At 40.4% G+C, this 57,671-nt stretch carries 53 protein-coding genes, 2 tRNA genes and 1 other RNA gene (2 of these 56 only partly in view); 24 read left to right on the top strand and 32 right to left on the bottom strand.

Annotation, left to right across the window (positions count from 1 at the left end):
• The 4 genes in view from LV83_RS10880 to LV83_RS10865 are tightly spaced (at most 39 nt apart) and all read right to left on the bottom strand, a layout consistent with a single transcriptional unit that may run on beyond the window.
• Positions 1–349: the 5' portion of a DUF3341 domain-containing protein gene (locus LV83_RS10880; RefSeq protein ID WP_111611554.1), read on the bottom strand. It extends 182 nt beyond the left edge of the window; only the first 349 of its 531 coding nucleotides appear in the window; the start codon lies at positions 347–349; its stop codon lies beyond the left edge, outside the window.
• A 2-nt stretch (positions 350–351) separates the two neighbouring features.
• A complete protein-coding gene (gene nrfD, locus LV83_RS10875) occupies positions 352–1,716 on the bottom strand; it encodes an NrfD/PsrC family molybdoenzyme membrane anchor subunit (protein WP_111611553.1) in 1,365 nt (454 codons plus the stop codon).
• Positions 1,717–1,733: 17 nt separating this feature from the next.
• Positions 1,734–4,817, bottom strand: coding sequence for a TAT-variant-translocated molybdopterin oxidoreductase (locus LV83_RS10870; RefSeq protein WP_111611552.1), 3,084 nt, complete (start codon positions 4,815–4,817; stop codon positions 1,734–1,736).
• 39 nt (positions 4,818–4,856) lie between these two features.
• On the bottom strand, positions 4,857–6,119 hold the full coding sequence (locus LV83_RS10865; protein ID WP_111611551.1) for a c-type cytochrome: 1,263 nt from the start codon (positions 6,117–6,119) through the stop codon (positions 4,857–4,859).
• Between the two features lie 365 nt (positions 6,120–6,484).
• Between LV83_RS10865 and LV83_RS10860 the strand changes: the two genes are divergently transcribed.
• The 3 genes from LV83_RS10860 to LV83_RS10850 all read left to right on the top strand — a co-directional run bounded on the left by LV83_RS10860 (position 6,485) and on the right by LV83_RS10850 (position 9,416).
• Positions 6,485–6,555: transfer RNA gene (locus LV83_RS10860), tRNA-Cys, on the top strand.
• Positions 6,556–6,702: 147 nt separating this feature from the next.
• A complete protein-coding gene (locus tag LV83_RS10855; RefSeq protein WP_111611550.1) occupies positions 6,703–7,173 on the top strand; it encodes a (2Fe-2S)-binding protein in 471 nt (156 codons plus the stop codon).
• A gap of 2 nt (positions 7,174–7,175) precedes the next feature.
• Positions 7,176–9,416: a xanthine dehydrogenase family protein molybdopterin-binding subunit gene (locus tag LV83_RS10850; RefSeq protein WP_111611549.1), complete on the top strand. Its 2,241-nt coding sequence runs from the start codon at positions 7,176–7,178 to the stop codon at positions 9,414–9,416.
• Positions 9,417–9,608: 192 nt separating this feature from the next.
• Here the strand turns inward: LV83_RS10850 and LV83_RS10845 are convergent, their stop codons facing one another.
• From LV83_RS10845 to LV83_RS10820, 6 genes are all read right to left on the bottom strand, one after another.
• Positions 9,609–10,880 (bottom strand): PD40 domain-containing protein, encoded by a 1,272-nt coding sequence (locus tag LV83_RS10845; RefSeq protein ID WP_111611548.1) that lies wholly within the window; start codon positions 10,878–10,880, stop codon positions 9,609–9,611.
• Positions 10,881–10,937: 57 nt separating this feature from the next.
• Entirely contained in the window at positions 10,938–11,537 is a 600-nt protein-coding gene (locus LV83_RS10840; RefSeq protein ID WP_111611547.1) for an outer membrane beta-barrel protein, read from the bottom strand.
• Positions 11,538–11,937: 400 nt separating this feature from the next.
• On the bottom strand, positions 11,938–13,710 hold the full coding sequence (gene rpsA / locus LV83_RS10835; RefSeq protein WP_111611546.1) for a 30S ribosomal protein S1: 1,773 nt from the start codon (positions 13,708–13,710) through the stop codon (positions 11,938–11,940).
• Between the two features lie 310 nt (positions 13,711–14,020).
• Positions 14,021–14,572, bottom strand: coding sequence for a hypothetical protein (locus tag LV83_RS10830; protein WP_111611545.1), 552 nt, complete (start codon positions 14,570–14,572; stop codon positions 14,021–14,023).
• A 51-nt stretch (positions 14,573–14,623) separates the two neighbouring features.
• Positions 14,624–15,217, bottom strand: a complete 594-nt coding sequence (locus LV83_RS10825; protein WP_111611544.1) for a hypothetical protein — start codon at positions 15,215–15,217, stop codon at positions 14,624–14,626.
• Positions 15,218–15,219: 2 nt separating this feature from the next.
• Positions 15,220–16,164: a hypothetical protein gene (locus tag LV83_RS10820; protein ID WP_111611543.1), complete on the bottom strand. Its 945-nt coding sequence runs from the start codon at positions 16,162–16,164 to the stop codon at positions 15,220–15,222.
• Between the two features lie 394 nt (positions 16,165–16,558).
• On the opposite strand from LV83_RS10820, the gene LV83_RS10815 reads away from it, so the two are divergent.
• The 7 genes from LV83_RS10815 to LV83_RS10785 all read left to right on the top strand — a co-directional run bounded on the left by LV83_RS10815 (position 16,559) and on the right by LV83_RS10785 (position 23,989).
• On the top strand, positions 16,559–17,296 hold the full coding sequence (locus tag LV83_RS10815) for a LytR/AlgR family response regulator transcription factor (RefSeq protein WP_111611542.1): 738 nt from the start codon (positions 16,559–16,561) through the stop codon (positions 17,294–17,296).
• Positions 17,297–17,303: 7 nt separating this feature from the next.
• Complete coding sequence (locus LV83_RS10810; RefSeq protein WP_111611541.1) at positions 17,304–18,827, top strand: sensor histidine kinase; 1,524 nt, start codon at positions 17,304–17,306, stop codon at positions 18,825–18,827.
• Between the two features lie 758 nt (positions 18,828–19,585).
• Positions 19,586–20,902: a DUF418 domain-containing protein gene (locus LV83_RS10805; RefSeq protein WP_111611540.1), complete on the top strand. Its 1,317-nt coding sequence runs from the start codon at positions 19,586–19,588 to the stop codon at positions 20,900–20,902.
• Between the two features lie 40 nt (positions 20,903–20,942).
• Entirely contained in the window at positions 20,943–21,800 is an 858-nt protein-coding gene (locus LV83_RS10800; RefSeq protein ID WP_111611539.1) for an SDR family oxidoreductase, read from the top strand.
• Positions 21,801–22,072: 272 nt separating this feature from the next.
• Entirely contained in the window at positions 22,073–23,077 is a 1,005-nt protein-coding gene (gene ahr / locus LV83_RS10795) for an NADPH-dependent aldehyde reductase Ahr (protein ID WP_111611538.1), read from the top strand.
• Between the two features lie 82 nt (positions 23,078–23,159).
• Positions 23,160–23,552, top strand: a complete 393-nt coding sequence (locus tag LV83_RS10790; RefSeq protein ID WP_111611537.1) for a RidA family protein — start codon at positions 23,160–23,162, stop codon at positions 23,550–23,552.
• Positions 23,553–23,590: 38 nt separating this feature from the next.
• A complete protein-coding gene (locus tag LV83_RS10785; protein ID WP_111611536.1) occupies positions 23,591–23,989 on the top strand; it encodes a nuclear transport factor 2 family protein in 399 nt (132 codons plus the stop codon).
• 249 nt (positions 23,990–24,238) lie between these two features.
• On the opposite strand, the gene LV83_RS10780 is transcribed toward LV83_RS10785, so the two are convergent.
• Together LV83_RS10780 and LV83_RS10775 are read right to left on the bottom strand one after the other, a co-directional pair.
• Positions 24,239–24,970: a LytR/AlgR family response regulator transcription factor gene (locus LV83_RS10780; RefSeq protein WP_111611535.1), complete on the bottom strand. Its 732-nt coding sequence runs from the start codon at positions 24,968–24,970 to the stop codon at positions 24,239–24,241.
• A complete protein-coding gene (locus LV83_RS10775) occupies positions 24,967–26,913 on the bottom strand; it encodes a tetratricopeptide repeat protein (RefSeq protein ID WP_111611534.1) in 1,947 nt (648 codons plus the stop codon). Before LV83_RS10775 ends, LV83_RS10780 begins: the two co-directional genes overlap by 4 nt.
• 194 nt (positions 26,914–27,107) lie before the next feature.
• Here LV83_RS10775 and LV83_RS10770 point away from each other — a divergent pair, with 194 nt between their 5' ends.
• Positions 27,108–27,623, top strand: a complete 516-nt coding sequence (locus tag LV83_RS10770; protein ID WP_111611533.1) for a nuclear transport factor 2 family protein — start codon at positions 27,108–27,110, stop codon at positions 27,621–27,623.
• A 275-nt stretch (positions 27,624–27,898) separates the two neighbouring features.
• Here LV83_RS10770 and LV83_RS10765 read toward each other — a convergent pair whose 3' ends face one another.
• The 9 genes from LV83_RS10765 to LV83_RS10725 all read right to left on the bottom strand — a co-directional run bounded on the left by LV83_RS10765 (position 27,899) and on the right by LV83_RS10725 (position 36,321).
• On the bottom strand, positions 27,899–28,918 hold the full coding sequence (locus tag LV83_RS10765) for a bifunctional 3-deoxy-7-phosphoheptulonate synthase/chorismate mutase (protein ID WP_111611532.1): 1,020 nt from the start codon (positions 28,916–28,918) through the stop codon (positions 27,899–27,901).
• Between the two features lie 130 nt (positions 28,919–29,048).
• Positions 29,049–29,825: a tryptophan synthase subunit alpha gene (gene trpA, locus LV83_RS10760; protein ID WP_111611531.1), complete on the bottom strand. Its 777-nt coding sequence runs from the start codon at positions 29,823–29,825 to the stop codon at positions 29,049–29,051.
• 322 nt (positions 29,826–30,147) lie between these two features.
• Complete coding sequence (gene trpB / locus LV83_RS10755) at positions 30,148–31,326, bottom strand: tryptophan synthase subunit beta (protein WP_111611530.1); 1,179 nt, start codon at positions 31,324–31,326, stop codon at positions 30,148–30,150.
• Between the two features lie 46 nt (positions 31,327–31,372).
• On the bottom strand, positions 31,373–31,999 hold the full coding sequence (locus LV83_RS10750) for a phosphoribosylanthranilate isomerase (RefSeq protein ID WP_111611529.1): 627 nt from the start codon (positions 31,997–31,999) through the stop codon (positions 31,373–31,375).
• A complete protein-coding gene (gene trpC / locus LV83_RS10745) occupies positions 31,999–32,817 on the bottom strand; it encodes an indole-3-glycerol phosphate synthase TrpC (RefSeq protein WP_111611528.1) in 819 nt (272 codons plus the stop codon). Before trpC ends, LV83_RS10750 begins: the two co-directional genes overlap by 1 nt.
• A gap of 6 nt (positions 32,818–32,823) precedes the next feature.
• The gene (trpD, locus tag LV83_RS10740; RefSeq protein ID WP_111611527.1) at positions 32,824–33,834 is read right to left on the bottom strand and encodes an anthranilate phosphoribosyltransferase; all 1,011 of its coding nucleotides are present in this window, start codon (positions 33,832–33,834) and stop codon (positions 32,824–32,826) included.
• A 32-nt stretch (positions 33,835–33,866) separates the two neighbouring features.
• On the bottom strand, positions 33,867–34,433 hold the full coding sequence (locus LV83_RS10735) for an anthranilate synthase component II (protein ID WP_111611526.1): 567 nt from the start codon (positions 34,431–34,433) through the stop codon (positions 33,867–33,869).
• Positions 34,434–34,487: 54 nt separating this feature from the next.
• Positions 34,488–34,874, bottom strand: a complete 387-nt coding sequence (locus LV83_RS10730; RefSeq protein WP_111611525.1) for a four helix bundle protein — start codon at positions 34,872–34,874, stop codon at positions 34,488–34,490.
• Positions 34,875–34,908: 34 nt separating this feature from the next.
• Positions 34,909–36,321: an anthranilate synthase component I family protein gene (locus LV83_RS10725; RefSeq protein ID WP_111611524.1), complete on the bottom strand. Its 1,413-nt coding sequence runs from the start codon at positions 36,319–36,321 to the stop codon at positions 34,909–34,911.
• A gap of 249 nt (positions 36,322–36,570) precedes the next feature.
• Between LV83_RS10725 and LV83_RS10720 the strand changes: the two genes are divergently transcribed.
• From LV83_RS10720 to LV83_RS10690, 7 genes are all read left to right on the top strand, one after another.
• On the top strand, positions 36,571–36,801 hold the full coding sequence (locus LV83_RS10720) for a hypothetical protein (RefSeq protein WP_111611523.1): 231 nt from the start codon (positions 36,571–36,573) through the stop codon (positions 36,799–36,801).
• 119 nt (positions 36,802–36,920) lie between these two features.
• An RNA gene (gene ffs / locus LV83_RS10715) (signal recognition particle sRNA small type) lies at positions 36,921–37,006 on the top strand.
• A 188-nt stretch (positions 37,007–37,194) separates the two neighbouring features.
• The gene (fsa, locus tag LV83_RS10710) at positions 37,195–37,854 is read left to right on the top strand and encodes a fructose-6-phosphate aldolase (protein ID WP_111611522.1); all 660 of its coding nucleotides are present in this window, start codon (positions 37,195–37,197) and stop codon (positions 37,852–37,854) included.
• Positions 37,855–37,898: 44 nt separating this feature from the next.
• Positions 37,899–38,102 carry a fructose-6-phosphate aldolase gene (locus tag LV83_RS10705; protein ID WP_111611521.1) on the top strand — a complete coding sequence of 68 codons (204 nt, stop codon included), beginning with the start codon at positions 37,899–37,901 and terminating at the stop codon, positions 38,100–38,102.
• Positions 38,103–38,104: 2 nt separating this feature from the next.
• Positions 38,105–38,815 (top strand): cell division ATP-binding protein FtsE, encoded by a 711-nt coding sequence (locus LV83_RS10700; RefSeq protein ID WP_111611520.1) that lies wholly within the window; start codon positions 38,105–38,107, stop codon positions 38,813–38,815.
• 67 nt (positions 38,816–38,882) lie between these two features.
• On the top strand, positions 38,883–40,280 hold the full coding sequence (locus tag LV83_RS10695) for a S41 family peptidase (RefSeq protein ID WP_111611519.1): 1,398 nt from the start codon (positions 38,883–38,885) through the stop codon (positions 40,278–40,280).
• Positions 40,281–40,433: 153 nt separating this feature from the next.
• Positions 40,434–41,657, top strand: coding sequence for a S8 family serine peptidase (locus LV83_RS10690; RefSeq protein WP_111611518.1), 1,224 nt, complete (start codon positions 40,434–40,436; stop codon positions 41,655–41,657).
• A 540-nt stretch (positions 41,658–42,197) separates the two neighbouring features.
• Here the strand turns inward: LV83_RS10690 and LV83_RS10680 are convergent.
• The 4 genes from LV83_RS10680 to LV83_RS10665 all read right to left on the bottom strand — a co-directional run bounded on the left by LV83_RS10680 (position 42,198) and on the right by LV83_RS10665 (position 45,290).
• Positions 42,198–42,902 (bottom strand): tetratricopeptide repeat protein, encoded by a 705-nt coding sequence (locus LV83_RS10680; protein WP_111611516.1) that lies wholly within the window; start codon positions 42,900–42,902, stop codon positions 42,198–42,200.
• Positions 42,903–42,924: 22 nt separating this feature from the next.
• Positions 42,925–44,367, bottom strand: a complete 1,443-nt coding sequence (locus LV83_RS10675; protein WP_111611515.1) for a CCA tRNA nucleotidyltransferase — start codon at positions 44,365–44,367, stop codon at positions 42,925–42,927.
• Positions 44,364–44,834, bottom strand: a complete 471-nt coding sequence (locus tag LV83_RS10670) for a hypothetical protein (RefSeq protein WP_111611514.1) — start codon at positions 44,832–44,834, stop codon at positions 44,364–44,366. The genes LV83_RS10675 and LV83_RS10670 overlap by 4 nt, the downstream gene beginning before the upstream one ends.
• 114 nt (positions 44,835–44,948) lie before the next feature.
• A complete protein-coding gene (locus LV83_RS10665; RefSeq protein ID WP_146613706.1) occupies positions 44,949–45,290 on the bottom strand; it encodes a DUF6249 domain-containing protein in 342 nt (113 codons plus the stop codon).
• A gap of 104 nt (positions 45,291–45,394) precedes the next feature.
• Between LV83_RS10665 and LV83_RS10660 the strand changes: the two genes are divergently transcribed.
• Complete coding sequence (locus LV83_RS10660; protein WP_146613705.1) at positions 45,395–45,970, top strand: RNA polymerase sigma factor; 576 nt, start codon at positions 45,395–45,397, stop codon at positions 45,968–45,970.
• A 105-nt stretch (positions 45,971–46,075) separates the two neighbouring features.
• Positions 46,076–46,483: a hypothetical protein gene (locus LV83_RS10655; RefSeq protein ID WP_111611511.1), complete on the top strand. Its 408-nt coding sequence runs from the start codon at positions 46,076–46,078 to the stop codon at positions 46,481–46,483.
• Between the two features lie 61 nt (positions 46,484–46,544).
• Here LV83_RS10655 and LV83_RS10650 read toward each other — a convergent pair whose 3' ends face one another.
• Together LV83_RS10650 and LV83_RS10645 are read right to left on the bottom strand one after the other, a co-directional pair.
• Positions 46,545–46,949 (bottom strand): hypothetical protein, encoded by a 405-nt coding sequence (locus tag LV83_RS10650; protein WP_111611510.1) that lies wholly within the window; start codon positions 46,947–46,949, stop codon positions 46,545–46,547.
• Between the two features lie 128 nt (positions 46,950–47,077).
• Entirely contained in the window at positions 47,078–47,854 is a 777-nt protein-coding gene (locus LV83_RS10645; RefSeq protein ID WP_111611509.1) for a hypothetical protein, read from the bottom strand.
• Positions 47,855–48,115: 261 nt separating this feature from the next.
• Between LV83_RS10645 and LV83_RS10640 the strand changes: the two genes are divergently transcribed.
• Both LV83_RS10640 and yidC read left to right on the top strand, forming a co-directional pair.
• A complete protein-coding gene (locus tag LV83_RS10640) occupies positions 48,116–49,732 on the top strand; it encodes a CTP synthase (protein ID WP_111611508.1) in 1,617 nt (538 codons plus the stop codon).
• Positions 49,733–49,773: 41 nt separating this feature from the next.
• Positions 49,774–51,582, top strand: a complete 1,809-nt coding sequence (yidC, locus tag LV83_RS10635) for a membrane protein insertase YidC (protein WP_111611507.1) — start codon at positions 49,774–49,776, stop codon at positions 51,580–51,582.
• Between the two features lie 83 nt (positions 51,583–51,665).
• Here yidC and LV83_RS10630 read toward each other — a convergent pair whose 3' ends face one another.
• Positions 51,666–51,911 carry a hypothetical protein gene (locus LV83_RS10630; RefSeq protein ID WP_111611506.1) on the bottom strand — a complete coding sequence of 82 codons (246 nt, stop codon included), beginning with the start codon at positions 51,909–51,911 and terminating at the stop codon, positions 51,666–51,668.
• Positions 51,912–52,040: 129 nt separating this feature from the next.
• Positions 52,041–52,114, bottom strand: a tRNA-Arg gene (locus tag LV83_RS10625).
• Positions 52,115–52,294: 180 nt separating this feature from the next.
• Between LV83_RS10625 and LV83_RS10620 the strand changes: the two genes are divergently transcribed.
• On the top strand, positions 52,295–53,050 hold the full coding sequence (locus LV83_RS10620; protein ID WP_111611505.1) for a porin family protein: 756 nt from the start codon (positions 52,295–52,297) through the stop codon (positions 53,048–53,050).
• Positions 53,051–53,099: 49 nt separating this feature from the next.
• On the opposite strand, the gene LV83_RS10615 is transcribed toward LV83_RS10620, so the two are convergent.
• Complete coding sequence (locus tag LV83_RS10615) at positions 53,100–53,645, bottom strand: PA-phosphatase (RefSeq protein WP_245947034.1); 546 nt, start codon at positions 53,643–53,645, stop codon at positions 53,100–53,102.
• 74 nt (positions 53,646–53,719) lie between these two features.
• A complete protein-coding gene (rpoN, locus tag LV83_RS10610; RefSeq protein WP_111611503.1) occupies positions 53,720–55,174 on the bottom strand; it encodes an RNA polymerase factor sigma-54 in 1,455 nt (484 codons plus the stop codon).
• A 177-nt stretch (positions 55,175–55,351) separates the two neighbouring features.
• On the opposite strand from rpoN, the gene asnS reads away from it, so the two are divergent.
• Positions 55,352–56,803 (top strand): asparagine--tRNA ligase, encoded by a 1,452-nt coding sequence (gene asnS, locus LV83_RS10605; RefSeq protein WP_111611502.1) that lies wholly within the window; start codon positions 55,352–55,354, stop codon positions 56,801–56,803.
• A gap of 38 nt (positions 56,804–56,841) precedes the next feature.
• Here asnS and LV83_RS10600 read toward each other — a convergent pair whose 3' ends face one another.
• Positions 56,842–57,671, bottom strand: partial view of an MFS transporter gene (locus LV83_RS10600; protein ID WP_111611501.1) — the 3' portion only. Its footprint extends 358 nt past the window's final position; only the last 830 of its 1,188 coding nucleotides appear in the window; the start codon falls outside the window, past its right edge; its stop codon occupies positions 56,842–56,844.

Below are 57,671 nucleotides of genomic sequence, written 5' to 3'. Positions count from 1 at the left end.
ATACGCCTACCATACCGAATGATGCCAATAATACAGTCAACTCGAAGGTAACCGGGATGAAATCCGGGAAAGCACCGTAATCCTTACCACCAATGATCATTGGCCAGTCAAATTTCATCATGTAGAACTGCATGGTCAAAGCCAATGTAGTTCCTAGCAATCCGAATAAGAAGGCAGCGATCGGCAACTTGCTTCTTTTATACCCCAGGTAATCATCTATCCCGTGAACAGGATAGGGGGAATAGACCTCATGGATTTTAATACCTGAAGACCTTACTTTGGTGATCGCCTGTAGCAATACATCCTCGTCTTCATAAACTCCAGTAACAAAATGTGTATCTCTTTCCATGATTATTTGTGCACTTTATCAGATGAAGACTTCAATACAGATTTCACTTCTGCCATGTTGATTACCGGGAAGAATTTGGCAAACAAGAAGAACAGGGTGAAGAACAAACCAAATGTGAATAGGTAAACTCCGACATCAGCCCAAGTTGGGTAAAACATCGCCCAAGAAGATGGAAGATAATCTCTGTGTAGTGAGGTTACGATAATTACAAATCTTTCAAACCACATACCGATATTCACTACGATAGACAAAGCAAATGTCGCTACGATAGAAGTACGGATTTTCTTAAACCAGAAAAGCTGTGGAGATATTACGTTACAGGTCATCATTGACCAGTATGCCCACCAGTAAGGACCAGTTGCACGGTTGATGAATGCATACTGCTCTGCTTCTACTCCTGAATACCAGGCGATGAAGAATTCGGTGATGTAAGCAATACCTACGATAGAACCCGTGATGATAATTACAATATTCATCAATTCGATGTGACCCATTGTAATGTAATCTTCCAGTTTATAGACTTTACGCGTTACAATCATCAGCGTCAATACCATGGCGAAACCAGAGAAAATCGCACCTGCCACGAAGTATGGAGGGAAGATAGTCGTGTGCCATCCTGGTATTACTGAAGTCGCAAAGTCAAAGGATACAATCGTGTGTACAGAAAGTACAAGTGGAGTAGCCAAACCTGCAAGGATCAATGAAACTGATTCGTATCTGCTCCAAGATTTTGCAGCGCCATCCCATCCAAATGAAAGTGCTCCGTAAATAATTTTTCTTAATCCAGTAGCTCTATCTCTAATGGTAGCGAAATCAGGAATCAAACCAATGTACCAGAATACTAGTGATACAGAGAAGTAAGTCGATATCGCAAACACGTCCCAAAGAAGAGGGGAGTTAAAGTTTACCCAAAGTGATCCAAAAACGTTTGGAAGTGGAAGTGCCCAATAAGCTCCTAGCCATGGACGGCCCATGTGAAGAACCGGGAACATAGCGGCACAAATTACAGCGAAAATAGTCATCGCTTCTGCAGCACGGTTGATGGAGGTTCTCCATTTCTGTCTGAAAAGTAATAATACTGCTGAGATAAGTGTACCAGCGTGACCAATACCTACCCACCAAACGAAGTTGGTGATATCCCAAGCCCAGCCTACGGTTTTGTTTAGTCCCCACATACCAATGCCTTCCCAAACGGTGGCAACAACAGCAATAGATCCCAAAGCCAAAACACCGGCAGACGTAAGGAAAGCTAGAAACCACCTGATATTTGGTTTTGCCTCTACATGTCGTGACACGTCATGCGTCACATCATGGTAGGTTTTACCCCCGGTAACTAACGGCTCGCGTACGGATGAAGTAACCTGCATAGTTTATAAAATTTTGATTACGCTTCGTTTAAGTCTTTATTTCTGATTTTGGTAAAGTACCAAACGTTTGGACTCACGTTGATCTCTTCCAATACATGGTATGCTCTCTCCTCATTCACTTCTTTCAATGCTGAAGTAGTATTCTCCTCAATTTTGAGAAGCTGAGAAACCTTAGAATTCGAGTCATTCAAGTCTCCGAATACCAAAGCATCGGTAGGACATGCTACAGCACAAGCTACATTGATGTCACCATCTTTCACTTTACGCTTCTCACGCTTAGCCTCTAGCTTACCAGCTTGAATTCTTTGCACACACATGGAGCATTTTTCCATCACACCACGAGCACGAACGGTTACGTCTGGATTCAAGACCATTTTACCCAAATCATCGTTTTGAGCGACATTGACTCCTGCGAAGTCTTTGTTATCGTGGTATTTGAACCAGTTGAATCGACGTACTTTATACGGACAGTTGTTTGCACAATACCTTGTACCAATACATCTGTTGTATGTCATTTGGTTTAGTCCCTCAGAAGAGTGGGTAGTTGCAGCAACAGGACAAACAGTCTCACATGGAGCGTTGTTACACTGCTGACACATCATCGGCTGGAAAGTAACCTCTGGATTGCTGGAAGCAACTTCCATTGCACTCAAATCATCGGCTGGAGCATCAGAAGAATAGTAGCGATCGATTCTGATCCAAGCCATTTCTCTTCTGTTCAATACTTCCTGCTTACCTACTACAGCCACGTTGTTTTCAACCTGACAAGCAACAGAACAAGCAGAACAACCGATACATGAATTCATATCGATAGCTAGTCCCCAGTGATGCTGAGAATATTGGTGGCCTGACCAAAGAGATATTTTAGATGGTTTTACAAATTCACCATCCTTGTAAATCTGAGGATGAGATCTGCCTGCTGAAGCATCTTTCTGATACTCGCTCAAAACAGATTCCTGGATGACGTTTTCACGCCCCATGAAAGTCTGGTGGGTTTGAGTACGTGCAATTTTATAAGAATCTCCGGTAGCAGAAACCTCTACGCCTGAAGTAATATCAAAATTGACAAAGCCTTTGGAAGCATCAAGTAATTCGTAAGCATTCACACCCACGCCATTAGCGACACGACCGGCCTTAGTTCTACCGTATCCTACAGCCAACCCAAAGGTACCTTCTGCCTGACCTGGCTGAATCAAGATCGGAACGATCAAGGATTTACCATTTACTGTGATAGAAGCTTTGCTAGTATGCTCCTCAGATTGAGTCACTCCATTTTCAGAAGCCCATTTCTGAGTTACTGTCAGGTAGTTATCCCAAGTTGCCTTAGAGATAGGATCTGACAATTCCTGTAGCCATGGAACATTTGCATAAGCACCGTTACCGATACCTACTTTAGTATAAATCACTAATTCAGCAGAAGCGTTGTCAGCAGAGTAAGCTTTAGATACCGCAGAAGCAGCAGCACTTACATCTCCAACTGGAGCCAAAGCCTCAGAAGTAGAATTGATAGCTAGTACTCCATTGTATAAGGTCTGATCCCAGAATTCTTGGAAAGTACCACTCGTTTCAACCTGCGTAAATAAGCCACCCTGCCAGTTAGCCTGAAGAAAATCGTAATAAGAGGTAGTATCACCAGCCCAAACCAAGAAAGATTCTTGTGCTTGTCTTGTATCAAAAAGCGGAGAAATCGTAGGCTGCGCCAAAGAGAAATGACCTTTCTTTGGTTCGAAATCATTCCAAGACTCTAAGAAGTGATGATCTGGAGCTACTATTTGCACCAAAGATGAAGTCTCATCCAATGTACCATTAGTAGAAATACTCACTTTTGCTTTTGCAATACCAGCGGCGATTTCCGCGCCTCTCGCAAAATCATATACTGGATTACAGTTGTAGAAAATAACTCCACCAACTCTTCCTGCATTCAAATCAGTTACAAACTGATTCATTTTGGCATCATCGCCTTTTCTGTAGTGAGCTACATTTGCGAAATCTACTGTAGTACCGTTACTTCCAAGCAATTCATTGATCGCATTGATGACAACTTGTACATTCGGATCATTTGATCCAGAAACTACAAGAGAAGCACTTTTGCTGGCCCAAAGGTCAGCGGCAGCTTTTTCTAGATGAGCAATCTCAACTGCCGGAGCTGAAACGGTAGCTGCCCCAGCTTTCTTGGCAATCGCATTATATAACGCAAGAACCGCCAACCCGCTTTGGGAAGCTCTGATTGGAGTTCTGTAATCAGCATTTGCACCAGCAAGAGACAAGGTAGATTCAAACTGATAATGTCTAGACATTTCAGGCTTCTCTTTGCTGATTTTTCTTGTTTGAGCGTATTGGCGAGCAAATTCAATAGGAGAAATCCAAGATCCTAAGAAGTCAGCTCCGAAGGATACGATTGTTTTTGCTTTGTCAAATGAATAGGAAGGAAGTACTGCTGAACCATAATACGTTTCTGCAGCCTTAGTAATACCGTAGTTAGAAAGTGGGTCATACATGATTACTTCTACATTTCCATTAGCATCAGCGAATTGCTGAATAGCCTTCAAAGTAGAAGGTGAAATAATCGTGTTTGCTACGATTTTCACAGCTCCTGCAGAAGCCAAAGCAGATTTTGCTTGCGCGTCTACAGTTTTCCAGTCAGAAAGCTGACCTCCACTGTAAGGCCCTGCTATTCTCTCTTTATCATAAAGAGAAAGGATAGACCCTTCGACAATCGCATTCACTTTTCCTTTATTAATAGGGGAAAGTTCGTTTCCGTCAATTTTGATAGGACGACCTTCTCTTGTCTTAACTACAATAGAAGCGTAATCCCCACCAGTAGCATAGGTAGATGCATAATAGTTAGGAACAGATGGGTTGATATCAACCGGCTTGTTCACATAAGGGATCATCTTTCTTACAGGCGCCTCACATGCAGCCAAAGAGGCTGCTGCTAGGCTGAAACCCATTACTTTCAGAAAGTCTCTTCTGGAAGCACTACCCTCTTCGTTGAGTGTAGAAGGAAGCTCAGGGAATTCCCTGTCAGCGTTCTTTACAAACTCTGGATCGTTATTGAGCTGCTCAAGCCCTTTCCAGTACGTTTTTTTATTTTCCTTCATTTTATGATATAAGAATGAATTTGCGAAAAGAATAATGAATTAATAGTGGCACTTAGCACACTCCAAACCTCCGATGTCTTTCACTTTCAAGGCATCTTTGGAGTCAGAGTGAATCTGAACCAACTTATCATAGTAGGCATTGCCTTCCGTGGTGATCTCAGTCTGTCTGTGACAGTCGATACACCAGCCCATAGTAAGTGCGCTATGCTGTCCAACAACTTCCATTTCCTGAATAGGGCCATGGCAAGTTTGACATTCCACTTCACCTACTACAACGTGCTGAGAGTGATTGAAATACGCCAAATCTGGAAGGTTATGTACTCTTACCCACTCGATCGGCTGGTTGTTATCAACCGCATCATATATTTTCTGAATTTCCGGAGAAACGCCTTCAGCTCCTTGTACATTCTGCACGTGTGTGTGACAGTTCATACAGATATTTGCAGAAGGAATATTTGCAGATTTCCCTAGCTCAACACCGGTATGGCAATACTGACATTCGATCTCTAGCGTACCTGCGTGAAGAGCGTGTGAGTAAGCAATCGGCTGCTCAGGAGCATAGCCCTGCTGTACACCTACGGAATAAAGTCCGTCCAAAGCAGTTTTAGCTACCAATGCCACCACCAAAGCAGTGACTATAACCACGAACATATCGCTCTTAAATACTTTACCTAAGTTAGTTTTCTGAGAGACAAACTCTTTGTCGTCTTCATCCAAATCCTGTTTTGCAAGGTATTTGGTCAATACAGAGATGATGAGTCCCAATACGATCAAAATCAAAAGAAGTACTACTACTAGTACACCCAAAATGATGGTCAAGTATTCATTAGGAATGCCCCCTCCTGCCGCAACAGCACCACCTTCCGCATCTCCAGTAGCTGTAGCTGCTGCCGGGTCAGCAGTATCACCGTACTCTATATATGCCAATAGATTATTTAGATCCTCATCACTTAAGAATTCGTGAGAGATCATCATAGTGTTGTTATATTCTTTATACAAGTCACTATAATACGCATTGCCCGATGCGATTACAGCCTGCGAATTTTTGATGAAACTTTTCACTAATTCGACAGGCGCTCTGTCTGTAGCTCCTCTCAAAGCAGGGCCAACCAACTTCTGATCTAATCTGTGGCAAGTTTTACAGTTTGTGTTGAACAGAGCCTTTCCTGCTGCTACTGCTTCATCGCTATTGTCCACCGACGGATCAGCGGCAAAAGCCTGCGTACCGATCAGCAAGAAAAACAGCACTGCCAGTGTGTGGAAATTCAATCGAACCCCTACTAACGAGCGTTTAGATAACATATTATAGCTAATTAAATAGTTTATGCGGTTTATTATAACCCCTGCAAAGGTACTACCCGAAGCCAATTTTTCAAACTTGTAGTGATGTATGACTTACTGCACATAGGATGACTATTTGATTTCATATACACTTGTATTACAGATAATTAAGGATATTTTTTCTATCAAAAATTAATTTAGAATCAATATAAATAGAATGTATTTTGCAAGCTTTCCAAACTTCAATTGAAATCCCACGATACAAGGCTCTTGTTTCTTGAATTCCAAATATCACAGCGGCTGATTTACTGGCATAGATTCAAAATAAATAGTTCCTTTATTGCAAAGGAAAAGATAATAACTACATTTGCATTCCAATTCTGATTGGTCGAGTGGCCGAGTGGCTAGGCAGAGGTCTGCAAAACCTTCTACAGCGGTTCGAATCCGCTCTCGACCTCAACAAAAAGCATTCACTTCGGTGGATGCTTTTTTCGTTTCAAGTCATTTTTTTCACCGTCCATTTAGTTCAAGTCACTTAATTATTTTTTCACATTGCAATTCAGGCAGACATTCCTTAGTTTATCCAATTAAACTTCTGATTACCATGCCTCAAGACATTAAGCTACGTGTTAACGGAGATACTAAAACTATTTCCGCAGACCCTGAAGAACCACTTTTATACATCCTTAGAGAGGAATTTGCATTCAAAGGTGCCAAATATGGCTGTGGCCTTTTGCAATGCGGCGCGTGTATGGTAATCGTAGACCAGAAAGCAGAGCCCTCTTGCCTTAGAGCATGTTCCAGTTTTGAAAATACTGAAATAACTACGCTGGAAGGATTAGCCCAAAACGGGAAACTTCATCCCGTACAGCAAGCCTTCATAGATACCCAAGCCGCACAATGTGGCTATTGCCTCAACGGGATGATCATGACAGCTGTAGCACTTTTAGAAGAAAACCCCAAACCGACCGAACTGGAGATTCGAACTGCACTAAATCCAGTGATCTGTCGCTGTGGCACACATTCCAGATTTATCAAAGCAGTCAAGTTGGCATCAGAAAATACAAAGGCCTAATCATGGAAGATCTACAGAATATGAACTCAAGTCGCCGGTCTTTCCTCAAAAGCACTGGACACCTGTTAATAGGGTTCAATCTTTTACCGCTCACTTTTTGCCAAACTAAGGGAGCGCCAAGCGAGATTCCTCCTTACACTGGAGTGCCTCTTCGCCCTACTATTGACAATAAATTAATTGACTCTTGGATTCGATTAGATGCCGAAGGACACTTAACCGTACTATCTGGAAAGCAAGAACTCGGTCAGGGAATCAAAATTGCCCTGATCCAAATTGCTGCTGAGGAGCTGGATATTCATCCCGATCGCTGCCATATCATCAATTCAGATACAGGTCAAACTCCAAATGAAGGATTTACTGCCGGCAGCAACTCCGTGGAAGGAAGTGGAAGCGCTATCCGGCAGGCTGCCGCTGAGGCAAAATACCATTTGCTGAAAATGGCCGCGCAAAAATGGAATGTAAGTCCAGAAAGTCTTCGAGTAGAAGACGGAGTAGTTGTAACTAACTCTGGTGAGAAAGTGAGTTATTGGGAGCTTTTGGAAGGCAAATTCATCGAGGAGAGAATCTCTGGAGACATTAAACCAAAAAAGCCAGAAGATTATAGATATGTGGGGAAGCCATTGCACCGAGATGATATTCGGAAATTAGTGACTGGAGAATCTCATTTTGTCCATGATCTGAAAATGCCGGGGATGGTCCATGCACGAGTGCTTCATCCTCCTTCCTACGACGCTACCTTAGAATCCATAGACCTCAACCAAGTAGAAGCTTTGCCTGGAGTACTTAAAGTGATCAGAAACGGAAGCTTTTTAGCGGTAGTTGCTGAACGCGAATACCAGGCAGTAAAAGCCAGGGAAATGCTAAAAGAGCTAGCCGTCTGGGATAAGTCTCCAATCACTACACTTCCAGACCAGCTAGTGGATAACGTGCTAAATACATCAGGCAATCCGGATGAAGTAGAAGTCTCACCAGGAATAGCAGAACTTATTTCAAAATCAGCCATACGACATCAAGCAGACTATTTCCGGCCCTACCACATGCATGCCTCTATGGGGCCGTCTTGTGCAGTCGCACTTTGGGAACCAAATCTACTAACCGTTTGGTCAGCTACGCAAGGAGTATATCCCGTGAGAGATTCAATAGCAGATTTGCTCACATTGGATAAAGAAAAAGTCCGATGTGTTGGAGTTCCAGGTTCCGGATGCTATGGCCACAATGGAGCAGACGATGTGTCGGGGGAAGTTGCCATCATAGCCAAAGAATTTCCAGGCAAACATGTACGACTTCAATGGATGCGAGAAGATGAGAACAAGTGGGAACCATACGGCACAACTATGGCCTTCCGCCTATCGGGGGGATTGGATTCAGATGGAAAGCTTTTAGGTTGGGACAGCATTGTCTGGTCAGATTCCCATAGTACACGACCAAATGGAAGTGGGGGAAGTTTTATCGCAGCGAGAACTTTGGATCCTCCTGTTGAATTTAGAAAAGGCGGCTGGTCAGGTGGCTCGCACCGAAATGGAATTCCAGAATACAGTTTCGAAGCCAAGCAACTCCACCTTTTCAACTACGATGGCCCACTCCGAACCTCATCTCTTAGAGGTTTGGGAGCATATGCAAATACCTTTGCTATGGAGGCCTTCATGGATGAACTAGCTCACAAAGCAGGCAAAGACCCGATTGATTTTAGGATAAAAAACTTAGAAGATCCACGAGCCAGGGCCGTTTTGGAAGAATTGGCTCAGAAGACCAACTGGAAAAACAGATCTAAATCTGCAAATAACGGATTTGGAGTCGCCTATGCGAGGTATAAGAATGCCACCTCCTATTTTGCTGTACTAGCTGAAGTAGAAATCGACAAGGCTGCCAAGAGCTACAAACTCAAAAAGCTCACAGGAGTAATCGACTCTGGACTGACTATAAATCCTGATGGGCTGAAAAACCAGACCGAAGGCGGAATGATCCAATCCGCCAGCTGGACCATGTTGGAGGAAGTACAATTTGACGAGGATGGAATCACTAGCGTGGACTGGAATACTTATCCTATCCTAAGGATGAAATATGTGCCGGAAGTGGAAGTTCACATCATCGATAGACCCGAGACTAAACCTATGGGAGCAGGCGAAGCGGCGATGGGGCCAGTTGCTGCGGCAATTGCCAATGCTGTGTTTAATGCCACAGGAAGCAGAGTCAGAAATTTGCCGATAAAGCCTGAAAAGATAGACTGGGAGTCAGTGAACTAACCTAATTGCTCACATAAAAACTTTCATTTAACCTTGGGCCGTGGATCAGAGTGGAGCCTAATAAGTGGTGAGTCCCAGTAATCAGTGTTCAGTCTTGGTCTCAACCGACACAAACCTCAAGGATGATAGCAGCACGGGTTGTGCATTCTTAGTGTGTTAATTGGTTAAAAAAATGTTAAGAAAAAACGCCTTTTAATTCAATAAAGAAGAAACATCAAGACTTACAAGTCGGGTGACTCCTGAAGTCTCTTGAATATTTATATATAACTTTTCTTCGCTCCAGCTTAACCCTACTATCCCGACATTGATGCGTTCACTTTCCTGAAAATCAGTCACTTGGTAAAGCTTCCCGGTGATTGTATTGCGAATCCAAAGCTGATTAGTCCCACTCCGGTCAGAGACAAATGCCAAGAGTTCAGAGTTTGTTGGTGAAAAGGATGGATTACTATCATTCCAGTCAGATACCACAAAACTCCTCAAAGATGTGGGACTATTCACGGCAAAACCTACTACATCATAAGAAAAGCCAACAGGTGTGTCTTTTGCAAAGGTCACGCTGTAGGCAACGTTGTTTTCTTCTGTTGAATAAGTCATCCCTAAAATCGGCATCTGAATATTCTCAATGTCATCTACATCACGAAGTGTTCTTTTTGGATTCGTAGCCTCCTCATCTAGATTGAATAAAATAATGCTTTGGTCCCCCTCATCTAGGCTATCCAGAAAATAGATCAAGGTTGTATCTCTGACGCCAAAAACCGGGAAGTAACTTTGAAATGAATCACTGATAATTTCTTCCGACTCGCCTGAAGCCACTGTATATTCCCTTAGAGCAGAAATATTTTGATCCCCAACAACAAAAATCAGACTCTCACCATTTGCAGACCAGGATGGATATTGACCTTTCTCAGAAATTAACTTTTCAGACTTACTATTGAGATCAAAAACAAAAACCTGCTGGGGCTGAATACTAGATCCCGCTTCTGAAATGGTATAGATCACTTTAGTCCCGTCAGGAGAAACTTGCGGATGAGTGATGTAGTCGAAGCTTGCCTTTTCAAAAACTGTTAGGGAAGCAGGAAGTTCATTCGGCACCACCATCACGCGGTTCGTTTCATTACTTACATTCGCCCGCTTTGCAACCACATAAAACTCCTGTCTCACGCCAGGCTCTAAACCCTCAACTAGATATGACATCTGCCCTGCTGGAATCTCGACAAGCTTATAGTTAGTACTGGAAACAAGCGACTTGGTCCATACTTCATAAAAAGATGCCGGAACGATGGAAGGGCAGTTGATATTACAAATCTGTGCTGAAGACCAAGTGAGCTCCACACTAGTCTCATCAACAAGTCTGGTACTAAGTGTAGGTGTTTCCAAAAAACTCCCATCCGGTATAGGATCATCGAAGTTTTGGCAGGAGGAAAAAGCAAGGATCAGGACAAAGAGTAAAGCAATATTCTTCATAATTTTTTTTGTTAAACCCTTTACGGATTTATATGGGGTAGAGGTTTGAGCTCATTATTAAAATTGATACCCTACTCCAAATTGCACTCCCAATTCCTGCAAGATTTGTTTATAGTTTCCTTCCTTTTCAAAGGGAATGACATTGTGCCGTTTGTAATTGGGGAAAATAGAGAAGGAAAGCTTCTCAGTATCCAACTTCGCTCCCAGGCCAACCAAATAACCGACGCCACTTTGGTCTGAGAAATTATTCCCTTCGGAAAGCTGAAAATCTACCAAAGGCCCAGCCGCTGCATAAAAAATCTTACCTAGGGAATACTCTGCATAAATAGGGAGGGAAAGCATCTTGAAATCAAGATTGTGCTCATAAGCAATGCTTAGGCAATTAAAACAAGGAGGAATGTTAGGATCATATTGAACGGTAGCAAATGAATAATTCAACCCTCCATTCAACGAGAATTTCTCACTGATACTTTTCGAAAGCAGTACACCTACCTCCTTTACATTCTCAATATCCACTGAGCTAGCTCCATCGAGATCCTCGTTCCAGTTGGCCATAGAACCTGAAACACCGAAATATCCTCTTACTTCCAACGATGATTGGGCGGAGACCGAAAAACTAAACAAAAGGAAGAAGGAAAGTAAAAGTGCATTTTTCATAGGATCAAAGTTAGTGTCAAAGCTAGTTTAGTTAAGACGGAAGGTGTTAATGAAATGCTACAAATGATCCAATAATCTAGCTTATGGAGAAGCAGCACAAATGTAAAAACTCCTAGATTAGTAAAGAACATCACCAGACGTTCCTGCGGAACGACCATACCACACTCTTATGTCTGGCTACCGACCAGCCGTTCCTCTTGAACGGAATTTCTCTAAAATCCTATAAAAGCGAAATACAAAACAGTCCAGCTTCTGGAGAAGCAGGACAACTTATATAATTGCGTTCTCTGCGTGTCCTCTGTGACCTCCGTGGTTAAAAACAAAAAAAAACGCCGACTTTTCAGCCGGCGTTTTCAATATATTCAGTAAGTCTTGATTCTAATTTCTAGAATCTAACGTCTTACTTTTTACCTTCCATTTGCTCTTTCAATTGAGTCAAAGCGTCCAAGTCACCAAGAGTTGACTTCTCAGCTGGAGCTGAAGATGAAGTAGAAGCAGAACCTGAATCAGATTTCTTCTTCGCTTCTTTCTTAGCTGGCTTCGCTTCTTCTCTGAACATAGCAGTGTGAGAAAGAACGATTCTCTTATCGTCTTTAGAGAATTCAGTCACTTTGAAGTCCAAAGACTCACCAACCTCTACTTGAGATCCGTCTTCTTTTTCCAAATTTTTCACTGTAGCAAATCCTTCAAGACCGTAAGGCAATTCAAGAACTGCACCTTTGTCATTTTTGGAAACTACAGTACACTTATGCTCTGATCCGATTGGGAATACAGATTCAAACGTATCCCATGGATTTTCTTCCAATTGCTTATGACCAAGAGCCAATCTTCTGTTGTCCACGTCAAGCTCAAGAACAGCTACTGCTAGCTCGTCTCCTACTTTCACAAACTCAGATGGATGCTTGATTTTCTTAGTCCAAGAAAGATCAGATACGTGAACCAAACCGTCGATTCCTTCTTCCAACTCAAGGAATAGGCCGAAGTTAGTCAAGTTTCTTACCACACCTGTATGCTTAGAACCTACCGCGTACTTAGTACCCATATCGTTCTTAGTCCATGGATCTTCAGTCAGTTGCTTGATACCAAGAGACATTTTTCTGTCGTCTTTGTCAAGAGTCAATACTACAGCTTCGATTTCGTCACCAACTTTCACGAAGTCAGCAGGATTTCTCAAATGCTGAGACCAGCTCATTTCAGACACGTGGATCAAACCTTCAACACCTGGAGCAAGCTCAAGGAACGCACCGTAGTCAGCTACGTTTACGATCTTACCCTTAACTCTAGATCCGATTTCAAGGCTAGACGCCAAAGAATCCCAAGGATGAGCAGTAAGCTGCTTCATACCCAAAGAAATTCTCTTCTTATCATCATCAAAGTCAAGAACCACAATCTGAACTTTCTGATCAAGTTGCAATACTTCTTCTGGATGATTGATACGTCCCCAAGAGATATCTGTAATGTGAAGCAAACCATCTACACCACCTAGATCGATGAATACACCGAAGTTGGTCATGTTCTTGATCACACCTTCCAATACTTGACCTTTCTCAAGGTTGTTTAGGATCTCAGCTTTTTGCTTCTCAAGATCTTTCTCGATCAACACTTTGTGAGATACTACTACGTTATCATTTGCGTGGTTGATTTTCACCACTTTCACTTCCATTTTCTTACCTACATAGATATCGAAATCTCTGATAGGCTTCACATCGATCTGAGAACCTGGCAAGAATGCTTCAACACCGTAGATATCTACGATAAGACCACCTTTAGTTCTTCTTTTCACCAAACCTTCGATCACGTTATCAAATTCAAGAGCATCTTCGATGTCTTTCCATGCACGTACGATCTTCGCTTTCTTACGGGAAAGGATCAGCTGACCCAATGCGTTTTCCTGCTCTTCGATGAATACTTCTACCGTATCACCTGGCTTGATAGACTCAAGATCTCTGAATTCAGAAAGAGGCACCAATCCGTCAGACTTAAAGCCCACGTTGATGATAACGTCTTTGTCATTCACACCTACTACTGTACCTGTGATAACTTCTTTCTCAGTGATCTCGCCTAATGTACCTTCGTACATTGCAGCCATTTGCTCACGCTCTGCTTTGGAATAGCCTTCTCCAAAACCTTTGGTTTCGAAGTTGTCCCAGTTAAAATCTTCTTGTTTTGACATAATGTACTAACCCTGATTAGCAATAGTCCACGGGTCAAGGGACTATCGTTTTTAGTTGTAAATCAATGCGTTAAGCAAACCTAACGCACTCCATTCACTCGAACGGACTGCAAAGGTATGGAATTATTGGCAAAGGAGGTATTCTACTGAGAAATTTGTTCCTGAGAGATAAAATCATGATACTAAAGAACCAAATCTTAAAAAGACCTCGTGATAGTAACTTGCGGGGCTCTTGATGCTATTAATTGATGTTCTGGCGACTAAGTATCCACAGGCAAGATCAGCTTATTTTTGAATACTTGATCGATTACTAAAAAGTCATATTTATTGATCCTTCTATTGGAAATAAATCGCCTCTTTCTGTCATTCCTGACCCTTCTCCTTTGAAAGTGAAAACTAGCTGATTTTTAGTAAGTTTTTCAATTTGTATTTCCCCTTTTCGAAAAATTATACGCTTATTCATCCTGCTGGACTCTCTGTCTTGATTAAAAAAATTCAGGTCTACTTTTACTGATTCTTGATTTGCCTCAGGAATTGAATAGAAAACAGGACCCTTCCCAAGTATTCCAGTCTTAGTAAGATTGAAGTTCACGGACACTCGACCTTCATTTGTATATATCGCAAACTTCAAATCATCATTATCAAAATCCAGGTTGGTTTGCGGATTGAGATCCTTTTGTTCCAAAGTATATGTTTCTCCTTCCATAGTCAAGGTCACACCTGGGTTGACAGCTTCATCTTGTGACATTAAAGCCGGTGCTGCGGATATTACCTTTTGCTCAGAGACTTGAACTTTGGAATTAGCATAAATGATAATTACTACGGCAAGGACAAGGATTAGTAGGATGTATATTTTCTTCATGACAGAGATCTATTTGTACTTAAAACAGCTTTAATTAAAAATGAATAAATACTAGTAGGCCGGAAGCCTTTCCAGATTCAAATCTTTCATAATTCCATCCAATTCATCTTTGGTGACTTCTTTAGCATCAATATCTACTGCAAATCGGTCTTTATAAAAAAGGGACCAATTAAATCTATCCTCTCCAAGCGAGGATTCCTTCATTTTAACTCCTTCATGGTCGATTGTTTTGGTATACCCCCATGAGCCTTTTTCATCGTAATCCTTTGTGTGGGAAAATTTGTAGGTTCCAACTGCATCAGCTCCTTTCTCACCAGCTCCGTCTAGGATCATAATCCGGATACTTCGGTTGGCAGTTCTATAAGTCGCACTTCCAGAGCCAATCCCAGGCATAAAACTTTCTACAAAAGAAGTTTGAGGTAAGCCAATAATCGTTTCTGGGAAAAAAGCCTTGAATTGTTCCGTAGTAAGAGGAGATAGCTCGGTAAGAGTTTCTGCATTGTCTTGATTCGACTCCGACGAAGATTCGATATCTTCTTCTACACCCATAGTTTCACCCGATTGAGCAGATTCCTTACCACCGCAAGAAACCAATAGAATCAGTCCAATGAAGGCCGAAGCGATACTTTTAATGCTTTTTTTCATAGCTAGTTAAGTTGAAATTTTGCGATCAGCCCCTTTTTCTCAGCCTCAGGAACTTCAGATATCAGGACATAATTTCCCGGAATCAGCTCCGCTTCGAAGTAACCTTTTCCACCTTCACCGAGATTGTTCATTCCTCCCAAAAAAGTGAATCCTTCGGGTGCAGGCGTACGAAGACCGGTAGGATTCATCCAGCTAAGCCAATACTGAAGGGAGTCGAGAGAGGCGTCATCTTCGTATCGAACAAGATTCACATCATGCCCCACGAAATGCTCATAAACTTTTTGATCTTGAAAGTTGACCTCCATAACCTGACTCCCAAGCCCAGGAGGATTTGCCATTTGGACTCCTTCTGTACTAGAAATGGTAATGGATGCATTCGGTGACGGAGCTGCCTTGGTAGTAGAAGAATCTCTAACGATAATTTGCTTGATCATCCCATGGGAAGTATGCCATTCCCCGTTGGCGGCTTTTACATAGCATTCCATTACATAAAGTCCCGGGCTCAAAAAAATGGTACTCTTTGCTGTCTGCCCGGGAGAGATCAACCCAGTTCCACCATGGTACTGGACAGAAAAAAACCATTCGGGCAATTTTCCAAACGCAGCCACTGCCTCATCCATTTGCCCATCTATTATTTTCTTCATTCCCTCATCAAATGGAGGGAGCACTTCCTTCTTGGTATCTTCTACTGTTTTGCCTTCAGGATAAAAATCCATTAAAATAAAATGAACCTCAGAGGACTGATTGTCATAAATCAACTCATTCCAGCCTGAGTAAAGGGTATCTGCAACCAAAAAGTCCATGCCTTGAGTTTGAACATTTACTTGGCCTTGTTGTAAGAGTTCATCTTGAGTTGGAGCTTCGGAGGCTATAATTTCCTCAGAGGTTCGGTTTGTGCAAAATGTGAAAAGCAAAGCGATACTGCAGAATAAAACTGGTTTTTTCATAAATGGCTAAGGTTCAAATAGCTTCCTTGATAAATCTAAATTCACCGCCCAACAGTCTGATTGTCAGCGGAGGGCACAAGAATTTTACCCATTTCTATTAAAATTTAAAAGTGACGGCATTTACTTGGTAGAAAAGAATACATAGCTGGTGCGCATTTCTTTATAATCTGAAATTGACCTTATGCTTTTTTCTGTATACCAATATTCATGGATTCTTTACCAAGTAAGTCAAATTCACTACCGACTAAGAAATTTTAAAGCCAACTCCATGAGAAAGGACTAAAATTTCTTAGCTTTTAGTTTTTCAAATCCTTATAAAATAGAATGTTGCAGTTTTCATTGACCGCTTTTCAATGATATAGTTGTACAGATTCAAATGTTTATCTTTAACTAAATGATCAATGCTATCATCGTAGACGACGAATCTAACGCGATCAAGAATCTTACTTGGGAGGTTGAAAAGTTCTGCCAAGATGTGAAAATCATAGATAGCTTCACTGACCCACGGGAAGCAGTTTCTGCGATCAATTATTTAAAGCCTGATTGTGTTTTTCTAGATGTGGAAATGCCCGAAATGAATGGCTTTGAACTACTTCAAAAACTTCATTTTCGAGATTTTGAGTTGATCATTACTTCTGCCTACGACCAATATGCGATCAAGGCATTTCGGGAGCATGCGGTCGATTACCTCATGAAGCCGGTAGATTCTGATGACCTCAAAGATGCAATTGATCGGATTAGAGTGAAAAAAGAATCAAGCGGACTTGGCTCTGTCCTTAAATCTATGATCAGTGATTGGAAGGGTAAAGAGGAAAAGAAATTGGCACTTGCTATGGCAGGCAAAACCTTGTATTTGGATCGGAATGAGATTCTCTACTGCAAGTCAGACGGAAATTATTCAGAAATTTATTTCAATGACTTGAAAAAAGAACTGTTTACCGTCCGCTTTAAAGATCTGGAAGAACAGTTGGGCAAAGGGTTTTATCGGGTCCACAATTCTTATATCGTTAGGCTGGATGCTATCAAGGCTTTCGTCAATCAGGATGGCCCAAGCCTGATGCTTGCAAACGGAACTCAAATACCTGTCTCTCGATCAAGAAAGAGTGAACTTCTCCACCTCTTAAATCATTAACCAAACCTTGGTAAAAAGCTACTTAGAATACTTTTACTGCTGCCCATTTGAGAATGGGTTTTTAGTTTTTACGCTGGGTGCTCTTTTTATCCTGACGGTTTATCATTTCATCCTTTTTTTCCAGCAAAAAGATAGAACCTACCTACTCTACAGCGGATACACCTTCTTCATCTTACTGTCCCAGTTTAGGTGGATGGAAGGTGGTTTCCTCTATGAATTAGGCGGACAATTTTCTTGGATCATTGACTATCCAATGATTCATACAGAAATCTACTACATCATTTATGTGTTTTTTGCCCTACGGTTTCTGAATATTAAGGAAGAGCTCCCAAAATGGCACAGGCGGATCATGATCGGTCTTTGGGTTATCATTGCCTATTGCTTATTCATATTTCTGTACTATTTATTGGTAGATCAAAGAATTCAGGAAGTTCTATTGAGAGGATATTATGTGTTCACTATCTTGATTTCCATCCTTGGGATGGTGACTTATATTCCATTTTTCAAAGTCAAGACTCCACTTAAGTATTACATGATTATCGGCTCTTTTTTATTGATTGTCTTTTCGGTGACTTCGCTGGCGATTCACCAAAGTCTATTCAGGCAAGGGTTCTCTGTGGAACCAGCTTATGGTATTCTCTATGTAGGCTTTTGGTTAGAAAACGTGCTATTCTCCCTAGGATTGGGGCAAAAGCAAAAGTTGATTTTAGAAGAACGAAATCAGTCTCAAGAGGAGCTGATCGATCAACTTCAGGAAAATGAACGACTCCGTATTGAGGTTCAAAAACAACTGGAAGAAAGCTTTAAGTCTATGGAACTAGCAGCTGAAGCTGAAAAAATCAATTCCTTGCAAGCTTCCTATGACAAAGAACTGGCGGAATTAAAACTTCTGGCCCTGAGGAGCCAAATGAACCCTCATTTTATCTTCAATTCTCTCAATTCCATCAAATCCTACATCATAGAAAATGAAGCTGAGGAAGCAGTTTACTATTTAAACAAATTCGCCAAGCTCATTCGGAAATTTTTGGCCTCCACTCGGGAGAAAGAATCGACCCTTAAAGAAGAATTGGATACAATGAAGCTTTATGTGAATATCGAGAATCTTCGGTTTGATCAAGAAATCCAATTTTCAATATCTGGTTCAGAACTAATTGATCCAGCTCAAATTTTAATCCCTTCCCTATTACTTCAGCCTTTTTTGGAAAATGCAATTTGGCATGGACTATCTGCGAGCAAAGAGGAGAAAAAACTACAGATTAGGTTGGCGAATCTTTCAGAAGAAGCCCTCACTCTGGAAATAATTGACAATGGGATAGGACTCCCCGATTCCAGCCAGAACCAGAAGAAAAAATTGCATGTCTCAGAATCAGTAGGAATCACACTTTCACAGGAACGACTCAAACATTTTTCCCAAAATTACACTCAAGAAGGTGAAGTAACCCTGTTAAACCTAAGAGAAACAAACCCATCAGAATCCGGCGTGAAGGTTATTCTCAAAATCCCAATTCAGCTTCGAGAGCAAACATTTTAGCCTTAATTGGTTTGGCATTGAATAGATTCCGCAATAAACATGTGTTTGTAGGCAATTATCACTGTCCTACGTTATTGCCAAAGCTCATGTAGGAGAGTTGAAGGTGAAGTCCAAAGAAGGTTTAGGCAGTGAGTTTGCCAGCCATTTTTAATCAACTAATTCAACAGCTACAAGCTAGTTTTGAAATAGCCACTATTCACTACATAAATCCTCTCCCGAAAAATCTCTCCTAATATTCGGACAAAATTAGATATGGTTCGTCCAAATCAGTTTCGATTTCCACTTTAATTTCAATTACTTCAAAGGGAATCAAAAATTGCAGAAGCAAAAAGCTCCATCTTTTATATACCTATATGAGAGAAGCAAATTTGATGCTTCACCGATATGACTTTAAACCACTAACACACTAAGACTATTTTTTCGATAAAGGGTGATTACATTTTTCTATCAATGCTGTTTGGAATTGCAAAATTTCGAACGGCATTGATTTTCTTTTTGCACCTTCTCCATCAGGTAGTTTCAAGACAGGATCGAGGTTTCCCCTTAAATCAATCACTTTTTACTGGTTATAACTCGCAGGAAATATCTGTCAGAAAAAAAACATTTTAACTTTTAAATAGCCTGAAAAAATAACAAAGCAGTTTGGACATTTTTACCACTCATTCGTCCTAAACCAGTTCCTGCTCTTCCTCTAAATGAATAGCTTATACAAGCTACGGGAATATTTAAAACTGACCGCTCGGCAGCAAAATCAAACTATGGAACAAACCCTCACAAAAGAGCTGATTCCTATGAAGCAATCAGATCGCATACTTTCCTTGGACGTGATGCGCGGGATTGTACTTTTTGGAATATTATTGATGAACATCAATGGCTTTGGCTTAGCGCTTGCCTACGAAGACCCGACAGTATCTGGAGGTTCTACAGGTCTGAATCTATACACCTGGATGATGACCAATCTTTTTTTTGAGGGAACAATGCGGGCCTTATTCTCTCTGCTTTTTGGGGTTGGAATGTATATTTTCTTGGATCGATTGCTCAAAAAAGGAGCAGGGATCAAAGCAGCTGATGTTTATTTCCGCCGACTGATGTGGCTTTTGCTTTTTGGACTAATACATGGATACCTCCTGCTCTGGGTAGGCGAGATCTTGTACCAATATGCCTTAATGGGATTCTTGGTGTATTCTTTTCGCTCGATGGCACCAAAATATCTGGTTGTCACAGCGGTGATACTTTTTAGTATTGGGACTCTTTGGAACTATATAGACTACCAAAAAGACAAAAAATGGATAGCCAAGGTAACCGAAGCGCAGGCTTTACTAGTAGCAGGTGAAGAACTTCCTAAGGAATTAAAGACGGCTAATGAATCTTGGGAAAGACGAGAAGCCAAAAGAAGTCCTGAAGCAATAGAGGAGCATAATACAGAAATGCGAAAGGGGTACTTTTCTGTAGTAGCTTTTCTCGCCCCCACCAATTACGACTTCGATGTCAACTGGCCTTATCGAGGTGATGTTTGGGATGTACTGAGCATGATGCTGATTGGGATAGCTCTTTTCAGATGGGGATTACTCACAGCTGAAAAATCAGTAGGGTTCTATTTCACTTTGGCGTCCATAGGCTATGCAATTGGTCTTGCCATTAACTACTATGAAATGAAGCTGGTCATAGATGACAACTTCTCCTTGCTTTCATTTAGTAAATCGAATATCACTTATTACTGGGGTAGAGCTTTTTTAGCGATGGGTCATGTGGGACTGATCATGCTTTTTTGCAAAGCTAATATTCTCAGCTGGCTGAAAAATGGCCTATCCGCCGTAGGTAAAATGGCGCTGACAAATTATATGATGCATTCGGTGATCTGCATGATTGTCTTTACAGGGGTAGGTTTTGGGATGTTTGGAAAGTTAGAGCGCTATGAATTACTCTATGTAGTTTTAGCCATTTGGGTCTTGCAATTTATTCTGAGTCCTATTTGGCTTAGGTACTTTCACTATGGACCCATGGAATGGCTTTGGAGAAACTTGAGCTATGGAAAATTACACGCACTCCGAAAAAGGTCTCCTCAGATTATATGAAATAGAAAATTAGACAACACACTTAAGTATTTGATTTTTCATGAAAAAAGTACTCGTCACAGGATCAAGCAGAGGAATAGGTTTGGAAATCGCACTCGCATTTGGCAGAGCAGGATATCAGGTCTTTGCCACCATGCGTACTCCGTCAAAAGCGACTACACTCTCTGAAACGATAAAAGCGGAAGGCCTTCCTGTCAGCATCCACAAGATGAATGTCAATTCAGACATCTCTGTGAAGGCTATCATGGATGAAATACTCCTGGAAAATGGCCCAATTGATATCCTAGTTAATAATGCTGGAATAGGTTTGAATGGATCTATTGAGGAAATGCCTTTATCCGAATTCAAAGCAGTTTTTGAAACCAATCTTTTTGGGGCTGTACGCTGCATGAAAGCAGTCATTCCGGCTATGAGGGAGCAACAAAGTGGGTGTATTATTAATGTCACATCGGTTTCTGGACGCCTGACTAGTTCTCCTTTGGGATGCTATTCAGCGAGCAAATTTGCGCTGGAGGCAATCAGCGAAGCACTGGCTCAAGAGGTAAAGCCATTTGGTATTCGAGTGGGAATAATAGAACCTGGAATCATTGACACCGATATGGCACATGAGATCGAAGAAGTGAATCCTTCTATCTATCCAAGTTCCAAAAGGATGGCAGATCTATTCTTCGCATCGCTCAAAAACCCAACTCCCGCTAATTTGGTAGCAGAGAAAGTACTCGAATACGCAGAAAGTGACTCGTGGATTCTTCGGCATCCCGTTGGCCCAGATGCGCTGCCTTTCATCCAATGGAGGCAGTCTATGACCGATGAGGAATGGATTAACAGGCATTGCCTGCCTGAAGAAGAATGGTACGATGCTGTAGAGCGGGATTTTGGAATGGATGCAAGGAGGTAATTGCTGCAGGATGCCAGATGACCGGTGACCGATGATTTTGAACTATCACAAAACCCAAGGTTATATATATTATTTAATTTGATTATCCGCAATAATGCCAGTCACTTTAGATTCTTTGCTTATCTGGTCGGAAGACCTCCCGATAGCTATCGGGAGACCGAAGCGGCCTCAAAGCTAGAGTATACCAGCTATTAAGTCGCTTTTATCTATTTACTGGTAACAAAGCGGAAATACATATTATTTAAAAACCAATTTTTAAAATTATCTATACCATGAAAGTATCAGCATTTGCGGCCGCTGGCCCTCAGAAAAAACTTGAAGCATTTTCCTACGAAATGGGAGAACTAGGAGCAGAACAGGTAGATGTAAAAGTAATTAACTGTGGAATCTGTCACTCGGACCTAAGTATGATTGACAATGACTGGGGAATGACCGCTTATCCGATAGTTCCTGGTCATGAAATCATTGGTGAAGTCATGGCCACAGGCAATGCAGTCAAAAATGTAAAAGTCGGCGACAAAGTTGGGATTGGCTGGTATTCAGGATCTTGCATGGCATGCCATGAATGCATGGACGGTTCACATCATCTCTGCGCTTCAGCTGAATTCACCATTGGAGGAAGACACGGCGGCTTCGCAGACTACGTGAGAAGTCATTGGTCTTGGGCTATTCCACTGCCGGAAGGAATAGATTTGGCAAAAGCAGGACCTTTGCTTTGTGGGGGAATCACCGTCTTCAATCCTATCATATTAGCTGGAGTAAAAGCAACTGACAAAGTGGGCGTAATCGGGATCGGAGGACTGGGACACATGGCATTGAAATTCCTCAATAAATGGGGCTGTGAAGTGACCGCCTTTAGCTCCAATCCTGCAAAAAAAGAATCTATTCTAGCCATGGGAGCGACTAAAGTAGTAGACTCTACCAATCCTGAAGAACTACAGAAAATCGCAGGAACCCTCAACTTCATCTTGAATACCACCAATGTCACCTTGGATTGGAACTCCTACTTGGTAGCTCTGGCTCCAAAAGGAAAGTTTCACAACGTGGGCGCTGTGCTGGAACCTATGGCTATTCCTGCATTTACCTTATTAACCGGAGAAAAATCTGTTGCAGGAAGTCCACTGGGGAGTCCAGCACTCACTCGTACAATGCTTGAATTTTGTGTCCGACATGACATCTATCCGATTACAGAGGAGTTCCCTATGTCCCAAGTAAATGAAGCTATAGCTCATTTAAAAGCAGGAAAAGCCAGATTCCGAATCGTATTGAAAAACTAGTTCATAGAATAAGGGAATAGGTCCTAAATAATTCATTGGACCACTAGTTCAGCAATAAAAAAGTAAACTTTAATCCTAAACCATGAAATCAGAAAAACCAGAGTACTTCTGCCTCAGGCCTGAAGTGGAAAAAGCCTACGGGTACAGCCATGCTGTGAAAATTGGAAATAGCATCAAAGTTTCGGGTGCGGTCAGTATGGATGACGAAGGAGCTCCCACGGCTGTAGGTGATTTTCTCCAACAGATGAAAAACTGCTATTCTGACTTGGAGAAAGTCTTAAAGCATTACGATTGCAGTTTTGAAAATGTGATAGTTGAGAATGTATTCACCACGGATATGCCCGCATTTTTAGAACATGCCGAATACCGCAATACAATTTACACCAAACATTACCCAACAGGAACTTGGCTCGAAGTTAAAGGATTGGCCTTGCCGGAATTTCTGATTGAGATTGAATTGGAAGTACATAAGTGATCTACACAAAACAATAAACCTTACAAAACAATAGAATTATGTCAAACGAGAATATGTCTATCATTGATGGACTTTACAACGCATTCGCTGTGGGAGATATCCCGACAGTCTTAGGTAGTATGGATGCCAACATAGCTTGGAACGAGGCCGAAGGAAACGCCTATGCCGATGGCAATCCCTACATGGGACCTGACGCAGTATTGAATGGTGTTTTTGGCCGAATAATGCAGGAACATGAATATTTTAATTTGAAGGATATTGAGCTACACGAGATGCTCAATGATAAAGTATTGGCAACACTTCGCTATGATGCCAAATACAAAAATGGTCATCCTTATAATGCACAAGTGGCGCATTTCTGGACATTAAAAGACGGAAAAATCGTGGCTTTTCAGCAGTATGTAGATACTAAAAAATTAAATGACGCCAAGAGTTGAGTATTAAAACCTTTTCGAATAGCTCCTTCACCATCTTTAAGAAGTTCATTCTCGGAAATCTTGCCCTCCTTGAATCGAAGTTATTCACCTAAATCTGAAAAGGTCGGTATCCCAATTTTATCATAAAGGAGAAATGATTTAAAACGAATAATTTGATTCTATTTCAAAATCTCTATGGTAATTCATACTAAAGAGTGACATGGTATGCACTGCTGCATTTGAATTCTACTAGTCCAGCACACAGACTGATTACACCTTCTTCATTAATCGAAATAAATCCTCCTTGTATTGCTTGCCAATCGGGAGGATTTTTTGGTTCAGCTCCACACTGGAGTCAGTGACAGCATCCAGTTTAGAAAAGTTGATCATGAAGGATCGATGAATCCGCACAAATCGTTTTTGATCCATCCTTTCACAGAGCTTGTTCAAAGGACTTACTATCAAAAATGACTGCTGCATGGTGATGATTTTGCAATAGTTCCGCTCTGCCTCTACCCAGAGAATATCATCTAGCATCACCTTAATCATTTTGTTTTGGTTTCTGATGAAAATCCTGTCCTCCTGAGCATCTACGAGCGTGTCTTCTGATGAATATTTTGATGTGTTTTCTTTGATTCTTTCCTCCACCAAAGCAATAGTCCGCTCTAAATTAAGTTTGGAAAAAGGCTTGGAAATGAAAGCAAAAGGCTGAGTTTCTTTGGCTTTCTGGAAGGTAGCATCATCTTCATTGGCCGTCAAAAAAATAATTGGGATATCTAGAATTCTATGAATCTCATGGGCCGCATCTATGCCTGTAGACTTTCCTTTCAAATGAATATCCATGAGAATCAGATCTGGCTTAGTTTCCAAGGCATGATGAACTGCCTCTTCTCCCTTTGTCTCAATCCCTGTGACTTCATAGCCTAAATTTGAGAGCTGCAGACTAATATTTGCAGCGATAATCATATCGTCTTCTACTATCAAAATTCGTGTTGCACTCATGCTGCTGTGTTAAGTTGGAATTCAAAGGAAAAGGCCGCTCCTTCATCATTTACTAAGGTCATTTTCCCATCTAATTGGCGGGTAAGAAGACTTATTAATTCCCTTCCAAAACCTGTCCCTTTTATTGTCGAGTCTTCCATAATTCCAATCCCATCATCAGAGACTTTCAAGTAGAGATTCCCTTCCTTTTCCAGCAATTGCACGCAAATCTGACCTGACTTTTGATTTGGAAATGCATACTTAAGAGAATTAGAAATGAGTTCGTTTACAATCAAACCAATTGGAATAGCGACATCTACATCCAATTCAATCGGAGGCATATTAGCCTCAAATCGAATCCGATCCGATGCGTCAAACGTATCAAAAACAAATCGTCCCAAACCATTAAAAAACTCCTTCATTTCCACTTTTTTAAGATTCCCTTCCTTATACAAGCTCAAGTGAATCATCCCCATACTTTGTACTCTGGTGTAAGTATCTTCCATGATTTGCTTGAATTTGGGATCACCGATTTTTGCAATTTGAAGAGTCAGAAGACTAGAAATTGTCTCAAGATTATTTTTTACACGGTGATGAATTTCCTTCAACAGAAACTCCTTCTCTTCATTCTTCTTTTCAAGTAGGGTACTGTATTTCTTTTTTCGTAGAAAAACTCTGAAAAGTAGAAAAAGTATTATGATCAAAACTCCAGCAAGAGTCAGATAAAAAACCTGTAAAATCCGCTGCCTACTCAGTTTGGCCTCCTGAAGCATGATCGTATTTTCCTTTTGAGCCACGTCCATTTCAGTCTGTAGCTGAGCGACCTGCTTATCAGCCTCAGCAGTAAAGACATCTCTTCTCAATTCATCAGATTTTCTTGATGCTACTAGAGATTTTTGGAAATTCCCTTGGCCTTCATAAGCCTTGCTCAGTTCTTCATAGACTAGGCTTAAATAGAATTTGTCTCCAAAATTCTCTGTAGCCTCCAGAATACTAGTTTCTAAATAGTCAGCGGCCTTAGCAAAATCTTTAGACGCATTACCTACTTTCCCCAAAGACATGTAGGACCGCATGATCATAAATTCATTTTCCAGCAATTCTGCATACCGAAGTGCCTTCAGACCAGATATTTGAGCTTCAGAAAACTCGCCCATTTTAGCCTGCAAATTGGCCATAGCAATGTATGTATCGCTTAGGTTATTATAGAAACCGTAGCGCTCACCAATTTCTACTGACTTCGTAAAATATACAATTGCTTCTTTAGGCCTATCCAAATCCACCATGTACTGGCCAACCAGGTGGAATGTAAAATCATAGTCAAGATCTTTCAGCCCTCTTTTCTCAAAGATTTCAAGTGATTTAAGTCCATAGCTTAAGGCCGCATCAAACTTCCCTTGCTTCCAAAAAAGATTACTCATATCGGAGTAAGCCATGGCTACAGCTTTTGTGTCCCCATATTTTTCACCAATTTCCAGTGTCTTGGAGGCATAGACAAAGGCTTCGCCCAGTATCCCTTTTCGCTCATACACATAGCCCAAATTGGTATATAATAACCAACTTTCATTTTCTGGGATTTTGGAAATCGCATCTGTTAACGCCTTTTCAGCCAAATCCAATTGCTCCATTCTTAGCAAAATAGCTCCCTGGGACACCAATAATTTCCCCTCCCAATACGATTCATTTTTATCTCTTGCTTCTTCCAAACCCATTTCAATATACCCCAAAGCTATTTTCAGGTTTCGGGTATGATAATAATATCCCAGGTCGTTCAAAACCTGCAATCTGAGGACTGAGTCAATAGGTATTACCGATAGGGATTTCTCTAATTCTTCTAGATAATCAGACTGAAAATCATCTGATTCAACAAATACCTCATCATAAAGGAATAATCCATTTCTCACTTCGATTTGAGCAAATCCTGAGAAAGAAATCAAAAAAAGGGTGATCAAAAAAAATTTATTCATCTTTAAATATAAGAAAATCATTCATTTGAAAATCAGTTTTTTGTATATAAAACAAGTCTGGGTAAATTTTTAATACAGTTAGGGAAGATTCCTTACACGTTCGTACCAAACCGTTTTTCATATGACTTAAAAAAATCCAACTTCTCTTCCTGAAAGCCTATTTATCAAATCCATTAACTCTAAAATCAAGTCACATGAAAAATTCAATATTCCTTTTACTTCTCCTTTCCATTGCTGGATGTGCTACAGAATCAAGGTATACTCAGCAATCAGCAGAGATCGACAGTATTAAAGCAGCAATTGGCCATTATGTCAATGGCGACTGGGATGCCTATAGTGCAAACTATGCGGATGGTGCGACTATTTTCTTTAACGCCACCGAAGAAAATCCTGCAACAGTCGCGGAAACTATTGCTGCACAAAAACTCTCTATAGAACCATTGTCGACTTATTCTTTTGACAGAGATAAGGAAGATCTAGAAATGGTAGTGACAGATGAAGGGGAAACCTGGGTGAATTACTGGGGGACTTGGAAAGGCACACTAGCGGCAACAGGAGAGGAATTTGTCATCCCGGTACATCTAACTTATCAATTCGTAGATGGAAAAGTTGTAAAAGCCTACGGCTACTGGAACAATACTGCAATTCAAATGGCCCTAATGGAACTGCAAGAAGCATCTGAAATGGCCGCGATGGAAACATCTGAATAAGATACTTAACGCAACTTTTTAATTCCAGGAAGAGCTTCAATTTAAAATTGAGCTTTCTTCCTGGAATATTTACTTTATATGATTATCAGCAATGATGCCATTCACCTTAGATTCTTTGCTTGGTTGACTGGAAGACCCCTGCCCGAACTACAGGCGGGGATGACCGAAGACCGAAGCGGCCTCAAAGCGAGAGTTATTTATTAAGTCGGTTTTACCTATATACTGATTACAAAGCGTATACACATATTATTTTATAAGTAACTGACTAGATAAATCTATAGCAAATCAAATCTCTTTCGCATCGCGAAGCTTTCTCGGATCCAGCTTGCAAGCCTTGCACTTTGGGCAAAGTCAAGTGTCTGCTGACCATCGGAGTAAGCTTTCTCAGGAACTTCATGAGATTCATAGATAATCCCATCTGCTCCTGACATTACTCCTGCCAAAGCCATTTGAGGCACATAGGCTCGGATTCCAATTCCATGGGATGGATCTACGATAACTGGCAAATGAGATTTTGCTTTCAAAATCGGAATAGCATTTAAGTCCAAGGTATTTCTGGAAGCTCGTTCATAAGTTCGGATCCCTCTTTCGCAAAGAATCAGTTTTTCATTTCCTCCTGAGAACACGTACTCTGCAGATTGCAAAAGCTCTTCAATCGTTCCTGAAATCCCACGCTTGATCATCACAGCTTTATCTACTTTGCCCAGCTCATCGAGCAAATTGAAGTTTTGAGAATTCCTCGCGCCTACCTGATATACATCCACGTAAGGATACATTTCTTCGATCTGGGATGTTTGCATCACTTCGGTGACGATCTTGATTCCAGCTTCGCTTGCAATTTGATGCCACAACTTCAACCCATCAAGCCCTAAACCTCGGAAAGCATAAGGACTGGATCTAGGTTTGAAAACTCCGCCACGCATCATCTTGATGTCATTTTCCACGCAATGCGCTACAACAGCACGAATCTGCTCTTCGGTTTCGATAGAGCATGGCCCAGTGATCACGGCCATTTCGCCTTCCTTTATGAAAATACCATCACCCAAATCCACAGAAGTTGGCTTGGCTTTCCATTTTTTCGACACCAACTTGTACTCGTCAGAAACGATATGAATGTCAATGATTCCGTCCATCTGACCGATCTTACGGATATCGAATTCCTTTTTGCCTATACCTATGAGGTAATCGCCAAGTTGAGTTTTTACCTCAGTTGTTTTATAGCCGATTCCATTAACTTTTTGAATAAGGTTCTCCTTTTGAGAAGAGGAAATATCGGGTTGTAGCTGAATGATCATTATTTGTTTTGAATTAAGAATTTTCGATGAATAAATACGTCCACCGTTGACAGTCCATAGTCCACAGCCAAGAAAGGAAATTTCAATGATCGCAGGACAGGCAGTCGTCTGTGGTCGGTTGACCGATGACTTATTTACCTATAACTTTTGCAAGGTAACTTCGAATGTCTTCACTCAGATTTTTCGAATCTTTTATTGTCTTGATGAAAGCCGAACCAATAATGGCTCCATTGCTGAATTCAGAGGCTTTGGAGAATGTTTCTGAATCTGAAATACCAAAACCAATTAGTCTAGGATTCTTCAAATTCATAGCCTTTACCCGCTCGAAATAAGAAATCTGTTCTTCGCTTATCCCAGTTTTCGCTCCGGTGATGCTATGAGAAGATACCATGTAGATAAAGCCACTCGTATTTTCGTCAATCTGACGGATGCGTTTTTCGCTAGTTTGTGGTGAAATCAAGAAGGTGTTCACCAAACCATGCTGCTCAAACAACTCCTTATAATCATCAATGTATTGCTGCATAGGTAGGTCAGGCAAAATTAATCCATCCACTCCTACCTCCTTACATTTCTCACAAAAAGCTTCTATTCCGTATTGCATAATCGGGTTGAGATAGCCCATCATCACAACGGGGATATGGATTTTAGCTCGAAAACCTCTTAGTTGATCAAAGATTTTTTTAAGGGAAATACCATTTCCCAGCGCAATCATATTGCTATCCTGAATCGTCGGCCCATCAGCAACAGGATCTGAGTAGGGAACTCCTATCTCAATTATATCTGCACCTCCAGCCTGAGCAGCCTCCATGATCGACATTGTATCTTCCAGCTTAGGAAAGCCAGCTGTGAAATAGATCGAGAGGACACGAGATTGCTTTTCTTGAAATAATTTATGTATTCGGTTCATGTGTATTTACGATTTAGGATATTGGATTTACGAGCGCCTCTTTAGAGTTGAGACTTTTTCCCATTCCAGCATCAGCTATTTTAGTTCAACCCTTTAGGGTTGGTATTCAATTACCTAATTTCTTTCCCATGGGTTCCACCCATGGCTAATCATAGTTGAACCCTTTCAGGGTTTATGGTGAAAGTTTAGTCCTAGTGTTCGATCACTTCATTATTCAGCCTTCGACATTCATTCATTATTATTTTTTTAGGAAAAGCATGAATTCTACGATGACCATTAAAGTTCAAAATGCCCTCTTAAATCCGATATCATCTATCCCATATCAGTACTGTCCCCATTTAATATACGTATCCAAATCCTTGTCACCTCTTCCTGACAAATTGATCACGATCACATCGCCTTTAGAATATTCGATCATATTTAATGCATACAACGCATGTGCGGATTCAATCGCAGGAATGATTCCTTCCAATCTACTTAACTCTATTCCTGAAGCCATCGCGTCTTTATCCTCCACTGCTACGAATTCTCCTCGTCCCACATCAAACAAATGTGCATGAACTGGGCCGATTCCAGGATAATCTAAACCTGCAGAAATGGAATGTGGCTCTACCACCTGACCATCTTCGGTTTGCATCAAGATCGTCTTTGACCCATGCAAAACACCTGGAGTACCCAATACTGTGGTAGCTGCAGATTTACCTGATAAAACGCCCAAACCTGCAGCTTCAGCAGCTACCAAACGTACTTCAGGCGTATTATAATAATGATAAAAAGCACCGGCAGCATTTGATCCTCCACCTACACAGGCAATGACGATATCAGGATTTTCTGTCCCCTCTTTTTCTTTCAACTGCCACTTCATTTCCTCCGAAATCACAGACTGAAATCTAGCTACCATTTCCGGATACGGATGTGGTCCAACCACCGAACCGATGATGTAATGGGTGTCAACAGGATTATTGATCCAAGCACGCATGGCTTCATTTGTAGCATCCTTCAATGTTTTCGATCCAGAGGTAGCTGGAACCACAGTAGCTCCCAAAATCTTCATTCGCTCCACATTCGGATGCTGGCGGGCGATATCAACTTCTCCCATATAGATGGTGCAATCCATCCCCATCAGCGCACAAACTGTCGCAGTAGCCACACCATGTTGGCCCGCTCCAGTTTCTGCGATGATCCGCTTTTTGCCAAGCTTCTTTGCCAAGATGATCTGACCAATCGTATTATTTACTTTATGCGCGCCGGTATGACAAAGGTCTTCACGCTTCAGGTAAATCTTTGCACCATACTTTTCAGAAAGTCTGGAAGCAAAATATAAAGGCGTAGGACGACCGACATAATCCTTCAACAAACCTCTGAATTCATCCTGAAACTCCTGCGAAGCCAAAATGGACTCGTAGTTTTCCTTCAGTTCTTCGACATTTGGATGCAGCATTTCGGGGATATACGCTCCACCAAACTTGCCGTAAAAACCCTTTTCATCTACTTTGATCATAATTCTATAGTTAATAGCTGGTCGACCATGGACTTTGGACTCTCAACTATGGTCTAACTTTTTCCTTAAAACTCTTCAGTTTCTCTATATTCTTTAATCCCGGAGCATCTTCGAATTTTGAATTCAAATCAACTCCTACCATCTGAGGCATTTTACACGCAAGCGACAGTATTTCAGAAGCACTTTCCTCATCTATTCCTCCACTCAGCAAAAAGCCCGTTTCAAAAGGATAGCTCTCTAGTATTTGCCAATTAAATCTTTTTCCTGAACCTCCATGATTTGGCGTGGCGGTATCAAAGAGAAAGTTTTCAACTAAACCCACATAATCCCTCAATGTTTCCCAGTCAATAGAATCACCAACTGAAACGACCTTCCACAGTTTTTTACCTGTTTCCAGCTTCAGTTCCCTCACATACTCAAGACTTTCGTTCCCATGCAATTGGATTACCGAAAGGCTAAACTCATCAATTTTGGATAAAACAAACTCGATCGTTTCATTTACAAAAACCCCAACTTTAGGAATATCAGTTTCTGGAAATGACTCTGCGAAATCAGCTGAAACATACCTCAAAGATTTGGAATAGAAGATTAAACCTATCCAATTTGGCTTCACCACATCAATCAGGTGTTGGATATTTTCAGGATCCCGCATCCCACAGACTTTAATCTTCATCAGGCGCTTACTTTTGACTCTTCAGCCAATAGCTTCTTATATTCTTTGATGAAATTATAAGCCGCCTGCTCTGGACGGCTTGATTTCATGAAATTTTCCCCGATCAAAAACCCATCATATCCTGCTCTTTTAAGCGTGATCAAAGTAGCTGGATCAGAAATTCCACTTTCAGAAATCTTGACAAATTCAGATGGGATTTGATCTACCAAATCCAGAGAGGTCTGCAGAGAAACATCAAAAGTCTTCAGATTTCTATTGTTCACTCCTACCAAATCCAAGTCTCCGCACAGACTTCTCTCCAACTCTTCCCCATCATGAACTTCCATCAACACTTCCAAACTAAGACTCTTTGCAAAAGCAGCCAATTCCTTTAATCTAGCAGGCTCCAAAGCTGCTGCAATCAGCAAAATGCAATCAGCGCCAATAGATTTCGCTTCCAAAATCTGATATTCATCCACAACAAAATCTTTACGGAGAATCGGGCAGAAATTAAATTTGCGTGCCTCCTTCAAATCGGCATTACTTCCGCCAAAGAAATCAGCGTCGGTCAAAATAGATAATGCTGATGCTCCTGCTTGCATGTAACCAATACTCACTGCCTCTACAGAAGCAGAACCATTGATCAATCCTTTGGAAGGAGACTTTCTTTTGAACTCGGAAATGATTCCTGACTTCTCTGTATCGGTGACGTACTTTTTCATAGAAACCACCTGACCATCAAAAAAGACACTGTTCTCTAATAGTTTCACTGGAACCAAACTGCTTCTTTCAGCTACTTCTATGTGTTTTTGAGCAATAATTTTATCTAAAATATTCATACAATTTTAAGCTAAAGAAACTGAGGTTTTAGGATTGACAAGGCCTTCAAAAACGCTTAATGCCTTGCCAGAAAGCAAAACTTCTTCCGCTTTTGCGACAGCATCCGGAAAAGAAAGACCTTCTTGGGCTGTAACTAAGGCGGCTGCAGAATTTGCCAGTACAACAGCATTTTGGCTTTTCGTACCTTGCCCTTTTAAGATAGATTCAAAGATTTTGGCAGATTCTTGTATGGTATCTCCTCCTTTGATAGAATCCGCGTTTAGTCTAGGAAGACCAATATTTTCAGGGTTCAACACCTTTTCACCATCATTTGAAATCATTTTGAAATCCCCCGTCAAGGAAATCTCATCGTAACCGTCCAAAGCATGCAGGATGGAGAATCTACCGTTCATTTCCTGGTACAAATAACCATAAAGTCGGGCTAACTCCAGACTAAATACTCCCACTAACTGCTTATTTGGAAAACTTGGATTCACCATCGGGCCCAGCATATTAAAGAAGGTCTTCACACCAAGGTCTTTTCTGATTGGTCCCACGTGTTTCATCGCTGGGTGAAACAAGGGAGCATGCAAGAAACAAATCCCCACTTCATCCAAACTATGTCGAATCTTGTCTATATCGCTGGTAAACTCATACCCAAAGTACGCCAGAAGGTTGGATGATCCACAAATAGATGAGACACCTGTGTTGCCATGTTTTGCCACATTCTGACCGGCTCCAGCTACTATGAAAGACGATAGCGTAGAAATATTAAAAGTATCCTTACCATCGCCCCCTGTGCCACAGAGATCCATTGCGTCATATTCTGCGATTTCCACAGGAATACAACGCTCTAGCATTGCTTGTCGAAATCCTGAGAGCTCCTCCACCGTGATGCTTCTCATCATATAAACGGTCATAAATGCCGCAATCTGACTCTGATTATAAGTGCCGGCAGTAATGTTTTTCAGTACTTCGAGTGCATCTTCCCGAGTCAGTGTGCGATGTTCGATAAGATGATTTAATATTTCTTTCATAATAGATAGGGTGTTGGTGGGTGGTTCTACTTTTAATTCTCCATCCAGTTTTTGATAATCTGCACTCCATTTTCGGTAAGAATGCTTTCTGGGTGGAATTGTACCCCACGGACATCATACTTTTTGTGTCTGATTGCCATGATTTGATTGTCAGGTGTACGGGCGATCACCTCCAAGTCTGATGAAAGGGTGATTTCATTAATGACCCAAGAGTGATACCTACCAATACTAAAAGTATCGGGAACGCCCTTGAAAAGCAAATCATCAGAGACTTTTACCTTAGAAGCGACACCATGAAGCACCTCAGAGAGATTGATCAAATCACCGCCAAAAGCTTCACCAATCGCCTGATGTCCAAGACAAACCCCAAGAATTGATTTGCTGGATGCATATTGCTTCAATAGCTTAGGCATAATCCCAGCATCTTCCGGTACTCCAGGTCCAGGAGATAGAATGATTTTGTCATATTTATCCACGTCTTCCAAAGAGATTTTATCATTTCGGAAAACGTCCATCTGAGCTCCATAACCAAGTTGCCTGACAATATAGACCAGGTTGTAGGTGAAGGAATCGTAGTTATCTAGGACGAGTATTTTCATTTTAATTAATTGAAAGATTGGAAGATTGAAAAATTGGAAGATTCACCAGAGTCATCAACTTTTCTTTTTTTTATCTTCAAATTCATTTAGGTATTTGATTAAACCTTTTAATTCACTGGATAGCTCAACTAAGTCTAAGTAGTATGCTTGGTAAGCTCCTTTATCTATTTTGCCAACTGAAAGAAGCAAGAAAAGCTGGCTTCGAAGCTCACCAGCAGACCCCTTGGATATTTCTAAGTATCGGATAAACTGACGATTCCTATTATATTCAAAGCCCTCTGCTATATTATTTGAAATCGAAATTGCAGATCCTATTAATTGATCTTTGGCACGATAGTCTTTGGCTAATTTTTCAGATTCCACTAATTGATATATTCCCACTCCTATTCTAATAGCGTGCTGCCAAACTGGTAAATCTTCAAATCGCTCGTATTTTGCCATAATTTTCCAATTTTAAAATCTTGCAATTTTCCAATTAAATTCCTTCCGCCGCCCGCAATGCCACTCGTAGCGCTTCCAGTTTATTTGCGACTTCTTGCAGCTCGGATGGTATGGTTGATTTAGCCACAACACCTGCACCTGCTTGGAACCGAAGTTGATTATTCTCAGACACAAATGATCGGATCAAAATCGCGTGATTGAAGTCTCCATTGAATCCCAAATAGCCGATTGCTCCGCCGTAGAATGTTCTAGAAACATTCTCCAACTCGTCTATCAGCTCCATCGCTCTGTATTTAGGAGCTCCGGAAAGTGTGCCGGCCGGAAAGGTGTCTGCTACTAACTGAAGTGGATTTGTTCCATCTGGTAATTCTCCAGTCACTTTGGATACTAAGTGAATGACATGGGAATAGTATTGAATCTCTTTGAATACATCTACACTGACTTTTTCAGATGATCTACTCAGGTCATTTCTCGCCAAATCTACCAGCATGACATGCTCCGAATTTTCCTTAGGATCATCATAAAGTTTACGTGCTAAAACCGCATCATCCTGATCATTCCCGGTTCGGCGGAAAGTACCTGCTATAGGAAAGATTGTTGCTCGTTTATCTTTTACTACAATCTGAGCTTCTGGAGAACTTCCAAAAACCTTGAAGGAACCATAGTCAAAGTAGAATAGATAAGGGGATGGATTAACAGACCTAAGGGCGCGATACACGTTGAACTCGTCACCCTTGAAGCCTGTAGAGAACCTTCTTGAAAGTACAATCTGGAACACATCGCCCTTGAAGCAATGCTCCCTACCTTGATTCAGAATCTTTAAGAACTCTTCGTCCGTGTAGTTAGAGCTTTCTTCTCCTACCCTCTTAAAAGAGTAGCTTGGGATGTTTTTATTAGAAAGTAAGCGCTCGATCTCATCCATTAATTCCGGATTCTCAGCTCCTGCCACACGGTGTTCCAATAAGTGCAGCTCATTTTTATAATGATCCACAACGATGATATTCTGATAGACCGAATATTGCATCATGGGCACGTCAGACGGCTTTGTATTCTGGAGATTGATGTCTTCGAAATATGCTACTGAATCGTATTGGATGTATCCGAAAAGCCCATTGGAGCTGAATTTAAATTTATCCTGAGCTGTATCAAACTTATTCCCGAAAGCCCTCAAACTTTCCATCAGCTTTTGATCCGAACTCACTTTATAAGATACAGAATGCCCAAGAGGCAAGGTCTCCTTAACTTCTCCGGCATTGAAACTGAAAGTAGCCAATGGGTTAAAACAGATGTAGGAATAACTATTTTCCTGCCCATGATAATCAGAACTCTCCAGCAGAATAGGATTCGCAAAACGATCCCGAATCTGAAGATAAATACTTACCGGAGTGATCGTATCCGCCAATCGCTTTCTGTAAGTAGTTAAAACAGGTAATTTTATATGAGTCATTTTGTGGTTGTTTTAATCATGAAAAAAGGCTTACCGGAAATCCAGTAAGCCTTTTATACTATTAAGTAACGCAAAATTAAATGCAGGGGCTGTCTAAACTTCCTTTTGGAAAGAGATAGAATGCCACCACCAGTATTTGTTTGCGATTGTTTTCATAATAATGGGAGCAAATTTAGAAAGGGATTCTTAATGACAAAACTTCTTTTCATTTATTTCTATATAATTTTGAAAAAACATAAGTAAAATATCATGGCAAAAGCATTTCCACAGTATTTCAAGCGGGTTTTTGACGATTACCAGGTTTTGGTACAGGTGAATCCTGATGATTTCACAGGAATAGAATTGATTGTACATCCTGATGGAAAAATTGAAAAGACAGAAATGACCTTTGACGAGGAGATTTTTGAGGACTTAGCCGAGGACGAATTCATCCATTGCAATGTCCTTGAGTTTCAGATGCACTTGGCGAAGTCGAAGTAATTTCGAATCTCAAATTTCTTATTTGAAATTAATCCCCCTCACAGTCAGCGCTAAAAGCGGTCGTTTTGGTAATCCTAAGTAAGATTATTGTAAAGATTAATATTCTCCTTACTTTTGCACCGGCGGCACGACCAGCTCCTGCTGAATCCCCCAGGTCCGGAAGGAAGCAAGGGTAGGTGGTTGAGCGGTGCGATGCCGCTTCTTTTTTGCTCTATTTTTTCTAAGGCACCTCCAATCAAGTTCCAAATCTTGATTAATCTTCTAACTTTGTTTCTTACAAATAAATCCATTTGGAATCATCCTTCAATCGGGCTTTAACCTTGTTTTATGAATTAAGGCAAGAATACTAAAATCTGAGAAAAGGGATTTCAATACCTATTAAACAATTTAAACATGAAATTCTTTATTGACACAGCCAATCTTAGTGACATTCGCGAAGCTTATGACCTAGGTGTTTTAGATGGCGTAACTACCAACCCTTCCTTGATGGCTAAAGAAGGCATCAGCGGAGATGAAAAAGTAAGAGCTCACTACAAGGCGATCTGTGATATCGTAGATGATAAAGTAAGTGCTGAAGTAATCTCCACAGATTTCGAAGGCATGGTAAAAGAAGGAAAAGAGCTTGCAAAGATCGATGACAAAATCGTCGTGAAAATCCCAATGATTAAAGATGGCTTAAAAGCGCTTAAATACTTCAGCAGCGAAGGTATCCGTACCAACTGCACCTTGATTTTCTCCGCAGGCCAAGCGCTTTTAGCTGCTAAAGCTGGAGCATCCTACGTTTCTCCATTCATCGGAAGATTGGATGACATTTCTTTTGACGGAATGGAATTAATCGCTCAAATCGTACATATCTACGGCAACTACGGTTACGAAACTGAAGTTCTAGCCGCGTCAGTTAGACACAGCATGCACTTACTAAAGTGTGCTGAAGTTGGTGCAGATGTAGTGACTTGTCCATTGAAAGTAATCACCAGCTTATTAAATCACCCATTGACAGACTCAGGTTTGGCAACGTTTTTGGCAGACCATGCCAAAGCAGCTGGTAAATAACATGTAAAAGGCCGGCATTTGTCGGTCTTTTTTTAATTTCCCCTATGTATATCATCAAAGTAAAAGGCAAAGCGAAAATCCCTGACTACATACAGATCAGAGATGAGAACTTTGTATTAGTCGCCTATTTCAGAGCAGATAGGCCCTTGAAAAAAATGGAGAAATTTGGTCTAGAAGGAAAGGAAGATGAATTGGAAGCGTTAATCAAAGATCTTCCTTTTGGGAAATTGCAAAAATTAGAACTTTAAGAATGGATTTCAGCACACAGCCTGTACTTCAGGTAAAACAAGCGACAATCTTTCAAGGAATTGACCCCATCTTAACTGATGTAAACTTCTCTGTAGAGCAACACGAGTTTGTATTTCTAATTGGGAGAACTGGCAGCGGAAAAAGCTCCTTGCTAAAAACACTTTATGCCGATTTGGAGTTGAAAAGTGGAAGTGCGGAGGTTGCAGGATTTAATCTGCAAAATATTAAAACGAAGGATATCCCCTACCTGAGAAGAAAAATCGGAATAATCTTCCAAGATTTCCAGCTCTTTAATGATCGTTCTGTTGCGGAAAATTTAGCTTTCGTGATGAGAGCGACCGGGTGGAATGACAAAGCAAAAATAAATGCCCGTATGGCTGAAGTCCTGCTTTTGGTAGGTCTGAATAATGCTTCCAGCAAAATGCCTCATCAGCTATCAGGAGGTGAACAACAACGTGTGGTGATTGCAAGGGCTTTACTTAATGAACCTTCCATACTGCTCGCAGATGAACCTACAGGAAATCTTGATCCAGATGTGGCAGATGGCATCTTCAAGCTTTTCCAAGAAATAAATAAAAAGGGAACTGCAATCTTAATGGCAACCCATAATTATGATTTACTTCGTAAGTATCCATATCGAGTATTGAAATGTGAGAAAGGTGAATTGCAGGATAGTCAAACCCACGACGTTTCTTTTGGTTCGTCCTTTTGATATTTCGAGTTAAATATCAAACGATTATGCTAATTGCAGCGTTTGTAATCACCCAAACTATCAAGATATGAAATCTACCCTAATCACAAGAGCTCTATTGCTGGCTATACTTAGTGGGCTGCTCTGGAGCTGCAACAAGGACGGCGAGGAAGACCCTGTAATCGATCCTAACGCTACGCTGGAAGAGCAAATTAACAATTGGATTTATGATGTAATGGATGAAGTCTATTACTGGAGGCAGAATATGAAGACTCCAATCGCAGAGACATCTGATCCTACAGCCTATTTCAACTCTCTTCTAAACACTCCTACAGATCGATTTTCTGTTATTTACCCGGATTATCAAGAATTGATTAATTCCCTTCAAGGCATTTCACTTGACCCTGGATACGAAGCTAAATGGTATGGAGTTCCGAACTCTGATGACGTTTATGGAGAAGTAATTTACACCAAGGAAAATAGTCCTGCCGCATCTAAAGACCTAAAAAGAGGTGATGTCATTGTCGCAATAAATGGCATTGAACTGACGAGGAGTAACTTCTCTGAACTTCGTGGACAAGCAGAGCTAACCCATACAATCACCACCCTTCGCTTCAATGAGGAGACTTTGGCTTATGAAGAAATGCCAGAAATTTCTCTCACTCCAATTCAGTTCTCCGAAGACCCAAACTTTCTAGACTCTATCTATACAATTGATAATCAGAAAATTGGGTACGTTGTGTATAATTTCTTTGCTCCTGGCACTACGGCAGACGCTACTAAATATGACAAAGAAATGGATGCTGTTTTTGCCAAAATGAAAGCAGAGAATATCACTAATTTGGTTTTGGATCTACGCTACAATGGTGGAGGATATGTTTCTTCTGCGGTTAATTTAGCAAGCCTCATTGGTCCTGGAGTAACCAGTTCTGATGTTTTTTCCAAGACGAAATACAATCAGTTCATTATGACAAATATTCCATCTTTGAGTAATGTGCAGACTACCTTCCTTGAAAAAACACAAAATATAGGTAATTCATTAACAGGAAATCGAATTTACGTGTTGACCTCAAGCGGAACAGCTTCAGCATCTGAACTAATCATCAATGGTCTAAAACCATATATGGATGTCTTCCTTATAGGAGGTGTCACCTACGGAAAAAATGTGGGATCCATCGCTATCGAAGACGAAGAGAATACTGAAAATGCTTATGGACTTTTACCTATAGTTACTCAAAGTTTCAACAGCTTAGATCAATCTGATTACAATACGGGGTTCACTCCCAATATTGCTGTAAATGAAAACAGCGAGCGACTAAGAGCGTTGGGAGATGTAAATGAGATCATGCTCAGAACGGCAATCGAACAGGTAACGGGCACTCCTTCCTCAGCCAGAGTCACCAAACTGGACCGAGTAGAACTCTCAAATACCTTAGACGGAAAAATCCGGATGGGCCAGATGATTGAATCCCAAATCAAAAAATAAGAAGTTAGCCCCGATAGTTCGGGGCTTTTTTTTGCTTTTATCACACCATCAAATAATTGGTTAATTCATATAATTTCCAGACATTATATGCGTGAACTGCTCTAAATGCTTATCAAAGAGTTAGTTTACAAAACATATTAACCACTATATTTTATGATCAACCAAAAACAACTTTGGAAAAAACCTGCACTATATGCAGGAATCCTCATCGGGGCCCTTGCCTTCTCCTGCCAGCAAGAGGCAGAATCTCCTATCACAGGAGATTCAATTGAATTTGTGAAATACCAGTCGGGTGATGTCATTCCTGGGAAATACATTGTTAGGTTAATGCCAACAGGAATTAGTTTCAGAAAAGACATGTCCTATATTGACGTCCAGGCATCTATGAGAAAAACTGGTTCGGAGCTATTATCAAAATATAGAATCGACCAAGAAAATCTAGGTTATGTATATGGCAGCAGCATAGAAGGATTTGCTGTCACTTTAACCGACGAGCAATATCAAGCTATTTCAAAAGACCCTTCCATCAAGGCTATTGAGCAAGATCGAGTGATCGCATTAGCACCTCCTCCGGGCAGAGGTAATGGAGGAGGTGGAGGTGGATCAACTTCTCAAGAAATCCCCTATGGAATTACAAGAGTAGGCGGAGGAGCAACCTATGCTGGAAGTAACAAAGCTTATATTATCGATTCTGGAATTGACGCTTCGCATCCGGATTTGAATGTGGACGTAAATTCGGGATTTAATGCATTCACCAAAGGAAAGGATTCTAATCTTTCAAGTGATGGAAATGGTCATGGAACGCACGTCGCTGGAACAGTGGGTGCCATAAACAATGAAATAGGTGTAGTCGGCGTAGCTGCTGGAGCTACTGTAGTGCCTGTAAAAGTATTGGACTCTAGAGGTTCCGGATCATATTCTGGTGTGATCGCAGGGGTTGATTTTGTGACTGCTAGTGCCGCTTCAGGAGACGTTGCTAATATGAGTCTTGGAGGACCAGCATCGGCAGCTCTTGATGCTGCTGTAATCGCACTTGGTAATGCGGGAGTAAAAGTAGCTCTAGCAGCTGGTAATGAAAGTAGTAATGCTAACAATTCATCTCCAGCAAGAGCAAATGGACCTAATATCTATACCGTTTCTGCTATCGATAGCAACGACAGATTTGCCTCTTTCTCAAACTACGGCAACCCTCCTGTTGATTTTGCTGCTCCTGGTGTAGGTGTTTTATCTACTGTGCCAGGCGGGTATGCAAGTTATAATGGTACTTCTATGGCTTCACCACATGTCTGCGGATTATTGCTATATGGCACACCTAGGAATGGCGGAACTGCTATAAATGACCCTGATGGAGTAGCTGATATAATAGCAATTAAATAAAAATATCTAGGAATATTAAAAAGGTGACTCGCATGAGTCACCTTTTTTTTGCTCATTATCAAATTGTTAAGTTTCTATTTTTCAAAAGCTTTGGCTTCAAATGATGCTAAATTTAGGGTTCAAATAAAAAATCATGGAAACCGCAGCAAGCTTCGCCCTTATTCTAACAATTTACTTCCTCGGTTGCCTGGCACTAATCCAAGAAGTAATAAGACCAAGGCGGCAGTTGATAGTAGAAGGAAACACCAAAAAAGGTCATTGGGTAACAAATTACTCGAAGATCATTTTCATGAGCTTCGGGATTTCATTGTTCACAACATTTCTGGCTTACTACTTATTTCTCAACTAGGAATACTAATTTTCAAATCAAAAAAGGTTGCCAAATCAATATTTGGCAACCTTTTTTGATTATGGGTGTGATCCCATTCCAAAGATATGTTTGAATCAATTTGGATTAGAGCAAATTTAACTCCCACCCTAAAATCATTCCACAAAAAAAGCCGACAAATATGCCAGCTTCATTTTTTGATTAGAATTAGATCAATTTGTTTTGGCAAGATTCTCTTTGGCGAAATCAAATGAAGGATCTAGTGAAATTGCTTCTTCAAAGGCAGTCTTTGCTTCTACTTTGGAGCCTTGGTCCAGGTAAATCATCCCCTTTAAGTTCAGGGCTGCTGCTTTCATGCTAATCTCCTGGGTTTCTGTTTGAGACTTAGGAAATCCGACTTTATCCTCAGGCTTAGCATTTTTGATAAGCATGTTCATAGAATTCAAAGCTTCAGGATATTTTTTCAAACTGTACTGAAGATATCCTGTTTTATAAAGGCTAAAATTATCGCCACTTAGCAAATAAAGACTTTCGAAGTATGGAAGTGCTCTTTCCAATGCCCCAACTTGCTCTAAGGAATAAGCAGCGATTTCTAAAGAAGCGATGCTTTTATCATTGACTTTCAGCACGTCCATAGACACAAGAGCTGCTGACATGGACTGTCCTGACTCATAATAAAGTGATCCCAACATCTCAATGTAACGAATGTCTTCAGGGTTTCTCACGATCAATTCATAGAGAAAACTCTTTGCTGAAGCCATATCATTGTAGCGCATAGCCAGTTGATAAGCAGCCTGATCCGCTACATTCAGGGTTTTCTTGAGTTTAGGATCCAGTCTAGCTACAGAATCTGCAGTCTGGGCAATAGTAGTGCTGGCGCAAAAGGCCATAAGCAGCATGAGAAATACGTGCTTCATTTTAGATTGATTTTGATTTAATTTATGAATTTGGGCGATCTAACACTGGTGACAATCCTTTGGATTTGGCTATCTCCAGCATCAATTCACGTGCCTGTTCAGGATTATTGTGAATTTTGCCCTCCAATATAGCTTCTTTAATTTCTTCTTTTATATCCCCAACGATTTTTGAAGGCTCCAAACCGAAAATCCTCATGATTTCTTCCCCAGAAATGGGAGGCTGGAAATTTCTGACCTGGTCCTTTTCTTCTACTTCGATCAGCTTCTGAGCTACTTTATCGAAATTCTCCAAGTATCGTTTTACTTTCTTATTATTTTTAGACGTGACATCAGCCCTGCAAAGTTTCATTAGATCATCGATATCGTCTCCCGCTTCGAAGAGCAATCTTCGCATTGCTGAATCCGTCACTTCATCTTTGACCAAAGCAATCGGACGAAGATGAAGTTTCACCAGCTTCTGCACATATTTCATCCTGTCGTCCATGGGAAGCTTTAGCCTTCTGAAAATTCCCGGTGTCATTCTAGCGCCTTTGTCTTCATGACCATGAAATGTCCAGCCAACTTTTTTATTGAACCGCTTAGTCGCTGGCTTTGCAATATCATGAAGAATAGCTGCCCAACGAAGCCAAAGGTCATCACTGGTCTGGCAAACATTATCAAGAACCTGCAACGTATGGTAAAAATTATCCTTGTGGGACTTGTCATCCACTGAGTCCACGCCTTGCAATTCTACCATTTCCGGGAAAAACTCATGAAGTAACTTCCCCGCAAAAAGCAATTTAAACCCGTAAGATGGCTTTTTGACTTCAATGATTTTGTTAAGCTCAACAATGATTCGTTCGGCCGAAATGATATTCAATCGGTGAGCATTTTCGCTAAGGGCATAAAAGGTATCTCCATCAATATCAAAATCCAACTGAGCTGCAAACCGAACAGCTCTAAGCATACGTAGTGGGTCATCAGAAAAGGTGATATTGGGCTCAAGTGGTGTCCGTATCAATTTCTTTTTAATGTCACCAAGTCCATCAAATGGATCTAATAATTCTCCATAATCCTTTCTATTTAATGAAATAGCCATGGCATTTATCGTGAAATCTCTCCGCTCCAAATCTTCCTGAAGAGTACCAGACTCCACAATTGGATTTCTTGAATCAGCTCTGTAGGACTCCTTCCTAGCTCCTACAAATTCCAATTCGAAATCGTCCAACTTCAGCATAGCCGTACCAAAGTTCTTGAAAACAGAAAGTGGCACATGTTCATCATATTGTTTTGCTACTTCTTTGGCAAGTTCTATTCCGCTACCAACACAAGTAAAATCAATATCCTTCTGCCCACTTTTTTCTCTTTTCAAAATCAAATCTCTTACATAGCCGCCCACCACATAGGTTTCTAAACCCAACTTGGATGCTGCTTTTGCTACTTTTTCGAAGACTTCGAATTCGTCAAGATGCGATTTGAAATTCATCCTTTGATAATTTTGACTTCCCCTTCTGGCCCTAAATACATTTCTTTTGTACTGGGACTCAGCAATGGAAATAATAAAGGTGTTTGGTGGGCAGTCATTTCCTTTGAATTCAAATTCACAAGGACTGGCTGGGAGATTTGAAATAATAACTTGTTCCAGTTTGGCTCTAAAATGAGACTAAATTTCAGCACTCCATCAACGATAGGCCCATTCTTAATAATACGATTCGCAGGACTATGATACACCGTCGGCTTGTTTGCATATTCTACAATATCTAGCGAAACCTCTGAGAATGGTTCACAAATCGTGCGGATCTGGAATAGATCAAAAAGTAAAAATGTCCAGTCTTCACCCATGTTAACCTGCCAAAGCTCCGGTTTCATCAGGGTAAGTGCGTTACCGTTTCCTTCTTTCAGGTGCAGAACACCTTTTTCCCTAAAAGCTGATAGTAGTTGTGCGTGATCCAAATCGTTTATTTTTTCACAAAAATAATCAGAATTTCGAGAGCAAGGCCCTTTGGGGTAAAAGCAAAAAAACCTTCCCTGTAAAAGGAAGGTCTGTGAAAGGACTTTGGGTCTGAATTATTTTTCCTCTTTTTCAAGCTTTCTGTTCATGAAAAAACTTGACATCAGGCCTATACCCCCGAAAATGAAGATGCTAGAAGAGAATGCGATTCCTTCTTCGACCCCTAGATTATTCAATAGTGCGCCAATCAAGACTCCTACTCCTACCCCTATGGCTAGAAGTGCTAAGTTCAAGATAAATTGGCCAAAGCTGTACTTTTTACCAGAGTTGAAGAGCTTTGCATCTGCGCCGTTTTCTATCAGTGCCAATCTTTCCTTATTGCGAGTAGTCAAGAAAATATAGACAACCCCGAAAATACAGGAGAAAATAATCAGTGTTACTAAGATGGTATCTGCCATATGCTGTGTGTTTTTTCTTCTATGATGTGGGTAGCCTTAGAAAAGGTTACAACTCTGTTGAAAAAATTGTAACTTTTTTTAAGGTATATGCATCCAATGTGAAAATGCGATTCAAGGAAGACCACCTTTATATACAGCAAACCTTACGGGGCAATATGAATGCTTATGGACAATTGATCCAAAAGCATGAGAAATATGTATTCACCTTGGCAATGAGAATTCTTAAAAACAAAGAGGAAGCTGAGGAGGCATGTCAGGACGCCTTTATGAAAGCGTACCATTCCTTGAAAACATTTGAAGGAAAATCCAAATTTACTACTTGGCTATATACTATTGTATATAATGAGGCAGTGGGTAGATTGAGAAAATCAAAGAATTATACGGTCCAATTAGATGAGGTAGAGGAAATGGAAAGTAATTCATCAGATTACTTGGATGGATTAAAATCACTACAACTAGTTGAAAGAAAGGATCTAATAAAACGAGGTTTGGATGCCATGAAGCCCGCAGAATCTGCAGCACTTACCTTGTTTTATTTAGAAGAACAAAGCGTAAAAGAAATTGAAGAAATAATGGGATTGACAAGTTCTCATGTGAAAATTCTATTACATAGAGGAAGAAAAAGTCTTTTAGAATCTCTGCAAAAAATAACAAATAGTGAATTAATTCATTTGCTATAAATGAAGACTAACTTAGTTAGAAAGGAAATGGTAAGGAACGCCACCAATTGTAACCCATAAATAGGCTGGTTCCAATAGTACAAATGAATTTCAATAAATGAGCAAATGACAAATCAAGGAAAGGAAGAGGAATATATAAGACAGTTCATTTCTGAGCTCGGTACAATGTCTCCTTCAGTAGGTTTTCATAAATCTATATTGGAGAAGATAAACTCAAGGACCTCGTTAACAGTCTATAAACCAGTGATTTCTTCTTTAGCATGGAAGATTATTGGAAGTACTTTGGTAATACTATTTATCACGGTCTTTTTATTTGCTCCCAATGGCAGCGAAGCTAATTCCTTATTTAGTCAGCTACCTGATATCACCTATCCAGAATTAGCGATATCACTGCCTAAAATATCAGTACCTGTGATAAATCTTCCCCCCATAGTACTACAATCTCTAATCTCCTTTATCATTCTGGCATCTTTAGCATTTATCACAACTTTAAGAAAATGGAAAATTTCATAGCTCATCATTAAAACAAAAAAAGACAGCCAATAAGCTGTCTTTTTTTCTATGTTAAGTATAATTAACTTCTTAACCAGTTAATAAATGTCTGATAGCCTACTCCAATTTCTCTAGCAAATGCAGCTTTAGTTTTTTTACCTGCTGCCTCTACCTTCTTCCACTCTTCAACTATCTTACTTTTCTCAGCATCTGTGAACGATCTTCTTTTAGAAGATTTAGCACCAGTGCTATTACCCGTTACAAGTGAAATCAATTCGTTCAATTCATTTAAGAATCTACCATCATTCAAATGAAGACCAGCAGCCTCCAATTTTTTAATTACCTGATCTTTCGGGTTTACAGGAGTCACTGCAATACCCTTAGTAGCCGCCTCATGTAAATCGATCTTACTTCCGTCAGATGTTACATAAATAAATCCATCGCCTTTTTTCAGGTCAGCAATAGCTTCTTTGATTAAATCTCTCATATTTTCTTATCTGTTGATAATTGTTAATTACAAACTAAGTGCAATATATATAATTATCATTCTTTGTTTTATTAAACAGAGAAATAAATAGCTTTTTTTACTAATAAAAATTCCTGTTCCATCAAAAACTAATTCTGATTAAAATTAGCCATCCATTGCTGGACAAGATTAAACGAATTAAAATTCAGACTAATAGCTCTGTAATATTGTTTTTCTAATGAACTATTAGAAAAGTTAGCACTATATTTTTTAATATTAATTTCATTCATAAGAAAACCCATTAGTTCTTGAAAATTTAAGAAAGAAGACATCCCACCTTCGAGCCCCTGTTTAAAGCACTCAATATCCCCTTCAAGTTCAAATATGGAGACTTGGGATTTTAAATAGGAATAACGAGTTATTCCATTTTCTCTTATACTAAAAACCAAGATACTTTCGTTGTCACATTTTAAAGTAGCTATTTCTTCTAATTCCTCATTTAGCTTTATGTCTTCACATATAGACTCAACTAAAAACAGCATAAACGAACACCATAATCTTTCATGTTCAGGAAACATTTTATTACCGCTATCCACATAACATTGGCTTAACTCTAAATTTAATCCTACTCCTGCTGACAGACAATATTCATTAATTTCTGAAAGTTTATCGTCAGCATAATCTTGACTTGGCCAATAGCATACTATCTTCTTACGAGCAATCACGAACTCATCAAAAAGGATAGCATATATTGAATTTAACACATCAAGATCTTCCTCAAACTTAGTCCAATCTATGCTGCTATATAAATCTATTGGATTTAGTATAAAGCATTCGTTATCATTCGGTTGCAGGTCACAAAAGCTACCTAACTGTTCCTTTATGATTTGATTTACGAGTGTAATTTCTCTGGGATTAGAATTCATAAGATATACGTTAAAATGATGAGCACTGTAAGACTAGCTAAAAGTCACACACTTGCAGACTTTAATACCTAATAAAACTACTGCCTTTCCCACAAACCAAACAACAATTGACACGTATTGTCAGGATATACTTTTTTATAAAACCTCAAGAAATTCGAGAAAAGTGATCTATTTAAAGTTCAAAAAGCCATTAATCGGGAATTTTTCCATAATTTTGAGCCCCATAAGAATCCAAACAAATTTCCATCCTCCCCCATTCTTATGGCTTCAAGCACCAAATACATCTTTATTACCGGAGGCGTTACTTCCTCGCTAGGCAAAGGCATTATAGCTGCTTCATTAGGCAAGTTGCTACAAGCCAGAGGCTTCAGAGTAACCATCCAAAAATTTGATCCTTACCTGAACATCGATCCAGGCACTCTAAACCCTTATGAACACGGCGAATGCTATGTGACGGATGACGGGGCTGAGACAGATCTGGATCTAGGACACTACGAACGCTTTTTGAATATCCCTACCTCCCAAGACAATAATATCACCACGGGCAGGATCTACAACAATGTGATCACAAAAGAGCGTAAAGGTGAATTCCTTGGCAAAACAGTACAGGTTATTCCACACATTACTGATGAAATCAAAGCCAATTTTTACAAATTAGGTGAAGACGGAAAGGTTGACGTAGTAATCACAGAGATAGGTGGCTGTGTGGGAGATATAGAATCACTCCCCTTCATTGAAGCTGTAAGACAAGCGAAATGGGATTTAGGCCCAAATAATTTCTTGGTTATCCACTTAACGTTGATTCCTTATCTGAAAGCAGCGAAGGAATTAAAGACCAAGCCAACTCAGCACTCTGTCAAGCAATTACTGGAAGCTGGTATTCAGCCAGACATTTTGGTTTGCCGTACAGAATACCATTTACCTTCTGATGTGAAGAAGAAGCTGGCGTTATTCTGCAATGTTCAGCTGAATAATGTAATTGAAGCAATGGATGCAGACTCTATTTATGACGTGCCATTGCTGATGAAGAAGGAAAAGTTGGATGAGCGCGTAATGACCAAGCTTAAGCTTTCTTCCAAAGAAAACACTGACTTGGAAAATTGGAAAGATTTCCTTGGCAAGCTTAAAAATCCCACACAAGAAGTGACAATTGGATTAGTAGGTAAATATGTATCCTTGCCTGATGCCTATAAATCTATCATCGAATCATTTACCCATGCAGGTGCTTCTATTGAGTGTGATGTCAACCTTCGATTGATTTCTTCAGAAGAATTAAATTCGGATAACATCATCCAGAAACTTACTGATTTGGATGGAATTGTAGTTGCTCCGGGATTTGGTGAGCGAGGTTTCGAAGGCAAAATTGAGACTGTAAAATATGCCAGAGAAAACAACATTCCGTTCCTAGGGATCTGTCTAGGAATGCAGGTGGCAGTAATAGAATACGCACGCAACGTACTCAACCTAAAAGATGCCAATAGCACCGAAATGGATCCGAAAACGAGCAATCCGGTAATTGGGTTAATGGAAGAGCAAAAAAATATTGATCAAATGGGCGGAACTATGCGTCTTGGTTCGTATGCTTGCGACCTCAAAAAAGGAAGTAAGGCCTACCAAGCTTATGGGAAATCGAAAATCCAAGAGAGACATCGCCATAGATATGAGTTCAACAACGAGTATCTGAAGGAAATGGAGAGCAATGGCATGATCGCCACAGGCACAAATCCTGAAACAGGTTTGGTAGAAATCGTGGAAATCAAAAGCCATCCTTGGTTTGTTGGCGTTCAATTCCACCCAGAATATAAAAGTACAGTATTAACTCCTCAGCCACTTTTTGTGAGATTCATTCAGGCGGCTGTTGACAAAAAAATTAAATAAAACACCCCGAAGTTTCATTTTCGGGACTACGATTAATCTTTATGGACAGAAATCAAGCAACTGGTTTGATTCTTTTTGCAGCAGTTATCCTTGTTTATTCGTTTTTCTTTGCGAGTACGCCTGAGATACCAGAAGTGGAAACAGCCACTACCACTCAAACAGAATCGATTCAATCAAATGCAGCAAACCAACCAGCAGTAACAGAGACTATTTCTGAAAATGATAGTACCCTGGATGCAGCAAGACTTGCAAAATATGGTGCTTTAGCAAGTATTACTGTGGGAGAAGAAGAAACTCTTACACTTGAAAACGACGTAATTCTAGTCGAAATTTCTTCTAAAGGAGCACAAGTCAAAAAGGTAATTCTAAAAGAATACAAAAGCTGGAAAATGGAGCCACTTGAACTTTTCAATGAGGAAAGTTCAAAAATGGATTTCTTGATAGAAAGCAATAATGGACCTTTAGACCTGAACGATCTTTACTTCACTCCATCGGTAGGAAGTAGCCAAAATGAAGATGGCAAAACTATCCAGACACTAACCCTTAAGGCAGGAACAGAAAGCGGACAAATTATCCAAACTTTCACTCTTGCTGATGGTAGCTATCAAGTACACAAATCTTTTGAAGTAGATCGATATCAAAGTGTATTTACTGGAAACACCCTATCCCTGAACTGGGAAGATCAAGTAATCGCTCAAGAGAGCAATCTCGCAGAATCTAGAAGACAAGCCCAGCTTAACTATTATACTACCTCAGAGTCTTTTGACAACCTGGGAGCTGGAAATGATTTGGAAACAGAAACTATTCCTGAGCCTGTAAAATGGGTAGGCTTTAGTCAACGATTCTTTACAGCAGCAATGATTGCTGATACGGAGTTCCAAAGCGTCACGATTACCCAAAGTACTCCTGAAGCAGACAGTACCATCGTACGCAATATGGCTACCAGCTTATCTATCCCGCTTCAAGATGGTAAAGCTGGTTTCACATACTATTTCGGCCCAGACCAATACAATACCCTCAAAAAAGTCACCAATGGATTTGAGGAAAATGTGGACATGGGCTACTTCTTCGTCAGCTGGGTTAACAAGTATATTATCGTTAATCTATTCGCCTTCTTGGAGAAGTTCTTCACCAACTACGGTGTCATCATTATCATCATCGTATTTCTGATCAAACTTGCGCTTTTCCCGCTCACTTATAAATCGTACATAGGTATGGCTAAGATGCGTGTGATCAAGCCAGAAATAGACGAACTGAAAGAGAAGTATGGTGACGACGCGACCAAGATGCAGCAGGAGCAGATGAAGCTCTTCTCTAAGCTGGGTGTGAGTCCTATCTCCGGTTGTCTGCCGATGGTGCTTCAGATGCCATTCTTGTTTGCGATGTTCTTCTTCTTTCCAAATGCAATTGAACTACGCCAAGAATCATTTCTCTGGGCAAATGACCTTTCTACCTATGACGTGTTTTTCAAACTCCCATTTACCATCCCTTTCTATGGATCTCATGTGAGTATGTTTACACTATTGATGACGGTGTCTCAGATTATTTACACGCACTTCAACAATCAGCTGACTACGGCAACCGGGCCTATGAAAAACTTGGGCTATATTATGCCGGTGATGTTCATGTTTATTTTGAACTCATATCCTGCAGGATTGAGCTTCTACTATTTCGTGTCAAACATGGTGACATTTGGTCAGCAAGCCTTGATCAAGCTATTTGTAGATGATGAGAAAATCAGAGCGAAAGTGGAAGAGAGCAAAGCGAAGAATGTGAATAAAAAGAAATCGAAATTCCAGCAGAAACTGGAAGATGCAATGAAAGCAGCAGATACCAACCGCAAAAAATAATTCTGACAAAGCGCTTAAAAAGAAGCCCCAATAAGTCAATTCTTATTGGGGCTTCTTTTTGTCTAGAAAACAAATACTACTGACTATTCACAAGTGTAGCTAGTGTAATCATTTTTAAATAGTGACCAGATCTTATTATTCTCATCACGGTAAGTGATAGCCTGAGTCCGTTTACTGATCTCAATATTGCCATTACTCACTACGCTGGTACCATCCGTAAGCTGAATGGTACAAGGCCCATCTATTTCTTGGATATCCACCAAGTCAGTCTTCTCAAAAAGGCTGCAACTAGCTAAAATAAGTATCAGAAATGGAAGGTACTTTTTCATTGAAAATCTCAAAGGACTGAATTGTTAGACTAAAATGAGTATAAATTCTCTTTTAAAAAAAATGGTTTTAAATAAGAATGGGCAAAACACAAAAAAAGCTTCATAGAAAACTATGAAGCTTTTACCTTGTGACCTCGTCAAGATTCAAACTTGAAACCTCCTGAGCCGTAATCAGGTGCTCTATTCAGTTGAGCTACGAAGCCGAATTGGAATGCAAAGGTATTTAAAATTAGATTTTATCCAAACACCGTCGTATAGAAATTTAATAATTTTCTTTCTGTTCCGGCGTTCCTCCTTAAGAATAATTAAGACCAAAAAAGGGGTAAATCAGCTGGGATTTCCTATTTTTGCCCGCATTGAGTGCATTTAAGTAAACCAATTTGATGAAAAAAATATACACCTTCCTGTTCGCATTTGTTTTGATTCAAGGAGCATTCGCTCAGGACAGCCTGCAAATCGCCAAAAAATCAAAGACTCCAATCGGAGGAAGACCAAATATCCCAAGTGACTTGAAGTTAGAATTTGGATTCAACCAACTTAATAACAGGGCCGAAGACCTTGGCATCAACTTCTTTGCCTCACGCACATTCAATGTTTACTATCAATACCCTATTGCTATTTTTGGTGATGCCTCTGGATTCACCATGGATATTGGTATAGGAGTCGGAACTGACAAATATGCTTTCAAGGACGATCAGACATTATACAACAATCCTGCGCTTGGCGCTGAATCGAGTGTTTTAAGAGAAATCACTGAAGTATTGGGAGATGATATAAATATCAAAAAGAACGTAGTAGCTGCTAATTACTTTGATATTCCCTTGGACTTCGTTTACCACTTTAATAAAACGAACTACTCTAAAGGCTTTGCAGTAAGTGTAGGCGGGAAATTCGGTTATCTCTATGAGTCACACACCAAAGTAAAGTATGAAAACTCAGATGACTTGAAGAGACAAATCAAAGATTCGCAGAATTATGGTTTTGAAAAGTTCCGATACGGTATTTCAGTTAAAGCTGGCTCTCCAGGATTTTATGCTTGGAGTTATTTCGGACTCAATAAAGTCTTTCAGAAAGGTATGGGACCAAATGGCACAGAAGCTACCCAAATCAACTTTGGTATTGCCGTAAACGTTTTCTAATAACCTTTTATAATTTGAATTTGAAAAACCGGGCTTTAGCTCGGTTTTTTTATGCCCAAATCCAACTAAAACCTACAAAGCAAAGTAAAAAACCAAAAATTAAACCAACATAAATCTCAATAGGCCTATGAGCCTCTAAGAACAACCTAACTGTCCCAACCAGCCCAGTTAGCACTAACGATGCAAGTAAAGGGTAAAGTGGCCGAAAAGTAGGGAATTTAAACCCTAGCACCAGGACCAGCGCCAGTAGCCCTCCCATTCCAGTTAAATGTGCAGACATCTTCCATACAAAAGTAATCAAGGTAAGGCCTACAATCGCCAGTGTGATTACCCCAAGTACCTGCCATAGAATTGGATCAAGTTCTTTCTTTTGATATAAAAAATAGACGGTGAGGACGTAATAAATGCTAGTGACTGAAAAAGGAATAGCCCGATCCTTTAACTCAGCCATATGAACGCTTCTGAGGGTTCCACTCAACCGCAATCCTAGAATTGTGATCATAGGAATAGCAAGTGTAGACAAAACGATCAGGTAAAAGATTCGGACTTTGAATTCCTCAGGGATACTTGTAGACTCAGGAACAGTAAAAAACATCAACCCAAAAACTAAACTTGGAATGACCAGTGGCTGCAAGACAACTGAAATAATTAACGAAAAAATCCTCCCCACTACAATTCTTTTCTTAGTCTAGCTACAGGGATTTGGAGTTGCTCACGATATTTTGCAACAGTCCTTCTCGCAATATTATAGCCTTTAGCATTTAGCATTTTGACCAGCTTATCATCCGAAAGTGGCTTCTTCTTATCCTCTGCATCTACCATTCCTTGAAGAACAGATTTCACTTCACGGTTACTCACATCTTCGCCACTATCAGTTGCTATTCCTTCGGAGAAAAAGTATTTAAGTGGGTAAACTCCAAATTCTGTCTGAATCGCTTTACTGTTTGCCACTCGTGAAACGGTAGAAATATCCATATCAATTTTCTCCGCTATATCCTTCAAAATCATGGGACGAAGATTGGTTTCATCACCGTCAATGAAAAACTCTTTTTGATATTGAAGAATAGCCTCCATGGTTCTCAAAAGAGTATTCTGTCTTTGCTTGATAGCATCAATGAACCACTTGGCGGCATCTAGCTTTTGCTTGACAAAAGTGACTGTCTCCTTCAGTTTTTTATCCTTCTTATCGCTTTTATCGTAAGCGTCAAACATCTCAGAATAAGATCTGGATATTCTTAATTCCGGTGCATTCTTAGAATTTAGGCTGATCTCAAATTTGCCAGCAGTATTGGTCAGCATGAAATCCGGAATGATGTATTGTGTCCGAACTAAGCCATCCGCCACTCCTCCTGGCTTTGGATTCAGTTTAGTAATCAAATTAACTGCTTCTTTGGTCTCCTCATCACTCAGATCACAACGCTTCTGAATTTTCGAATAATGCTTTTTGGTGAATTCATCGAAGCAATCCTGCATAATCCTAAGTGCATTTTGCACCGTTGGGTCATCCGGATGCTCTTTGCGCTCAAGCTGTATAGTAAGACACTCTTGAAGATTTCTCGAGGCAATTCCAGCAGGATCAAAATTTTGAATTTTTCTCAAAATCTCTTCTAGCTCATCAATATCGGTCTCAATATTTTGGCTGAATGCTAAGTCATTAATTATGGCCTCTAAATCTCTACGGATATACCCATCATTCTCAATACTACCAATTAACTGCTCCCCAATGATCTTTTCTCTATCATCTAACTTGAGGTAACTTAATTGTGACACGAGCTGCTCGTGAAGTGATGACTGACTGGAAATAGGGATTTCTCTATCCTCCTCATCTGCATTGTAATTGCCATCGCCCTGCATTTTATAGCCTCCATACTCATCATCTAAGTAGTCATCTATATTTACATCGCGGTCATCTTTTAGAGGCTCCTCCTCATAGTTATCATCAAATTCCTCCTCCGCACTATCCTTTTCTTCTGTTTTTCCTTCTTCCAGCGCAGGATTAATCTCGAGTTCTTCTTCGATTCGGGTATCCAATTCGGCTGTCGGCACCTGCAGCAATTTGATAAATTGTATTTGCTGAGGTGAAAGCTTCTGGGAAAGTGATTGGCTAAGATTTAACTTTTGCATTCAGTATTTGGTAAAACCTGCTGTTTGGGTTCAAAAAAGGCCTTTTCTCTTGAAAAAGCCCTTATGCCAAAGTTAGGAAAAACGAGCAATTTTTTGATAAAAAGCTTATTTAATCGTTTTTTTGCATTCCTTTAAATTATTCGCAGGATAATAATTCCTGTATTAACAAATCACCAAATGGCATTTAACAAACGAGTCAAAATCAAGACCATCCTGGATACTAATCCTATTGGAACAGAAGTGACGCTCATGGGCTGGGTACGTACAAAAAGAGGGAACAAAAATGTTTCATTCATTGCACTTAACGACGGCTCCATCATTACCAATTACCAGGTGGTGGCTGACCCCAATCTGATTTCAGAGGAAATCCTTAAAAAGTGTGCTACAGGCGCCTGCCTTAAGGTAACCGGAAACGTAGTAGCATCTCAGGGTGCAGGTCAAAGCTCTGAACTGAATGCAACTTCTATCGAAGTACTTGGTGAAGCGGACCCTGAAAAATATCCTCTGCAGCCTAAGAAGCACTCTATGGAGTTCCTTCGGGAAAATGCGCATTTGAGAATGCGTACCAATACTTTCAGCGCAGTATTTAGAGTTAGGCATGCCTTAGCTTTTGCTGTACATAAATACTTTAACGATAAAGGGTTCTTCTATATCCATACACCAATCATCACTGCTTCAGATGCAGAAGGAGCCGGGGAGACCTTTAAAGTAACTACGCTTGATTTGAAAAACCCTCCAAAAACTAGCGAGGGAGGGATCGACTACAAGCAAGATTTCTTCGAAAGAGAAACTAACCTGACGGTATCTGGTCAGCTGGAAGGTGAATTGGCAGCAATGGCACTTGCAGACATCTATACCTTTGGCCCTACTTTCCGAGCAGAGAATTCAAACACAACAAGGCATTTAGCTGAGTTCTGGATGATAGAGCCGGAGATGGCTTTCTATGATGCAGAGGACAACGCTGATCTTGCTGAAGATTTCTTAAAATATGTCATTCGATATGCACTTGACAATTGTGCAGAGGATCTTGCTTTCCTTGACACAAGGCTCCAGGAAGAAGAAAAAGTAAAACCTGCTGATCAGCGAAGCGAAATGAGCTTGATGGATAAGCTGAGATTCGTAGTAGATAATGACTTTGTGCGAATTACTTACACGGAAGCCATTGATATTCTTCGCAACTCAAATCCGAATAAGAAAAAGAAATTCTCCTATCTAATCGAATCTTGGGGAGCTGATTTGCAATCTGAGCATGAGCGATTCTTGGTAGAAAAACACTTCAAAAAGCCGGTAATTCTTACTGACTATCCTAAGGACATCAAGTCATTCTACATGCGTCAAAACGACGATGGGAAAACTGTTGCTGCGATGGATATTCTTTTCCCTGGGATCGGTGAAATAGTCGGCGGTTCTCAGCGAGAGGAGCGAATGGATGTACTCACTAAACGAATGGAAGAAATGAATATTCCACAAGACGAAATGTGGTGGTATCTGGATACCAGAAGATTCGGTGCTACGCCTCACGCCGGCTTTGGACTTGGCTTTGAGCGAATGGTGCTTTTTGTCACCGGAATGGGAAATATCAGGGATGTGATCGCATTCCCTCGAACTCCTGGAAACGCAGAGTTTTAAAATCATCAATCCCCTTCAGAAATGTTGGGGATTTTTTTTCAACTAACCACTTTAATTCTCCTTGCAAGCGGAATACATACCAAGCTAAAACCGATGGCCAAATATCCAACGATATTGTAATTGGTTAATTCTCCTGCTGCATTTTCACCTATTATTATTCCAGCCATTAAAGATGCTACCCCCGTAGCTAATTGTTGTACTGCTGAATTGAAACTTAAAAAACTACCCCTGTTTTCAGGTTTCGAAGTCCCTGTGACAATTGCTGCGGCTGGCACATACCTTCCGTTTGAAGTGACAAAAAACATTGTGGAAACCATCAATACAAAAGGCACAGGTGTAACTCCAAGATTGGTAATTATGGCAATGGGAATCAAATTAAGCAGCATAAAGATGATAAAGATCTTTTGCTTGCCGTACTTATCAGATAGCTTCCCAACCCAGGGGGATGTGAAAATAGTAAATGCACCTCCAGCCATATAAATATAGGTGAGCTGTAACTCAGTGAACCCGACGTTTGCCACAGTGTAAGGGCTAATGAATGGAATTACCATAAATTGCCCAAACATCATCATTACCGAAAGTGTGATTGCTCGCATTTGATTAGAATCGCTCGTCACTCTACGAATCACGACTAAAGGATTTGGTCGAACTACATCATTTTTAAGATGTTCTGTGATATTTGGAATGTATTTGACAATCATCCCAAGGCTCAATACTGATAATCCCGTAAGGATGAAAAATGGTGTATGCCAATCTGATAAGCTTGCAAGGAACAAGCCCAAAGGAACACCAAGTACAGATGCTACAGAAAAAGCTGCCATCACCAATCCCATCGCCCGACCACGCCTGGAATCCGGAATAACATCGC

Origin of the sequence: Algoriphagus yeomjeoni, from assembly GCF_003259505.1 — a bacterium.
In the GTDB taxonomy this organism is placed as follows: domain Bacteria; phylum Bacteroidota; class Bacteroidia; order Cytophagales; family Cyclobacteriaceae; genus Algoriphagus; species Algoriphagus yeomjeoni.
The sequence above is the reverse complement of the archived record's forward strand: the minus strand, read 5'-3'. Positions and strand labels throughout refer to the sequence as shown.

What these genes read in the sequence shown, in the direction of transcription:
- nrfD (WP_111611553.1), bottom strand. Translation starts at nt 1,716, where the DNA reads ATGCAGGTTACTTCATCCGTACGCGAGCCGTTAGTTACCGGGGGTAAA.
- LV83_RS10870 (WP_111611552.1), bottom strand. Translation starts at nt 4,817, where the DNA reads ATGAAGGAAAATAAAAAAACGTACTGGAAAGGGCTTGAGCAGCTCAAT.
- LV83_RS10865 (WP_111611551.1), bottom strand. Translation starts at nt 6,119, where the DNA reads ATGTTATCTAAACGCTCGTTAGTAGGGGTTCGATTGAATTTCCACACA.
- LV83_RS10855 (WP_111611550.1), top strand. Translation starts at nt 6,703, where the DNA reads ATGCCTCAAGACATTAAGCTACGTGTTAACGGAGATACTAAAACTATT.
- LV83_RS10850 (WP_111611549.1), top strand. Translation starts at nt 7,176, where the DNA reads ATGGAAGATCTACAGAATATGAACTCAAGTCGCCGGTCTTTCCTCAAA.
- LV83_RS10845 (WP_111611548.1), bottom strand. Translation starts at nt 10,880, where the DNA reads ATGAAGAATATTGCTTTACTCTTTGTCCTGATCCTTGCTTTTTCCTCC.
- LV83_RS10840 (WP_111611547.1), bottom strand. Translation starts at nt 11,537, where the DNA reads ATGAAAAATGCACTTTTACTTTCCTTCTTCCTTTTGTTTAGTTTTTCG.
- rpsA (WP_111611546.1), bottom strand. Translation starts at nt 13,710, where the DNA reads ATGTCAAAACAAGAAGATTTTAACTGGGACAACTTCGAAACCAAAGGT.
- LV83_RS10830 (WP_111611545.1), bottom strand. Translation starts at nt 14,572, where the DNA reads ATGAAGAAAATATACATCCTACTAATCCTTGTCCTTGCCGTAGTAATT.
- LV83_RS10825 (WP_111611544.1), bottom strand. Translation starts at nt 15,217, where the DNA reads ATGAAAAAAAGCATTAAAAGTATCGCTTCGGCCTTCATTGGACTGATT.
- LV83_RS10820 (WP_111611543.1), bottom strand. Translation starts at nt 16,164, where the DNA reads ATGAAAAAACCAGTTTTATTCTGCAGTATCGCTTTGCTTTTCACATTT.
- LV83_RS10815 (WP_111611542.1), top strand. Translation starts at nt 16,559, where the DNA reads ATGATCAATGCTATCATCGTAGACGACGAATCTAACGCGATCAAGAAT.
- LV83_RS10805 (WP_111611540.1), top strand. Translation starts at nt 19,586, where the DNA reads ATGGAACAAACCCTCACAAAAGAGCTGATTCCTATGAAGCAATCAGAT.
- LV83_RS10800 (WP_111611539.1), top strand. Translation starts at nt 20,943, where the DNA reads ATGAAAAAAGTACTCGTCACAGGATCAAGCAGAGGAATAGGTTTGGAA.
- ahr (WP_111611538.1), top strand. Translation starts at nt 22,073, where the DNA reads ATGAAAGTATCAGCATTTGCGGCCGCTGGCCCTCAGAAAAAACTTGAA.
- LV83_RS10790 (WP_111611537.1), top strand. Translation starts at nt 23,160, where the DNA reads ATGAAATCAGAAAAACCAGAGTACTTCTGCCTCAGGCCTGAAGTGGAA.
- LV83_RS10785 (WP_111611536.1), top strand. Translation starts at nt 23,591, where the DNA reads ATGTCAAACGAGAATATGTCTATCATTGATGGACTTTACAACGCATTC.
- LV83_RS10780 (WP_111611535.1), bottom strand. Translation starts at nt 24,970, where the DNA reads ATGAGTGCAACACGAATTTTGATAGTAGAAGACGATATGATTATCGCT.
- LV83_RS10775 (WP_111611534.1), bottom strand. Translation starts at nt 26,913, where the DNA reads ATGAATAAATTTTTTTTGATCACCCTTTTTTTGATTTCTTTCTCAGGA.
- LV83_RS10770 (WP_111611533.1), top strand. Translation starts at nt 27,108, where the DNA reads ATGAAAAATTCAATATTCCTTTTACTTCTCCTTTCCATTGCTGGATGT.
- LV83_RS10765 (WP_111611532.1), bottom strand. Translation starts at nt 28,918, where the DNA reads ATGATCATTCAGCTACAACCCGATATTTCCTCTTCTCAAAAGGAGAAC.
- trpA (WP_111611531.1), bottom strand. Translation starts at nt 29,825, where the DNA reads ATGAACCGAATACATAAATTATTTCAAGAAAAGCAATCTCGTGTCCTC.
- trpB (WP_111611530.1), bottom strand. Translation starts at nt 31,326, where the DNA reads ATGATCAAAGTAGATGAAAAGGGTTTTTACGGCAAGTTTGGTGGAGCG.
- LV83_RS10750 (WP_111611529.1), bottom strand. Translation starts at nt 31,999, where the DNA reads ATGAAGATTAAAGTCTGTGGGATGCGGGATCCTGAAAATATCCAACAC.
- trpC (WP_111611528.1), bottom strand. Translation starts at nt 32,817, where the DNA reads ATGAATATTTTAGATAAAATTATTGCTCAAAAACACATAGAAGTAGCT.
- trpD (WP_111611527.1), bottom strand. Translation starts at nt 33,834, where the DNA reads ATGAAAGAAATATTAAATCATCTTATCGAACATCGCACACTGACTCGG.
- LV83_RS10735 (WP_111611526.1), bottom strand. Translation starts at nt 34,433, where the DNA reads ATGAAAATACTCGTCCTAGATAACTACGATTCCTTCACCTACAACCTG.
- LV83_RS10730 (WP_111611525.1), bottom strand. Translation starts at nt 34,874, where the DNA reads ATGGCAAAATACGAGCGATTTGAAGATTTACCAGTTTGGCAGCACGCT.
- LV83_RS10725 (WP_111611524.1), bottom strand. Translation starts at nt 36,321, where the DNA reads ATGACTCATATAAAATTACCTGTTTTAACTACTTACAGAAAGCGATTG.
- LV83_RS10720 (WP_111611523.1), top strand. Translation starts at nt 36,571, where the DNA reads ATGGCAAAAGCATTTCCACAGTATTTCAAGCGGGTTTTTGACGATTAC.
- fsa (WP_111611522.1), top strand. Translation starts at nt 37,195, where the DNA reads ATGAAATTCTTTATTGACACAGCCAATCTTAGTGACATTCGCGAAGCT.
- LV83_RS10705 (WP_111611521.1), top strand. Translation starts at nt 37,899, where the DNA reads ATGTATATCATCAAAGTAAAAGGCAAAGCGAAAATCCCTGACTACATA.
- LV83_RS10700 (WP_111611520.1), top strand. Translation starts at nt 38,105, where the DNA reads ATGGATTTCAGCACACAGCCTGTACTTCAGGTAAAACAAGCGACAATC.
- LV83_RS10695 (WP_111611519.1), top strand. Translation starts at nt 38,883, where the DNA reads ATGAAATCTACCCTAATCACAAGAGCTCTATTGCTGGCTATACTTAGT.
- LV83_RS10690 (WP_111611518.1), top strand. Translation starts at nt 40,434, where the DNA reads ATGATCAACCAAAAACAACTTTGGAAAAAACCTGCACTATATGCAGGA.
- LV83_RS10680 (WP_111611516.1), bottom strand. Translation starts at nt 42,902, where the DNA reads ATGAAGCACGTATTTCTCATGCTGCTTATGGCCTTTTGCGCCAGCACT.
- LV83_RS10675 (WP_111611515.1), bottom strand. Translation starts at nt 44,367, where the DNA reads ATGAATTTCAAATCGCATCTTGACGAATTCGAAGTCTTCGAAAAAGTA.
- LV83_RS10665 (WP_146613706.1), bottom strand. Translation starts at nt 45,290, where the DNA reads ATGGCAGATACCATCTTAGTAACACTGATTATTTTCTCCTGTATTTTC.
- LV83_RS10660 (WP_146613705.1), top strand. Translation starts at nt 45,395, where the DNA reads ATGCGATTCAAGGAAGACCACCTTTATATACAGCAAACCTTACGGGGC.
- LV83_RS10655 (WP_111611511.1), top strand. Translation starts at nt 46,076, where the DNA reads ATGACAAATCAAGGAAAGGAAGAGGAATATATAAGACAGTTCATTTCT.
- LV83_RS10650 (WP_111611510.1), bottom strand. Translation starts at nt 46,949, where the DNA reads ATGAGAGATTTAATCAAAGAAGCTATTGCTGACCTGAAAAAAGGCGAT.
- LV83_RS10645 (WP_111611509.1), bottom strand. Translation starts at nt 47,854, where the DNA reads ATGAATTCTAATCCCAGAGAAATTACACTCGTAAATCAAATCATAAAG.
- LV83_RS10640 (WP_111611508.1), top strand. Translation starts at nt 48,116, where the DNA reads ATGGCTTCAAGCACCAAATACATCTTTATTACCGGAGGCGTTACTTCC.
- yidC (WP_111611507.1), top strand. Translation starts at nt 49,774, where the DNA reads ATGGACAGAAATCAAGCAACTGGTTTGATTCTTTTTGCAGCAGTTATC.
- LV83_RS10630 (WP_111611506.1), bottom strand. Translation starts at nt 51,911, where the DNA reads ATGAAAAAGTACCTTCCATTTCTGATACTTATTTTAGCTAGTTGCAGC.
- LV83_RS10620 (WP_111611505.1), top strand. Translation starts at nt 52,295, where the DNA reads ATGAAAAAAATATACACCTTCCTGTTCGCATTTGTTTTGATTCAAGGA.
- LV83_RS10615 (WP_245947034.1), bottom strand. Translation starts at nt 53,645, where the DNA reads ATGTTTTTTACTGTTCCTGAGTCTACAAGTATCCCTGAGGAATTCAAA.
- rpoN (WP_111611503.1), bottom strand. Translation starts at nt 55,174, where the DNA reads ATGCAAAAGTTAAATCTTAGCCAATCACTTTCCCAGAAGCTTTCACCT.
- asnS (WP_111611502.1), top strand. Translation starts at nt 55,352, where the DNA reads ATGGCATTTAACAAACGAGTCAAAATCAAGACCATCCTGGATACTAAT.